Source organism: Streptomyces sp. NPDC056580 (assembly GCF_042793175.1).
Classification (GTDB): Bacteria; Actinomycetota; Actinomycetes; order Streptomycetales; family Streptomycetaceae; genus Streptomyces.
The window spans coordinates 1-57,671 of record NZ_JBHTVE010000023.1 but is presented as its reverse complement, the minus strand read 5'-3'; the positions used below and the strand labels follow the sequence as shown (position 1 = coordinate 57,671).

Here is a 57,671-nt window from a genome sequence, read left to right as displayed (position 1 = left end):
CCGTTGACTGCCGCCCGCGGACGCGTGATCGACGCCTTACTGATTGGAGCCTGAACTCACGGCGGTCGTCTGCTGAGGTTGGCTGTTGTCACTTGAGGGAGACCGACTGCCAGCCACCGAGCCCCTTCCAACTTCAGACGACGGCGGATCGCCGCTGTGTCACGGACATCAGGTAGACCCTGGCTACGACGTTCTTGGCGGTGGTCGAGGGTGATGTGGGCGGATGGTGCGTCGATTGAGATGCGCTGACAGACGTGATTCGTGCCCGGTGGTCTCAGGTCGAGATCGACTCGATGCGTCGCAGCGAAGTGCGCAGCCTCGTATGGCGGTTCATTACGGAGAACGGCCCCAGTGAGGCCACCTTCGAAGCCGACGGGCTGGAGCGTCTCGATCTCCTGCATCAGGTGGACAACCTGGCATCGTGCCGGGTTGCGCAGAAGAGCCGCTACGACTCCGACACCGTCCTGCCGGCGGCACCGCCCTCCTTCCCCCGCAATGGCCACCTGCACATACGGCGCACGAGTGCCTGAGGCCCTCCGGCTTCTGCGGATCGGCTGACGCTGCTCACACCGAGAGGGACTCAGGGCGTTCGACGAGGTGGCCGCGTTTGAAGCGGGCCCTGGCACGGACTAGAGCGACGAGGTGGGGTGCGTTCACAGCCCGCCAGCGGGCCTGGGCGGACTCGATCAGCTTGAAAACCATCGCCAGCCCGGCGACCCCGGCTGCCGGTTCCCTCTCAGGGGGGTTGAGAAAGAAGGCGTGCCAGGGCTGCGTACCGGGCGGGCAGCCATCGCGGAAACGGTGACCTTCATCGGAATGTGACGGCCAAGAACGCCGGTGACGTGGGTCGTCAGGTAGAGCGGCTGTACCACGGTGTTGCTCTTCATCCTCATCCGGTCATGTGACTGCGTCCCGTTTTGGGCACCCGTGAAGGCAAGCGAGGCCCCGTTCTTCCACCCTTGCGGGCGAGGAGAACGGGGCCGGTGCTTGCCTCGGTTACTGCGCGGTCTTGCTAGCGGATGCCTCGCGATGTTCTTGGAGGAGCAGTTCCAGTTTCTCCGGGCAGTGCTTGGCTGCTTCCTCGAGCATGCTGCCCAGCAGTTCCAGTGCCTTCTCGAGTCCCGCTTTGTCCCAGCAGCGAGTGGTCATCTGGTGCGTCGCCCGGACGAAGTGCTCGGCCTCCATCCTGGTGGCCAGGTGCATGGCAACGTACGTGGGGTCGTCGTAGGGAAGAGTGCGGGGCTTCCGCTCGATCGCGACGTCTGCCGGCGGCTCCTGCTCTCGGGGCTCCGGGATGGCGGTGTTGGCGTCAGGCTCGGTGCCAGGCACGGGTTCCGGCCGTTCCTGCTTCGCTTTAGCCGGTGGCTGCATCACGGATGTGTTCTGCCGAGGCTGACTGTCATCAGACGCGGGATGTTGCTGGTCGTCACCGTCCTCCGGGGGCCCTATTACGCCGTAATGGCTCTGGGCCTCGCCGACCGTGCGCGGCGTAGTGGGGGAGGGTTGCTTGGCTGCTCCCTTTCGCGTGCTCTGTCGCTTCAGCTCTTCTAGGGCTGCTTCCTGCTGCTCGGGCGGCTTGTTGCCCACCGCCCGCAGAAGCGTGATGGGCTCTGTACCGATCCGAGCCTGAAGTTCCGGTGTCAGGTTCAGGAGCGCCAGACGCTGGGAGATCCAGCCCTGCGACTTGTGTAGGCGCTTCGCCAGAGCGGATTGCGAGCCGTGAATGGACATCAGGCGTTCGAGAGCGCGTGCCTCGTCGAGTTCAGCGAGGTCGTGGCGGTGGATGTTGGCGACCAGTGCCGATTCCAGCAGTGATTCGGAGTCCTGGCCCTGTTCATCGTTGACCCAGACGCTCAGGTGCGTCAGGCCTGCTTCGCGGGCGGCGGCCAGGCGGCTGCTGCCGTCGATGACCACGTGGGTGGCCTGAGGATCTAGGTCCTTCTCACGAGCCGGGTTGGCCTTCACATAGGCGTCCCGGTTCATGACCGTGATGGCTTGCTTCTGCCCGTGCTGGGCGAGGCTGCCCGCCAGCTCGGTGAGGTCGCCGAGGTTGGAGCGGGGGTTGTCGGGGTTGGGGCTGATCCGGTCCACGGGCAGCTTGGTGGGCGGTGCGACGCCTTCTGTGGGGACCCCGGTGGCCGCGGCGACTGCCTGGCGGCGCGCGCTGACGGGGGCTGCGGTGCGGCTTCCGAAACGGCCGGCTCCCAGAGCGCTGGCCTTGTTGGTCACGAGATCTCCCTTGCGAGTGCGCGCATGCCGACCGACTGCTGGCAGCGGGGCGCGTAGGAGAGCAGAGGCCGCTTCACGCGGACGGCTTCTTTCTGCTCTTTCAAGTCTCCGATGAGGCCGACGACCCGGGGGTCTTTTATGTCGACCCAGCCTTGAAGGGAGGAGGTGGCGATGTATCCGCGGCGGCCGTCGTAGAGGTTGACGACGATGCCGAGGTAGTCGAGGACCAGGCCGAGGTCGTTGCTGAGGTCTTCGATCTGGGTGGTGAGCAGGTCGTAGGCGTCGGCGCTGCTGTCTTCGGCTTGGACGACGATGAGGGCGCCGGACTTTCCGGCTTCCTCTCCGTCGCGGCGGCGGCCGTAGTAGGCGGCTGCGTCCATGCTGAGACCGAGGCTGGGCGGGCAGTCGACGATGATGACGTCGTAATCAGCCTCCAGTGGGGCCAGAGCTCGCTCGAGGGCGGCTTCGCGGGCGCGGACGCTGGAGAGGCGGACGTCCAGGAGGAAGGCGTCGTTGCAGGCGGGCAGTAGGTGCAGTCGGTCGCCGAATGTCTCGGGTTCCACCGCGATGATGAGGTCCCTCAACTCGCCCTTGGGTGTACCTCCCATGTGGTTGGTGAGGGAGTCGCCGTCCATGGGTAGCGGTGAGCCGCCGAGCTGGTTGGTGAGGTGGCTCTGGGGGTCGAAGTCGACCAGCAGAACCCGCATGCCGGGTCCTGGAAGGTTCTCCACGTCCAGCGGATCTGCGTCAGCCGGGCTGACGTCCTGCCCGTCGTCGGCAGCGCGCAGAGCGTCGAGGAGCTGTTTGGCAACACGGACCGGGTGGAGCTTGTCGGGGTCCTCCGCGAGCGCCTCGCCCAGGCCGGCGGTGATGGCGGTCTTGCCGACACCGCCCTTCTGGTTGCAGACGACGATGCGCCGCGTGATCGCGGGCCGTTCGACGTCCGGGGAGGGGTTGTTGTCCAGCCACAGCTGCACGGACTGGGCTAGGCCCTGGATGAGCGAAACGTTGCGGTCGTTGGCGATGCTGCGGAACTCGTCCCACTGCCCTGACGGAAGGAGGGTGGAGAAGGAGTCGGCGCCGGCGGTGTCGATGCTTCCGGGAGTGGACGCGAGTCGGCACCAGTCGTCGATGCCCTGCTCGACGGCCTGCTGAATCTCGAGACCGTGCTGGGCGGCCCTGACTTTGAGGTTCTGCCGGAGCCATCCCGGCAGCTTGGACACGACCTTCTCGCGGTCGCTCGACGTGGCTGGAGAACTCATGCGAGATACCTTACTAACGCGCAAGATCGATTCAAGCACCGGCACGCTAGATAGGGAAGGTTGGGTCGCAGAAGCTCGACGATTACGCCGTAATGGCCCGCAGGGCAGCCCAACCAGCGCCCGTCCCTTGGACCGGCCATGCTCCACCCTCCACCCGCTAGGAGCTCCCGAGCGAGACGCCCTCATCGGTCGGACAAAAGGGGCCGCCCGCCGCGGACTTCGACGTAGCCGCAGTCCAGCTCGCCTCAACCGCCTTCGGCACACCGGCGGCCGGCCCCAGCATCGCATCGCGACAGGCAGCAATGCCCCCGCGCAGCGCTGTGCTCACCTGGCAGAGCCCCTCGCCCCCTCCAGGAGCAAGCGAAGCCTCCACTCCTCCCGTTCCATGGCGCGGACCGGAGGTCAAGATCCTTCTCTACTCAGTCCCGCACAAAGGGATGCAGCAGCTCAAGCCCGTTCTTCAGGCTCTTCCACGCCAAGCATCGATGCTGGTGGCGCAGGAGGAGCCTCTCTGAGTCCGTGATCGTTCTGCGCTGCCCACCGGATGTGGGGAGTGGTGGACGTGAATCAGTACGGGCGGCGTGCGCAGCAGCACTGGCAGGAGTTCCGGCCCGGGCGCATCGCGGAGATCGATGATCCTGAGGCGTTCTTCACCGAGCTGGGCACTGATGTTCAGGACGAGGTGCGGATCCGCTGGACCGCGGAGCGTGTGAACACGCCTGGCGTGGCGGGGGAGTCCTTCCTCGAGCGGGCGGGCCGTCTGGAGCAGTCTCGCCGCGAGACCGAAGCCGAGGTGCTGCGCGAGCTCGTACTCCTCCCTGCCGAGGACGACGTCGACCTGGCCGACGACCCGCACCTCAGCGCAGCCGAGGTGACCGAGGAGCAGTGGCGCGAGCAGCACCTGCACGACCTGCTGGCCGGCCGGAGTCGACCGCGGGACTTCAGTGCTGCGGAGCGCGAACGGCTTCGCACTGGCGCTGTTCCGCGTCTGCTGGAGCTCACCGGCCTCTCTGATGAAGCCCTTGCCCGTCAGGGGCTGCTGTAAATGGCCGCCCAGGAGGAGGCGGCATTCCGCCCGGAAAGCCAGAACGATCTCGCTCCGGCCGCGCCGATGGCCCGCTTGGAGGCGAACCTCGCAGCGCTGCGGGTGCTGCGTCGGATCCAGGCTGAGGAGCGGGAAGCGACCGGTGAGGAGCGGCGGGTGCTGGCCCGTTGGTCGTCGTGGGGTGCGCTGCCCAACCTGTTCGCTCCGTCGCGGGAGCGGACCAAGAGCCACAGGCAGAAGTATGAGGCTGCCCAGGCGGAGCTCCGGGAACTGTTGAGCGAGGCCGAGTACCAGGCCGCGCGGCGTACCACGCTGAACGCGCACTACACGGACGCCGCGTTCGTGAAGGTCATCTGGCGGGCGTTGCAGGCGCTCGGGTTCAAGGGTGGTCGTGTGCTGGAGCCGGGCTCCGGGGTGGGCACGTTCATCGGGATGGCCCCCGAGGGGGCGGAGATGACCGGTGTCGAGCTCGACCCGGTGACCGCGGCGATCAGCCAGGCCCTGTATCCGCAGGCCCGGATCCTGAACGAGGGCTTTGAGAAGTCGCGGGTCAAGACCGGCGAGTACGACGCGGCGATCGGCAACGTGCCCTTCCACTCGGCCCGCCTCAGCGACCCCCGTCATAACCCGGGGAACTTCCCCATGCACGACCACTTCATCATCAAGGCCCTGGAAGGTGTGCGGGTCGGGGGAGTGGCCGCGTTCATCACCTCCACCGGCACCCTCGACAAGTCCTCCAAGGCCGCCCGCGCGGAGATGGGCGAGCTCGCGGACCTGGTGTGCGCGATCCGGCTGCCCAACGGCGCGCACGCCGCGGCTGCCGGCACCGACGTGGCGACCGACTTGCTGGTGTTCCGCCGCAAGGCGCCCTCGCACAAGAAGCAGGGCGCGGTCTTCGCGAAGACCGAGGAGGTCAAGGCCGCTGACGACAAGCGGATGGACGTCAACGAGTACTACCAGAAGCATCCGCGCAACGTGCTGGGCACTCTGGTGCCTGGGCGCGCCCGGGGCGGCAAGCACCGCCCGGAAGTCCTTGCCCGCGGGGGCGACACCGCCGCGCGCCTGGACAGGGAGCTGCAGCGCGAGATAGCGGCCGCTGTCGAGGCCGGCCTGGGGATGACCGAGAACCCGGTCCGGCGGGAGGGGGAGGTGCAGGGCCCTGACGCACGGGAGCTGTTCGGGGAGAACGCGGAACGGTTCGACGGGCGGATCATCCCACTCGCCGACGGCAGCTTTTGGGCGGCGCGGCTGGAGGACAGCGAGCCGCATCCCTGCCCCAAGACCCAGCGCGACGAGCTCAGGATGCTGCTGCTGATACGCGACGCGGTCTCGGAACTGCTGGACGCGGAGACCGATCCGGATGCCGACGAGGCCTGGCTGACCTTCTTGCGCTCGACCCAGAACGCGCACTACGACGCGTACGTCGAGAAGTACGGGCCGGTCAGCCGGTTCACCCGGCAGGAGCGCACCCGCAAGCTCACCTGGGACGACGTACCCGAGGAGCTGTCCGAGCAGCTGATGGACGCGGCCTTGGAGGTGACGGGCCGGCTCGGCTCGAAGCAGCAGGCCGCGATCGACAACCTCGGCGACGGCGTGATGACCGAAGCCGACCTCCAGGTCCTCCTCGGCTGGGACGCCACCAAGACCCCGGCCGCGTTGCGCGAGCCGCTGGCGGACCTGCAGGCGGTGCACGATGAGTTGCGCGACGCCGGGAAGCTCAAGGTCTGGGCGCGGGTCCCGCCGCCACAGGGCGGTTTCGCCGATGACCCGCACGCCCCGCTGGTGTATGCGCTTGAGGACTACGACGAGGAAACCGGCAGCGCCCGCAAGTCCGAGATCTTCACCCAGCGCGTCGCCGCCCCGCGCACGCTGCCCGAGCGGGCGCAGACGCCCGAAGAGGCCGCCGCGATCAGCCTCGACCTGCACGGACAGATACGCCTCGATGTCGTCGTCCGGCTGCTGGATCTGGACGGGGAGCAGGCAGCGCGCAACGCGCTGATCGGGGTGGTGTTCGAGGAGCCCCACACTGGGCGTCTGGTGCCGGTCGCCGAGTACCTGTCAGGCAATGTCCGCCTCAAGCTCTCGCAGGCCCAGGACGCCGCCGCTGTCGATCAGCGGTTCGTCGCGAACGTCGCGGCGCTCACCGAGGTGCAGCCCGAGGACGTGCCGCCGGGGGAGATCCGCGTCAAGTTCGGCGCGCCCTGGGTGGACGCCTCCTACGTGCAGGAGTTCCTGCGCGGGCTGCTGCGCGATGAGTCGATCAAGGTGGAGCGGGCCGCCGGATCGACGTGGACGGTCGACTGCCGCACCGAGCAGAACGTGATGACGACCGCGGTGTGGGGCACCGAGGCGATGAACGCGGTCCAGATCGTCCGCGCCCTGCTCAACCAGCGGCCCATCCGGATCGTCCCCTCCTTCCCCGAGGACGCCACCGCCGCGGAGAAGGCCCGGATCCGGGCCGAGGCGATGACGGCGACGACCATCGCCAACAAGTACGCGGAGCGCATCAACGAGGAGTTCCGCACCTGGCTGTGGAAGGACGAGGAGCGCGCCGAGCACCTCGCCACCGTGTACAACACCCGCTTCAACAGCTTCGTCCTGCGCAACTACGACGACGCGCCCAAGCTGTCCTTCCCGAGGTTGTCCACCGAGTTCACCCCCCGCCCGCACCAGCAGGCCGCCGTCTCGCGGATCCTGAACGAGCCGTCCGCGCTGCTCGCCCACGAGGTCGGCGCCGGCAAGACGCTCGAGATGTCCATGGGCGCCATGGAGCTGCGCCGCCTCGGGCTCGCCCGCAAGCCGGCGATCGTCGTGCCCAACCACATGGCCGAGCAGTGGACCAGGGAGTTCCTGCAGGCCTACCCCGGTGCGAAGGTGCTGACCGCCTCTACCAAGGACTTGTCCACCCGCCGCAAGCGCAAGCGGTTCGCGGCCAAGGCCGCCACCGGCGACTGGGACGCGATCATCATGACGTACGGCGTCATGAAGGCGATCCCGCTGTCCGCCGCCGAGCACGAGAACTACATCGCTAAGCAGCTCGCCGAGTTCGACCGCGACCTGGAGCGGCGCCGCGCCAAGCTCATCGCCGAGGGTGAGGACCCCAACAGCGACGACACCGTCAAGGAGGTGGAGGGCAAGAAGCTGGTCCGCGAACAGGCCCTGCGCGCCCGGATGCGTTCCATCCGTGAAGGCGGTCTGAGCTGGGAGCAGCTCGGCATCGACTACCTGTTCGTCGACGAGATCCACAACTTCAAGAACCTGTACAACCCGTCCAACAACGCGGGGTTGTCGATTCCCGGGTCGATCCGCGCGACCGACCTGCACATGAAGCTGGAGTACATGCGGGCCAAGTACGGTGCCCGCGTGATCACCGGAGCCTCCGCGACGCCGGTGGTCAACTCCATCGCCGAGGCGTACGTGTGGATGAAGCTGCTGCGCCCGGACATCCTTGCCGCCGAGGGCCTGGAGAACTTCGACGACTGGGTCGCCAACCACGCCGAGATCGACACCAAGATCGAGATCGCGCCCGAGGGCGGCCTGCAGACCAAGTCCCGCTTCGCCCGGTTCACCAACATGCCCGAGCTGCTGACGGCCTGGTGGGTGCCCACCGACGTCAAGACCGCCGAAGACCTCGGGCTCCCCGTCCCCGCGGTCTTCGGCGGCGGCCCGCAGATGATCAAGTGCCATCCCAGCAGCGTGAACGCCGAGATAGCCGAGATCGCCAAGTCCCGCGCTCGCGACATCCGCTCACGCGCGGTGGACCCCAGCGAAGACAACATGCTCAAGCTGGCGTCCTGGATGCGGCAGGCCGCCCTCGACCCGCGGCTGATCGGCTACGCCCTCGACCCCAACGAGCAGACGAAGATCTCGATCGCCGCCGACAAGATCGCCGAGCTGTACTTCAGGCACAAGGACGACGTCTACCAGGGTCCCAAGGACGAGGCGCCCGACGAATTGCCCGGCAGCCTGCAGCTCGTCTTCGCGGACCTGGGCACTCCCTCCAAGGAGGCCCTCAAGCAGGGCAAGTGGACCGTCTACGACGGGCTGTTCATGGAGCTTGCCGCCCGCGGTGTGCCCACCGACGGCATCCGCTTCATGCAGGAAGCCCAGTCCGACCGGGAGAAGGCCGCCCTCTTCCGCGACGCCCGCAATGGCAAGATCAGCGTGCTCATCGGCAGCACGGAAACCATGGGGACCGGGACGAATGTGCAGCGGCGGGCGATCGCCGTGCACCACCTGGACTGCCCTTGGCGGCCCGTCGACCTGCACCAGCGCACCGGCCGCGTCGTACGTCAGAAGAACCTCAACTACGACCTCGGCCGCGAGGTCCACGTCTACAACTACGTCACCGAGAACTCCTTCGACGCCTACGTGTGGCAGCTCGTCCTGGGCAAGGCCAAGTTCATCCAGCAGCTGATGTCCGGCAAGCTCACCGACCGCACCATCGAAGACATCGCGATGGACCTCAACGAGTACATGGTCGAGGCCGTCGCCATGGGGGCCGGTGACCCGCGCCTGCAGGAAGTCGGAACCCTCCAGAACGAGATCCTCGGCATGGAGGCCGAGAAACACGCCCACAACGCCGCCCAGTACGGCCTGCGGGACACCATTCGCACCGAGACCCTGCGCGCCGAGCAATTGGACGCCAGCATCGCCTGGCTCACCACCATCCTCGGCGACGGCAGTACGCCCGGCACACGCCGCTCCACCCGCGACACCGACTTCTCCATGACCGTTGTCGAGCGCACCGGCACCAGGCGCACCTACACCAAGCGCAAGGACGCCGCGCGCGCACTGCAGTTCCGGCTCATCGACGCCATCGATGAACTGCGCGGCCAGCGCAACCACCCGCCACTGGAGGTCGCCGAGCTCGGCGGGGTGCCCATATTTGCCCGCCTGGACTTCCTCGACCTCCACCTCGACTTCGGCGCCGGTAAGCCCGTGCCCGTCGACCGCAAGAAGCTCACCGCCGACCCGGCGTCTGTCTCCGGCACCATCCAGTCCCTCGAACACCGCCTCGCCCACCTCGAGGACGACCTCGCCCTCGCCCAGGAGCAGCACGCCCACGCGCTCGCCGAGGTTGCCAACGCGCAGCAATACCTGGGCACCGTCTACCACGACGACGAGAGTCTCATCGAGGCCAAGGCCAAGCTCGCCGCCCTGATGGCCGAGCTGGAAAGCGAAACAACGGTCCAGAGCAGCGGCCCCGCCGGCGCCGTGCCCAGCTACGCGGGCGGCGCCGAGGACGGGGCGGCCATGGCCCGCTCCGGAGGGGGCGGAGGAGGCGGCGGGCGCTCCCGCAGCCGCTCAGGCGGCAGCGGTGGAAGCAGTGGCGCGTCCGCCGACGACCCCATGGGAGGGGACGAGGAGCAGGAGGACTTCCCCTGCTACACCGACCGGCTCGGCACGCTGATCGCTGAACGGCTGATGGCCGAAGCTCTGCGCGCGGTCATCGAATCCCACCCTGACGCCGCGACCAGCCCCGGCGCCCGCAAGCTCACCAAGGCCCTGGCCCAGCTGCACGAGGAGAGCCGTAGCCTGCGCGCCAAGCGCCTGACGGGTGAGGTGCTGGCGCCGGCCGCCGCGATCGTGCCGCCCGACCTGTGGCGCACCGCCATCGAGGACGCCACCGAGGCGCTCGGCAAGAACAACCCCATGGCCACCGACCTCAAGCGGCTCGGCCGCCTGGCCGCCCTGCACGAACAGCGCTGGAACGCCACGCTCACCAGCCCGCAGGCGCTGGCCCAGTGGGAGGACTCCGCCGAACCCCGCCCAGATCAGTCCGGCGCCGAGGACGGCCGCGAGTACGTCCGCCTCGACGACTTGGGCCTGTCCGCCAAGTACACCGTGGGCACCGAATCCGTCGCCGCGCACGCCCTGCTGCGGCGCCTTATGCAGGACAGCCCCGCCCTGCACGCCGTCAGCAGCGAAGGCCGCCACCTCACCGCCCGCCGCCGCGACGGGGACCGCCTCGAAGCTGTCGCCAACGACGCCCGCCTCACCGGCCTGGCCCGCCGCACCGCACCGTCCGCTGCGGGCGCCACCGAAGCCCCCGCCGCGGTGATCCCGGCTGCCGAGAACTCAGCCGAAACGCCAGCCCAGACAGCCGCCGAGTCCCCTAACACCACGGCCCCGCCGGCGGCAGCCGACGAGCCTGCACCCGCCCCGGTCGGCACCAGCGTGCCGGCCGCGCCGGTCGCGCAGCCGCCCGCCGCCGTGCCGCCGCCCGTCACTGCGCCCGTCTTCGCCACCCAGCGGGAATGGAACCAGGCCTTCATCGAGGTGGAAGCCGCCGAGCTCGAGCTCAGCCGCGCCGCCGACCAGACCTGGGACCACGGCAGCATCCCGCGGGCCTTCACCCAGCTGCGCCACGATCTGTTTGAGGCGGTCGCTGCCCACGAGGACCGCGACGGCCACGACACCGATGCCGCCCTGACCAAATCCCTCCAGCAGGCCGAGCGGCTCCTGCGCTCCCTCAAGCGCCGCGACCGCGACACCATGCAAGCGCCCCTGAGCCACTTCACCCGCCTCGCTCGCACCTTCCTCGACCGGCACCGCGCCACCCTGGCCCAGCAGGCGGGCGAGGACGACCTGGGTCGCATCATCGAGGACCGGGCACGCACCCAGTTCGAGGCGTTCATGGCCACCTGGACGCAGAACAATCAGCCCCTCATCCAGGCCATCCGCGACGGCGACGAAGACACCGTCCGCGCCCTCGCCGCCGCCGACCCCACCGCCAACGCCGCCCCTGCACCCCAGAGCCCTGCAACCACCCCTGCCCTAGCGGCGGAGCCCTCAGCCCAGTCCGGGCAGGACACGGCCACCAGCGACGACCCGGACCAGGACCGCTGGACACTCGGAGAAGATCGTCCCGCACCGTACGCCACGGACAACCAGTATGACTCCGCCGCCAACGCACGCGAGGCCCTGCACGCGCTGTATGACCTGTGGCGGGAAGACTTCGAACAGGACCTGCCTGCGGAGCCGGCCGAAGAGCTCGGCCTGGCCATCGCGGAGTTCGCTGCCTCCTGGGAAGAAGCCCAGCGAGCCCCCGCCGCGGATTGGGGCCTCCAGCTCCAGGCGTACACCCGGGTCCAGCTGGCCGCCGAAGCGTTGGCCGCGCAGCCGGACTTCGCCCCCAGCGACCGCCGCACCACCAACGGCCGACTGCGCCACCTCGCGCGCGCCGCGGCCCTCCACGTCGACCGCCTCGCCCACACCCCGCCGCCCGAGCTTGATGAAACGTGGCTGCGCGAGACGGCCCGGCGTTTCGAGGCACCCTATGCGAGCGCGGCCGAGGTCCAGCAGGCCCTCGACGCCTTGGCGGAAGCCGCCGCTCAGAGCACCACCCCAGGCGGACTCGCACGCACCGGGGCGCAGGTTGCCCTCTTGAAGGCCCGGGTGGCCGCCGCACGGATCCCGGGCGGCGCCGACGCGCACCTCCAGGCCATGTATGGCCTCGCCCGCGCCACCGGGCTCACAGACTTGAGCCGCGCGAGCGGCAAACTGCCCACCCACCTGGGGCGTCTCGCCCGGACGGTGCTCACCGATCCGGACCTGGCCGACACCTTCCTTGCTTACGGTCCGCGCTCCCTTCAGGTTGCCTCTCGCGACCTCGACCCGGCAGCGCCCTATGCGCGCACCGACGGGCGGCCCGAGCGCGAAGAGCTGGAGGGCTCGCACAGCGCGCGCGTCAGCGCTGCTCGCCGGGCTCACGCCCAGCTCCGGCCGAAGAAGGCGGTCACCGAGCGGCGTCTGTCCCGGCTCCTGGAGGCGATCGACCGCCGTCCCCTGCACACCTCCGAAGGTCTCATCGACCCGGTCTGGCCACACCTGCTCGACGAGGCGGCTCAGCTGGCCCGCCAGGTGGGCCGCGAACACGAGGAGGAGGGCTACCGCGCCTACCGGGAGAACGACTTCCGTGACTTCGCGACCGAAGCCACCCGCCACGCACGCCGGCTGCACGCCACTCTCATCGAGACCGACGGGCACCTCGACGCCGAGCTGGACGCCCTCATTCAGCAAGCACTGGCCGACCCCGAGCTGCTCGCCGCGATGGGCACCCCCGCCCACTCGCTCACCAGCCACGCTCCCGTGCCCTACGCGCCGGCCCTGCTGGATTGGCTGAGCGCACGCGCCGAGCAGATGAGCCCGCTGCTGCGCCACGCCCTGCACGCCGACTTCACCCCGCGCGGCTTCATCGGCGCCTTCGCCCGCGTGGCGGCCGCCGTCAGCCAGCACGCCACCGGCACCGAGCCCGCGCGCACCGGCGGCTGCCTCCCGGTTCCGCCCCAGTGGCAGCGGCACGCCGCGCTCATCGACCGGCTCCTGGATGCCGCCGCGATCGACCCGCGCACCCTCGGCCTCACCGTCAGCAACGAACCCCTGGATCGGCAGGTCGTCGACCTGGTCCGCGACTGGATCCAGGAGCAGGTCGCGCAGGGGCTTGGCACGCCCGGCGACGCACACGACGACGCCCTGATCGACGCATTCTTCGGCGACGAGGCGGCGATCGACCTGCTCGCCGCCCACGTCACCGCGCACACCGCGCAGAGCGCCCGGCTCGCCCTGCAGCCCGCACCCGACACCCTGTACGCGATCCAGCGCGGCCGCGAGGTGTTCGTGTGCCGGGGCGAGGAACTGCACCAGCGTCTCGGCTCCGACCCCGGCCTGCGGATCTCCTGGCAGGGCGAAGACCCCTGGACCCTGTGGTCACGCGACGGGGGCCGCTACGGCACCCTCCAGCCGCTGCCCGCCCAGGAGGACGCCACGCGGTTCATCTCCACCGCCAGAGGCCTGACCGTCAGCGGTGCCCGGGCCCTCCTCTCCAACCACCCCCGCGACTGGCCCGGCCTGTTCGACCTGCACACCGACACCTTCACCGCACTCATCACCTACGCCGCCACCGCCCCGCAGCCGGCGGCCGTGCAGGCGCCGGACGCCAGCACCCTCGTACGTGCCGAGCAGGCGGGGGAGTGGGCTTTGGAAGTCCTCCACCCCACCCCCTTCCCGCCGGGACCGGAGGCCGTCCAGGCCGCCGACCTCCTCCTGTCCGACCTCGGGCAGTGGCTGGCCGAGCACCGCTCCCTGATCGAAGACGTCACGCCATGGCACGCCCAGGCCACCGAGGAGACCCTGGCTGACGCCGCCGCGAGCCTGCCCGAACCCGGCGGGAACGGCGGACCGGCAGAGCACTGGCAGGCGATGTCCGAGGCACACCAGCACATGCTGCTCCTGCACGGCGAACTGACCGACAAGGGCGAGGCCCGCCCGACGCACCAGGCCCTCACCCAGCTCACCACCCTGCTGCGGCACAGCGACAACTACCTGACTCGCGCCGCCGCCCGCGGCATGCCCGACATCCGCCGCGCGTCCTTGCGCGAAGCCGCCGGGAAGACCGCCTACACGAGCCCGCGGGAGGCGGTCATCGCCCTGGCCGACCTGCAGGCCGCCTGGCGCGAGTGGACCGAAGAGGTCGGCCCGCTCGACCAGCTCCCCTCGGAGGAGCGGCACTCCGTCATCGCACTGTCCGCCCTGCTGGATCCGCCCAGGCCCGGCGCGACCCCCGCCAGCTGGGTCGCCCTGCTGGACCAGGTGCTTGACATCACGCGCCTGCGGGCCGCGGAGGTCTCCGACCGCATGCTCGGCTGGCAGGCGCTGGACAGTGTGGCCACACAGGTGTGGCGGCAGTGGACGGCCACCGTCGTCAACGAACCCGCCCTCGCCGCGGCCGCCGCGCGCCAGAGCGGCATCCTGCAACTGACGCGGCCCGAACTGGACCCAGCCAATCCCCCCACCAGCCACGAGGACTTCACCGCCCGGCACAACTACCTCATCCGGCTCGCGCAGCGGGCGACGGCATCCGGCGCGCTGACGCCCGACGAGTCAGCCGGCGAGCGGACCCTGCTCCGTCTCCTGGAGCACCTGACCGGCGAGCACGGTGCCCCGGCCGCAGGCGTCTCCCCGGCCCTGCCCGCCCTGTGCCATCAGATCAGCGAGCTGACACGACAGGTATGGCACGAGCAGTCCGAAGAGGGCCAGTTGGGTCACGGCGACCTGCTGATGACCTTGACCAGCACCGCGGCCCGGCACGCCAAACTCACCCAGAGCCTCGTCGACGAAGCCGAACCACAACTCCAGCAGGAAGTCGCCGCCCTCACCGAGCAGGCCTGCACCGACGAACAGCTGCTGTCCACCATCCACTACCACGCCTCCTCGACCGCCGAGATGCCCCAGGCGCCAGCCCTGTGGGCGTGGCTGGAACAGCGCGAGCCGGACATGTCGCCCCGCCTGCGGCGCGTCCTGCACAGCGACATCGGGCCGACGGGCAACTTCGTCGGCCTGTTCGGCACCATGTGGCACACCCTGCGCGAAGCCGCTCCCACCAACGCGGCAGGCCAGCTGAGCCCGCTGCCCGCCGCCGGCACCGACCTGCCCAGCCCGTGGCAGCCGTGGGCCGAACAGGTGGCCGAGATAGCGGACGCGGCCAGCAGCGACATCGCCCTGCGTCTGCGTCTGACCGGCAGCCTGGGCGATGACCCGGACGACCTGATCAGCCGCTTCACCGAGGAAACCCTCGCCTCGATGCAGGACCACGTCCCCGCCGGACTGCTGCGGCTGTACTTCGGCGCAGACGACGCGCCCACCACCGCCGCCGAACACCTGCACACCTACCTGGTCAGTGAAGTCACCGCGCGACTGAATGCCGCGAACGCCCCCGCCGTCGCCCCTGGTGCTCCGGTCCCCGCGGCCGCCCTGGCCGCCTGGCACCTTCCGGACCCGCAGGGCATGGGGGATGCCGAGGACCCCTACCCCGACCAGGCCGCCGCCCGCACCGGAACCCTGCAACTCGTCGCCGCGCTCGGGGAGTTCACGCGAACCTGGAGCGGACAGCAGTACGTCAGCGAGAAGGCGGTCAAGGAGATCGCCGACGAAGCGGCCATCGCGCTGTGGCAGGACGCGACCGCCGAGCAGATCGGCATGCGCCCCGATGCCGCGCGCTGGTGCCGCACGCTCGTCGACCTCGCCCATGCCTTCCAGGCACGCCTCGAAGACGACGGCATCCACGAGCGCAGTATCAGCGCGCTCGCCTCGGCCGCCTACGAGCACGCCGCCCGCATGCACGTCACCGCCGAAACCCTGGCGGCCACGGGGGAGGAAACCTGGCCCAGCGGCATCGACAGCGGCGAGCAGCAGCACGCCCGAGTCCTCGCTCAGACCATCGCTGAGCACCTCCCCGCCTCCCAGCTGATGCGCACCGCCGGCTCCCCGACCTGGGACGACACCGTCACCTACACAGCCGCCGAGCTGTATGCCCTAGCCCTGCGCACCAGCACCCAGAACCCGGTCTGGGACAACGGCGTCCTCACCATCACCCGAAGCGACAGCGCGCCGCAGATCTTCACCCCAGTGGGCGAGACGGCCGGCGACACCATGCGCCTGGCACTGCGCCGCCCCATCGGCGCCCCGCTGGAGGAGCGCAACCAGACCTTCCAGACCACCCTCACCGAGCCGATCACCACCGAAGCAGAACTCGACCAGGCCGGCGCCGCGCTTCACGCTCTGCACAAGGACGCCGTGCGCCACCTGCGTACCGTCCTCACAGACAACGAGAAGATCACCGCCTTCGAGCAGGCCCTGCCCTTCATCGGCGGCGCCAGCAGCTGGCACCAACGAGCCGCCCAAGCACGCGAGCTGGCCAAGCAGAGCGCCCAGACGCTCCGCGGCGTCGAAGAAGTGATCGGGCGGCACAGCGGGCGGCGCCACACGGCGCAGCCCGCCCACCACGCCCTGCGCCTGGTGGGGCAGGCCGCCGACCGGCTCGCCGAGCACTTGGTGCCCGACCGCCTCAGCACCACGGGCGAGACCTACCCGGCCCAGGAGATGCAGCAGGACCAGGAACGCATCTCCGCGCTCGCCTACCTCCTCGACCATCTGCCCTTCGACGACAACATGCCGATCGAGGCCAACCGGGACCTTGCGGCGGCCCTCCGCCTGCGGGACGGGCACCGAGACGTCGGCGGACTCGCCGGCGAGCTCCACCGCCACCAGAAGATCGCGACCGCAGCCAAGGCCGTGCTCAACAACAGCGGCCCCCAGCGCGGCTTCTTCGCGCTCGCGCTGCACAACCTGGCACGCCACCACGTCGACCGGCTCGGCCGCCACCTGCTCACCCTGGCCGCCGACGGAGCTTCCGCGCACCGCGCACCCACTCCTCCGGCACCGGCCGCCCAGAGCGAGCCCGTGCCGCAGGGCGCTCAGCCCTACACCGACGCCGCTCAAGCGCTCGCCGCCCAGGACAACCTCCTGGAACTGGTACACGCCGCCGTGCTGGAAGGCCAGCGGCCCCTGACCCACGGGCATGCGCCCATCGTGCTCGCCCAACTGATGCAGGCACGCGAGCACGGCATCGTCTACAGCGATCACCCGGCCTTGGCCGCGTTCGCCGAACAGGCCCGCGGCCAGGCACATCTGTACCGCCTCGACCATGTCGGCGACGGGAGTGCGCTCGAGGCCGCGGCTCAGGCTGCCTCCACGCACGCCGGGAACCTGGCCGCCACCGAGCGGGACGCCAATCCCCGTCTCCAGCTTGCGCTGCTCGAACTGCGCCGCCGGGCCGAAAGCGATGCCGAGCTCGCCGCCCATGCCGACTCCGGAGCCGAGCCGGAGGCCGCCCGGCAGGCCGCGGTCGCATGGCTGTACAGCACCGCGTGGCATGAGGATCTGCCCGCCGCGCAGATCACCCTGCTCACCGATGTCATCGCCCGCAGTGGGGGAGACATCCTGGGCGACGGGCCGCTCGCCGCATGGTGGCAGGCGCTTCGGGCCGCCCGCCCGGCCGCCGTCGCCGCGGCACTGCACCGCGAGTTTCCCGGTGGCATGGTGCGCCGGTCGATCACCGCGTTCCGTAACCGGCGCGCCTCGCTGCTGGACCAGATCGAACGGGTCCTGGCGCTGGATCCGGTCCGCGAGAAGCTCGCCAGCCCGCACACCGACGATCTCGGCGCGGCGGCGCTGCGCCGCCCTGCGCGCATCCTCGCCCGCGACGAGAAGCTGGACATGCGAGGCGATGCCTACCGGGCCACCCTCGATGTGGCCCGGGCCGCCCGCTACCTCGCCGAGCGCGCCGCGCACCACCAGCTCCCCGAAGCCGCCCAGGAGGTCATCTCCGCGCTGGTGGCGCCGGCGCAGGAGCTGGCAGCCGACTGGGTCGCCTCCGCCGACGAGCCCCGGATCTTCCCCGACGGTGAGCAGGCCCCGCTGTGCCCGCCCTCCCCGGCCACCGCGCCCACCGGCACCGTCACCGCAGCCGAACGCAGGCTGGCTCAGGTCCTGGAAGCCAGCGGGCTGGTGCCCGCCGCATGGGGCGGCGGCGGATACACGCTGGCCCCGCAACTGGACGGCACCGTTGCCATCACCTTGACGATGATGCCGTTCGAGGCGCCCAATGAGCGCGACGCCCGCATCTGGAGCTTGCACACCCTGGGCTGGCAGCCCGTCATCGTCGAGGAGGACAACCCGCGCAGCGCCCACCGCGGCGAGGCCCGCCACGTCACCGTCACCCCGCCCCGCGGCCTGGACGCCGAACGCCATCACCTTGCCACCGAAGTCCACGCCATCCTGGACGCCCGCCGCCGGCGCACCGACCCCACCGAGACGTTCCAGGTGCGTCCGGCCACCGAACGAGACTTCCCCGGTGCCGCTGCCACCGCGGCCGTCATCGCGACCGGGCGTTTCACCCTCGACGCCGACCTCAAGCGTGCCGGATACACCACCGAACGTCTCGGCAAGCGCAGCGTGGTGGTGCGCTGGCCCCAGGGCGCGGTGCCGATCGGACCGGACAGCCCCGCTCACACCACCCGGCCCGCCGCGGTGCGCCTCGCCGCCGTCAAGGCGGCCCTGCGACCGCTGTACACACAGCTCACCGACCTGTTGTCCGCCGGACAGGACCGGCATCCGGGCCTGGTCGACCTCGACGACCTCGCAGGCCTAGACGCTGAACTGACCGTGCTCGACCAGGACTTCTCCCTGGCCAGCAACCCGCCCGGCATCCTGGACCAGTCAGCCCGCCGCCACACCCTGCAGAACACCCCCGCCTACCGCCTGCTCGACCTCCTTAGGCGCGATGGCGCACGCTCCAACGAGGACCTCGACCGCGCTCTGGTCGAGGCACACGGGCCAGGCGCCGACCGTTTCGTCCACGGCCTCGCCGCCACGCTGCAGCACCTGCTGCACGACTACGCCAGCGGCCGGGACGACTTGGCTCGCACCCAACTTGCCAACCCCCGTCCCACCTGGGAGGAGGAACAGCGCACCCGCGACCACACACCCACCCCGGCCCCCGCGGCGGCCCAGACGAACAGCCCGGCCGCCCGGCCGGCGGCCCGTCCCGCGGCGTCCAGCGACATGGCGCGTGCCGAGCGCGACGCCGTCCCCGACGCGACCGACGACCAGCAGAGCGCCCTCCCACCGGCGGGCGGCGGCGCCGGACACGGCACTTTGCCGCCTCCCGCGCCCGGCGGCAACGACGAACCCGAACAGCCCACCGAGGGTTCCCGTGGCGAACAGCCGGTGTCCGTCACGGCGTTCACCCACCGCAAGCAGATCAGCGCGCCGCGCCGCGCTCTCAACGAGGCGATCCGGGCGTTGGCCCGTACGGACCACTTCGAGCAACGGTCTAGCCAGGCGGGCCCGGAGACGGCGCTGAGCGATGCCCTGACGCCCTTCACTCAGGTCTCTCTGCGTAACCCCGGTGACTTCCATGCGGCCGTCGAAGGCGTCCACGCGGCCGTCACCGCCGTGAAGAGCGCCTGGCAGGACAGGACGATGCCCGAGGACGCCGCCCAGGCACTGTCGGAGCTGGTGCAGGCAGCCGACTCCTTCACCGCCGCGTGGCGGGCCACCGCCACCTCGGACGCCTGGGAATCCCTGTTCGACGGTGCGCCGCGACCCACCGGCACGCAGGCACAGCCGGCACCGGCCGCCGCCTCCACGCCCCCGGGCCAGCAGCCCGAGAGCCCTGCCGTACCTGAGGGTGTTGAGGTCGCCGACTGGGCCGTGCCTGGCCTCGTCCTCGCCCAGCAGCACGCCGTCATCCGCACCATGATCAGCCGCTACGGAGTGCTGCCCTCCACCGAACGCGGATCAGGACTCGCCGCATTCGTGCGGCGGATGGACGAGCCCGCCCAGTGGCGCGCCTGGCGCGACGAACTGGTCGGCTCCGGCTACGGCATCTGGCTCGGAGGACCCAACCTCCCTGAGGATCTGCGCGCCCTGGGGCGCCTCGACCCCGCCCCCGACGGCATTCTGATCACCACCCAAGGCAGCCGCACCCGGCCCACGCTCCGCACGGTCATGCGCTGGGAGGAACTGCCCGCCTGGGTCCAGCTGGGACTGAGCGACCAGACGCGCCGCGAACTTCTCGCAGCTGACGAGGAATACGTCGCCGCCGTCGCCGCCACCTCGGACGGCAGTGCCGACCGGAGCCGGCTGAGCAACGCCGAAGAGGCGGTCTGGGATGCATTGCGAGCCGCCGGCGCGCCGACCCCTCAGGCCCTGGCCGCGTCCTGGAACCGCTACCTGGCACCCGCCGCACAGCCGGAAGCGGACTCGCTGTTCGAGCTGGAGCCCGCCTCCCCGCAGGACGGCCCCTACGCCAACCTTGAGGAGTTCACCCGTGCCTCCAAGGACGTGATCACCGCGGCATGGGCGCTGACCGCCCATCCGCAGTGGCCGGCCGCCGACCCGCGCACCTGGCAGCTGCGCGAGGCGATCGCGGCCGCACGGGCCATGGGCCCCAGCATGCCTTTTGAGGTCGTCCGCTCGACCCTGATGCTGGCCCGCGCCACCCAGAACCCCGACCTCCGTGACGTCCTCCCGCCAGAGTTGGACCCCGTCTTCGCCGCGCTCGCAGACGAATCCCGCCAGCACGCCGACAAGACGGCCGCCACCGCGTGGAGCGGAGCGTGGCGGCAGGTGTTCCCCACCGCGATGGAACTTTGGCACGAGGACCCGTTCCTCATGCCGCGCCTGGGCTACCCCGACCCGCGCCAACGGCCGCTGGCAACACACTCCATGGAGCCGCTCGGCGAGTACGAGGCCTTCGGCAACCAGACCTACGAGCAGACCACCCACCCCAGTCACCCCGACCGGCTGTGCTACCGCGTTCCCGGAGCGGACGGCTACACCGTCGTCCAGGAAGCGATCTGGAGCGGCCCTGCCTACACCCTGCGAGCCCCCGACGACACCATCGTGGCCACCCTCGTCAAGGAGGGCTCGGGCTGGCACACCGTGATGGGGCAACACCTGCCCGGCCACACCAGTCAGCCGCTCACCATCCTGCCCCGGCAGCCGTACGGGCCGGACAACTTCCACCACGCGGTCCTCAACGCCCTGCGCGTCTGGGCCCAAGAGACCGGCCAGCCGCTGCCCGGCCACCCCACCTACCCCGACGAGATGCGAGTGTCCTGGGCCTTCGCCGACCTCGAAGGCGTCCCTGCCGCTCTGCGCACCGCCGCCCGCCACGCCTGGCCGCTCACCTACACCCAACAGCCCGCCCTCAACCGCGTCCTGGACGCACTGGATCAGGTCCAAGCCCACGACCGCATCCAGCTCGACGACAGCCAGATCCGCACCAAGGCCGACGCCATCGAGCGCCTCGCCCCCGCCGTGGCCGCGCTGCGCACCCAGCTCGAGAACGAGCAGCAGCACTCCAGCGACCTCTACGGACTCGTGCGCGTGCTGGCCGGACACGCCCACGAGATGCCCGGACGTCTGCGCGCCTTCGCCGACAGCCGCACCACCCCCGCACCCGAACCTGCTGCTGCGCCGACGCCCGAGACGGCGGCCCTGGCACCGGAGGCATCGATGACCACCATCCCCGCACCCGGCGACGACATACCGGTGACGGAGGGCGGGGTCTGGGAGCCCGACTACCCGGTGCCCGCCACTGTCGACGAGCTCTGGAGGACAGCCCAGGCCCGAGAGTGGAGCATGACGCGCGAAACCATCCCCGGCAGCTACAGCACCGACCGGTTCAAAGTCGTCCTGGAAGCCCACACCACCGTCGGGCACTGGAAGTTCGGCCTGGAATGGGGGCTGCGAAAGGGCCGGTACGCCGTCGACAAGCAGCGGTCCTGGGCCTGGTGGCCCGACGGGCGCACCGGACCGCGCGGTGGCGAAGTACACCCGACCGTGGACGATGCCCTCAACGCCATGCGCCGCTACGAGGCCGTCCCCGCCCTGGCCGAACAGGAAACCCCCGAGCCTGCCGAACAGGCCGCCACGCAGGCTGCAGATCAGGTCGTCACCTCGTCCGCCGACTCGAGCAGCGCCGCCGCACCGGACGCCACGCCGGCCCCGACGGCCGACAGCCGCTACACCACTCGGGACGTCGAAGGGATGCCCGGCTACTGGTGGCGGTTGGAGCCTCCACGAGCCACCGACCGCTACACCACCGAGCGTGTCACCGTCGGCTTCGGCGACACAACGATCGGTGAGGCGCACGGGCCCGGGTGGCAGGGCAGGACCGGCTGGACGATCCCCGACGACACCGAGCTGCTGCAGGGCGGGCACACGTCGTCGGAATGCGCGAAGCTGCTCGCCGCACGCCACCAGGCCCAGCAGCAGGCCGCCGCGCCCGCGGCCGGGACTCCTGCCGCCGCGTCTGCTGGGCAAGCGGACGAAAGCCCCGACATGCCGTTCGACGCGCAGGAAGTTGCGGGCACGCCCGGCTACTGGTGGCGTCTGGAGCCTCCGCGTGAGGGCGCCCGCGACGACGTCGAGCGCATCACCGTGGGCTACGGGACCGAGCAGATCGGGCACGGGCGCGGCCCCAACGGCTCGAGTGGCGCCGTCAAGTGGACGATCGTGGTCGGCACCGACTACATGCCTGGCGAACGCACTCCGTCCGCCAGTGCGAAGAAGATCGCCGAACGTCACCAGGCTCTGCAGGAGGCCGCACTCGTCACCGGGCCCAGGCCCGCGGAAGTGGTGTGGATCCACCACGAGCGTGACCACGGAGAACAGACCCGCACCTACGTCTTCGGTGTCGCCGAAAGCGACACGGATGCCCGGGCAGCGCTGGAAGCCGAGGACTTCATCCCGATGCCCAGCGCTAACGCCTGGGTCCAGCGGAAGGGGACTCGCCCGGAGACACGGGCCTACAAGACGGGCCTGTTCGTGCGGCGCATGCTCAAGCACGGCCGCTCCATCGCCGTCCACTACAACCGCGACGGCGCACCCGCCGACACCACCCTGCCCGAGCTCGACAACGACCGGCGCGGCGGACTCGACGCCCTCACCGAGACCGAACGCAGGGACTGGAGCCCGCTCGAGTTTCAAGCCGGGGACCAGGTCCTCCTGAAGGGCTCGCACAGCTGGTGGCACACCGTCACCGATGTCCAGCCCGGGCAGCTCAGCACGGAGCTGGAGACCGCCCTCTACAGCGACGTCCTGGCCCGCCGGCGCGGCCAGGAGCTGCTGACCGCCGCCGACCCGGTCGGTGAGATCACCACGGCCCGCCCCGGCAGCATCAGCCTGCGCGGTGCGGCCCCTGCAGTCCTCGAAGCCGAGCAGGCCCGGCTGGAACTGCCGTTGGCCGAGGCCGCACACGCTCCCTTCGTCGAGGCTCGCCGCGCGCAGATCGCCACCGAGCGGGAGCGAGTGTCGGGGGTCCTCGCCGGCAGGGAGAAGCGGCGTGCCCAGATGCAGGCGATCCTCGGCAACCAGAAGGAGCTCAAGCGCCTGAGCGGCCGCCTCGTGCACAACGAGGCCGGTGAACTTCTGGGAGCCGTCGTCAGCCGCGACAAGATGCCCCACCCGCCCCAGACGCGGAAGCAGAGCAGGAAGTGGATCTTCGTCGACCGGGACGGCAACGCCGTAGGCGCGTTGGACCGCAAGCAAGACGCGGAGCAGTACGCGATCGACCGCGAAGACGATCTCCACGCAGTCATCCCCGCAGGCTGGCGCGGCGGAGCCTTCACACAGATCGAGCCCGGAGAAGTCGTGCGCCTGCCCGATTCGCAGGGCCGCCGCCTCACGCCGGAGAGCTGGACCCCGGAATTCACCGTGCGAAGCATCAGCCGGAACCCGGACGGCTCGGTGACCGTGGACGGAACACGCCAGGGCACAGCCGTTAGCTTCCACCTCAGCGCGAAGGAGGCGCAGACCGGGCCCCTGCGCAAGGCCGTGGGCGAACTGGCGCTGCTCCCCGAAACCATCGTCGCGCGCGCGGCACGCCCCGCCCTGCTCGCGGCACTGCAGCACCCCACCGACGGTGTGGCCTTCCCGTTCATGGGCCATGACGAGCTGACGCGCGCCAGGCAGGCCGTGACCGCCGCCGCTGAGGTGATCGAGAGCAGGCCGACCTCGCTGGTGAAGCTCCGCGAACAGGTCAGCGCGGCGCGCGATGCCCTCGCCCACCTGGCGGAGGCGGCGAGCGCGGACGGCGTGGACCTGATGCCCGAGCGGGCCCGCGCCGCAATCGAGGTGATGGAGTTCTGGGCGGCCCAGCTCGAGGACCTTGAGCCCGCTGCCGCGCGCATGATGGCGGCAGCGGCGCCGACAGCTGACGTGCAGAGCGCCGTGGAGGCTCCCGCTGCCGAACAGAGCCCCACCGTCGGCCCACAGCCCGGCGAGCCAGTATCGGCCGGCACGCCCCGGACGCAGGTGCGCAGCGAGGATCCCGACAGCGCCCCCGCACCGGTCACACCGGACAGCGGGGCCCGACCGGAAGGCCAACTGCGCCTCGACGGACCGGGTGCCACCCTCCCGCGTGACGATGACCAGTCCGCGGATGAGGCGGCCGGACCGGACCACGGCGCATCCGGGCAGGCCGCAGAGGAGGGGAGGCAGCCGGACGAGTCCGAAACCCCAGGCGCTCCGGCGCAGGCACGCCCGGAGGACAGCCCGGTCTCGCTCTATGACGCCATGCGGCTCGGCGGGCAGGAGGTGGCCCGTGCCCTGCTGGCGCGCGTCACCGTGGGGGAATTCGCGGCCGACGGCGAGTTCCTGCGCGCCCGGGTTCTGCTGGACGGTGAAGACATCGGCTCCGTCGTCACCCGTCCCGACGGCGGATACGCCGCCACCACCATCGAGAACCACACGACGAGGCACCCGTTCGAGACCGTTTCCGGCGCGGTCGCCCAGGTCGTCCAGTCCTACGACGACTGGGTCGCCACCGGCGAAGACCGGGTGGCTCGTGCCCGTGAATTCGGGCTCGAGCAGACGCCTGCCGCGCCCGAGGGGGTACTGCCCGAGGGCGCCGTGCCCGTGCCCGGCTTCCCCGACTACCACCAGGTCAGCGCCTATCCCGGCACCGTGGTGTACGGGCCGGGGAACCGGAAGATCGGCTCGGTCGAGAACCGCACCTACAACCAGGGCAAGCACAAGACCCTGTACGGCGACGACAGCCCCATCAAGGGCCACGACACCATCGAGCGTTCCGTTCGTCATCTAGTGGAAGTGCACGCCGAACTCAACGACGTGCCCGACAACCAGACGTGGTTGAACGTGTGGATCGAGCACCACCCCGACCACACCAACGTATGGGGTGCCTCTGAGCACTACCGCGAGCTCGTTTTCGCGCTCGAAGTCGTCGGCGGCCCGCGCGGCTTCAACCGGCGCAACGGGGTGGACGTGGCGCACCGCCAGCACGGCACGTCCCAGCACACCATGCCGATGAACCTGACGTACGAGAGCCGCACCGAGAAGGTCAACATGCTGCGGGCGCTGTTGTCGGCGCGCGGCCGCGAGATCCCCGTCTTCGAGAGCCTTGAGGCCAAGCAGGAAGCCGAAGCCGCCGACAGGGCACAGACGGCCGCGCCCACGCCCAGGCCCACCGCACCAACACGCGAGGCCGGCGCCGGGGCAGCGGACGCCGCGGCACCGACAGCCCAGCAAGAGCGCACCGCACCCGTGCACCCCTCCGCCGGCCAGCCGACCCGAGGCCAGGCCGCGCACGGCATGGCAATCCACACGATGGATGTCGATGACCTCGACGAGATCATCGAGGCGTTGAGGGACGCCACTGATCCGCTGTCGCTGGCCTACCGGCTGCGCGCCGAGCGGCGCCGCTGGGCCCTGCTGCGTCAGGAGGCCGAGGACTGGGTGCCGCAACCGGAGTACGACACCGAGGGCAACCTGGTCGAGCCGTCCCGTGGGCAGATCCTGCGTGAGCGGGCCGACGGCTACCGGCTCAACCCCAACGAGGCCCAGGGCGCCGTCACCAGCATGGACGACCTGCCGCCCGCGAAGCCCGGCGGATACAGCGATGACCGCTGGGCGGAGATCGTCGCGGCCGCCGCAGCGGATGAGGCGTTCCCGCCCACCGCCGAGCAGGACATCATCATAGAAGCCGCGGCCCGGCGAGGCCTGGACCTGCGGGTGATGGCCCTGGCTGGCACCGGCAAGTCCACCACCTTGAAGATGCTGTCGCGGCGCATGCCCGACAAGCGCATCCTCTACCTCGCCTTCAACCGGTCGGTCGCCGACGAGGCGATCGAGGCGCAGCAGCGCGGCGAGTACAGCAAGAAGCTCACCCCGACCACCGCGAACGCCTACGCCAACAGCATGGTCGACGAGGCCCTGCTGACCCGGCTGAACTGGCCGAAGCTCAACGAGCAGCAGCTCGCAGACCGGATGCGCTGGCGCTCCCGGATCCGGGCCGGCAGCGAATCACTGTCCCCGCAGCAGGCCGCGTACCTGGCCAACCGACTGCTGACCGAGTGGGCCAAGTCCGCCGACAATGAGTTCGCCGCCCACCACCTACCGGACACCCTCTCCCACCGCGAAGCGATCTTCGCTGCGATCCGGCCCCTCGCCGCGCAGATGTGGGACAACCTCACCGACCCGAAGGCGACCAACAAGGACCGCGATCTTCCACTGTCCTTCGACCACACCGTCAAGATGTGGGCGCTCTCCGGCCGGGTCCCCGACACCGATGTGCTGATGTGGGACGAAGCACAAGACGTCAACCCCGTCATGGAGTCGATCGTCGCCAACGTCCGCGAAGCCGGCATCCAGATCGTGGCGGTCGGCGACTCCAACCAGGCGATCTACGGCTTCCGGGGAGCGACCGACGCCCTAGGACGGCTGCCCGCAGACGCGACCTGCACGCTCACCCAGACCTTCCGCTTCGGCGATGCCGTCGCCGACATCGGCAACCGCTTCCTGCGCCTGGGCGGCACCCGTATGCGTCTGGCGGGCTGGGACCGCAAGGCCTCCCAAATCACTGAAATCACCCCGGGTGACGAGACCATGCTCATCGCCCGCACCAACGCAGGAGTGGTGCTCGGCGCCGTCGATGGACTGCGGGCCGGTCGCAAGGTCGCGGTGTCCGGGGGACTCAGCGACCTGCGGAAGTTCCTGGAAGCCGCGGAGGCGCTGCGCGAGGGTGAGCGCACCAGCCATCAGGAACTGGCCCGCTTCAACGGCATGGCCTGGGACGAGATCCTGGAGACCGCCGAGAGCGAGCCCGAACTCAAGCAGCTCGACAGCATGTTCAAGCTGATGGAGCGTCACAGCCAGGAACTCGACGCGCTGCTGGAGTCCGTGCGGATGCCGCGGCCGCTCGTCGAAGACGACGGCGAGCGCCTCTATGTGAAATTCTCCTTCGGAGACGGCAACTTCCGCACCACGAAGGAGTGGCTCAAGAGCAAGGGCGTCGGCTTCGGATGGGACGACGACGGCAAGCGGTGGAGCTTCCCGCCGCCGAGGAAGTCCGCCACCTCCGCGACCGAAGCCCAGCGCCACCGGCTGCGCGAGCGGGTCGAGCAGTACATCGCCGACCACTACATCGCCCCTGCCAGCGACAACGGCGGGCAGGTCGTCGACCAGGCCGCGCCGCATGACCTCCTGGTGTCCACCGCGCACAAGGCCAAGGGCATGGAGTCGGAGCGTGTCCGGATCGCCGGGGACTTCCACGGCCCCAAGGAATCGGCCAGCGGCGGCATCGACTGGGACACGATCCCCGACGACGAGCAGCTGCGCCTGGCCTACGTCGCCGTCACCCGCGCCACCGACGTCCTGGACGCCGGCTCGCTCGGCTGGATCTTCGACGTCACGCGCGACGACGACCCGATGAAGGAGCCGGACGGCATCTACCTGCGCGCATGGCAGGTCAGCGACTTCGAACCCGGGAACCGGGTCACCTTCTGGAGCGAGGACGGCGAGAGCCTCCTGGAGGGGGAGATCGCGGACCTCGACGGCACCACGCTGCTCGTCCGCACCGAGGACGGCCTCACCGCGCCGGTCGTCACCGGTCAGATTGTCCGCCGTGACGGGCAGAACCGGCCGCGCCTTCCCATGGCCAGCGACGAGGAACTGGATGAGGCCGTGAACAGCGGCCAGTTCGTGCCGCCGGGGGCATCACACCCGAGCGGCACGGCCACGCCGGACACGCCAGTGCCCAGTCCCGGCGCCGCGCGCAGCACCGGTGGCCAGGCACCGGCGGTAGAGAACACGCCGTCCGCCGCCGACGGCATAAGGGAGGAAGCCTCGGTCGGCACAACGGAAGCCAGCGAGCAGCAGGCTCCGGCGGCTCCCCCCACCGCAGACGACACGCCGCAGACGGCCCCTGACCGGGAAGCATTCACGGCGCTCAAGCCACCCGAGGCCCAAGCCCTGACCGCCCCGGACGGCACCCTCTGGTGGGGCGGCAAGGCGTCCGAACGCAAGACGGCGATGACACAACCAGTCCTCGTCCGGCTCACGTTCGGTCCGCGCGGCGTCGTCGACGTCGAGAATGCTGCCACCGGCGAGCACATCGACCGAATTCGCACCGGAACATCGTTCTTCGCCGCAGCCCCGCTCATCGCTGAGCAGCACGAGCCGCCCACCACCGCCGCGGCCGACCAGGAAGCCGCTCCCACCGAGGAGACGGCCCTCGCCGCGCAGCCCGCCACCGCAACCGGTGACGCGCCGACCGCCGCCGACGCCACCGAACCCACAGCGACCACCGGGCAGGCGCCGACCACCCAGGATCCTGCGTTCGAGGTCGTCGCCCGGGCCACGGACGCCGGCAGGCGCTGGGCCGTCGTCGACCGTGCCAACGGGGACACCGTCTGGATTCGCCACCAGGGCCAGGAACCGCTTGAAGCCGTATTCGCGACCAACGAAGCCGCCGAGCGCATCCGCAGCAGCCTCATCCTCGCGCCCGACCTGCGCGTCCCCACCCCCAACCCCGCAACCCTCGCCCCCGGCACGACCGAGGTACAGCGACACGAGCCGGGCCCCGCCCTCGCCCCGGTCCTGGGCAAGGTCATCGCCAAGGACACCCGCGGCACCGACCAGCTGATCAAGGTCCAGGTCGGTGACGAAGCCCGCGGCAGGCGGGTCTACATCACCTGGAACCCCGTCGGCGCCGACCAAGTCCAACTCCACCAGTCGGTGTACCTCTCCGGCACCCTCGGTGCCGAGGCCACCTTCCGCGGACGGCTCGAAACGCTGGTCGAGGGCGGCACGGTGGAAGGCGAGCAGGCCGCCCACGACCGCCGCAACCTCACCCAGCCCGCCCCCGAGGGCTGGATACCCGCCGACCCGAGCACCCTTCCCGCCCTCGAGGCCGGCCAGCAAGTCCGCATCCTCGACCCGCACCACCCCGCGCACGCGACCAGCGGCCAGTCGACTGCACAGCAGCTGTACAGCACCGTCAGCGTGGAGCTGGCCGACGGCGACTACTTCATCGGCGTCACGTCGGACGGCCGCACGGTGGACTTCACCCGCGACCAGCTCGTCGCGCTGCCGGGTATCAGCTCCTCCCGGGAGCCGGAGGCGACCGGCCCGGCTTCCGCCCCGGAGCCGGACACCTCGCGCGAGGTGTCTGCCGCGCAGCTCAGCGCCCTTCGCAAGGACTTCGCGCCCTACCACAAGCGGGCCGACCGGTGGACCGTGGCCGAACTCGAGCCGCGCCCGGACGGTACCCGTGTCGAAGTACTGCTGCGCACGAGCGGGGAGTGGGCCCGGGTTGCCGAGGTCGGACCCCACAATTTCAGAGACGAGCGCGGCCACTTCCATGGTCTCGAAGAAGTGCTGGCATGGCGGGACGCCACCCGCCTCGTCACCCTGCAGGACCGTCCCGAGCGAGCACCCCGCCCGAACGCGGCGCCACCCGTCGTGGTGCGCGAGGCCGCTCCGAAGCCCCCGCTGTTCTCCAGCCCGCCGCAGAGCATGGCATCCGCTGAGCTCGAAAGCCGGGCCACGGCCCTGGACCAGTGGCTCAACGCGTACGCGGCACAGGGCGACACCGGTGCCAGTGTCCGGGCCGTCGAGCTGCGTGACGCGCTGCGCGCTGAGTTGGAGCAGCGCCGCCGGCGCAGGATGGACGCCGAACAGCTCGGCGGCATGGAGGCCTTGCTTCAGGATCTCGCCGACCTTGCCCTGGAGGCGGCCGACCCGGGTGGCGTTCAGGGCGTCCTGCGCAACGGCGCCCGCCTGGGCACCGTCGTGGCGAGCGTCGAGGGCTACCACTTCGTCCCTGACGGTCAACTGGCCCTGGCCGAGGGCACCGCTTACGCCAGCCCCGAGGGCGCCGCGGTCGCACTCAGCCGATTCCTCGCCGGAGTCCCGGAAGACCAGCCACTCCACGCGCCCGCAGGGCCCGCGCCGGTTCCGGCGCCGCGCTTCGTCCTCACTCCCGAGGAGCGGAAGGCCGACCCCACGGCCGACTCCAACATGCTGCTCAAGGCTCACCTGAGCAGCGTCGTCCGCTACAAGGCCGACCCGGACCAGCGCAGCCAGCAGATGATCATTGAGCTGTGCCGCAAGCACGGAAAGCCCGAGGCCGGCACCCACCTGAGTTCTGGCGGCCGACTCGCGATCATCACGGTCGCGCCCGAGCGCTACGAGGTGCGGGCACCGGACCGGCTCACCAAGGTCTTCGGTCCCTGGGGCGAGCAGATCAAGACCCGAGAGCGCGCCAACCGGATCGCGGACGCCCTGGAGAGCATCCGGGACGAACAGGGTCGTCTCTTCCCCTGGGACATGCCCAACCCCACCCTCCGGGCCCTGCCCATGAAGGCCCTCCACTGGAAGGATGAGCACGGCCACGACATCAAGCAGGCAATCCTGCATGTCCTGGTCACCCAGGGCCTGGACGAGCGGGACCGACGCTACGCGAAGGAGTACTACAAGAGCACCGGTCGCCGCCTGACCGCGCCCGCTCCCCAGACCGCGCCCCGGCCCGCCCCCGAGCAGACCGACCCCTCCATGCCAGCCCCTGGCAACTTCGTGATCACCAATGTCAAGAAGGTCCTCGGCGAGGTAGCCGCAGCGGACGGCACCTTCTGGTGGAAGGGCGAAGTCAACAACCCGCAGGCGACCCAACTGCGCTCGAACCTCGAGCCCCTGGAGGTTCCCGTCCTGGTGCGGATCGAGGAATCCGCCGACGAGAAGGGCGCGAGTATCGGCTGGGTCCGGGTCCTGGACGCCGCCACGGGCGACCAGATCCAGAACATCCGATCCACCAGCCACGTCTTGGTGGCAACGCCCCTCACACCGAAGTCGGCAGCGGAAAATGCCCCGGTGCAGCGGCGCTTCGCATCCCTCAACCAGGTCCGCACCCACCTGATGGCCGCGAAGATTCCTGGCCTCCGCCCGGGACGCCGCACCGACCTGATCAAACTCGCCAAGGACCGCGAACTGGTGGAGCTCACCGGCGACGGCCAGTTCGCCATCCGTCGGACCGGTGAGACCTTCGAAGTGTTGCCCGCCGGCAGCGGCCTGCCCTTTGACGGACTTCTGCCCGACCTCTACCTCAGCCCCGAAGCCGCCCGTGACCTCGCCGTCACCCCGCAGCCGCTGGAGGGCCTGCCCTCCCTGGAGGAAGCCCGCGTCTTCGCCGGCCGACTCACCGAGCTGCGAACCACCGGCGGGGAGCCGATCGACTGGAGCGACCCGAAGCTCGGCACCCGGCTAAGCGCCACTGACCTCGTCCACCTCAACCACACGGTTCTGGAAGAACGCGCCCACCACGACCGCGCGAACGAGAACGCCAACTCCCTCAGCGACGCCATGTGGCGCCTCTTCGAGGACCAGCCTCAGCGCCCCGAGCAGAGCACGAACACCATGCGCTGGGCGGACACCCTGACCCCCGGTGACTGGGTCTGGCTGCGGATCGACGACGAAGACAAGGCCTGGGAGGTCATCCAGCGCACTGACACCCAGTTCGGCACCGTCGCGATCACCCTGGACGACGACCGCACCTGGCACCTGCCCCGCAACCTGCCCGTCCGGCACCCGGGCGACGACATCGTCACAGGCACAGACAATGAGCCCATCGGCCTGCGTCTCGGGGCGGACTTCGTCCTCGACGACGACGTCATCGAGTTCGACCTCGCCCCCGACGGCACCCCGCTCGCCCCGACCGGTGCTGCCGGAATTGCGGCACCCGACACCACTCGGATCCGCGGCCGCGCCCGCGTCACCCACCAGCACCCCCACGGAGGCGGCGAACGCACCTACCTGCTGGATTCCACGATCGTCAACGGAGCGGACGTTGAGCCAGCTCCGATGAAGTTGGTGGCCACCGCCTTCCAGCTGCCCGAGCACGTCTACCGGCTTTCCCTGCGCGCGCCGCTCGCAGCCGGGGAGTCCCAGCCGCAACCCACCGCTCTGCCCAGGCCCACCGTGCAGCCGGTCGCGGCACCGGAGCCCACGGGCACCGAGCCGGACACGGACCTTGAGCCAGACCCGGACGTCAGTCTCGAACTGACTCCCGAACTGAGGGCCGAGCTGGAAGAGGACCCGGACCTCGATCTGGACATCGAAGCTGAGCTCGAAGCCGACCTGGAGGCTGCATCCGAACTCGACTCCGACGCCGGCATGCACTACGACCCCGAGCCGGAGGACGCCTCGGAGTTCGAAGCCGACAGTGAGCTGGACTCCGCGAACGAAGCTGACGCCGAGCCGGAGCGGGATCCGGAGCCCGAGCCGGAGGGGGAGGCAGAACCGCAGAATGTGACGTCGCTCCCGCCTCGGCTGTCCGAGGGGGAGGAGCTGCGCTTGAGCCTGTTGCGCCTGCTGAGCGCCCCAGACGCTCCCACAACACCCACTGAACACACCGTCCTCGACGACGCCCCGCTCTACGCACGGGTCGCACACAGCCCCCGGCATGGACGGGTCGTCCAGTTCGGATTCGATCCGACATCGCCTCGCGCCGCCGCCCAGTTCACCGCTGCGGAACTGCAAGGCGCCACCGGAGAACAGGTGCTGCGCGGCGTGCTCGCGCGGCGCCCCCAGTCGCTGCCGACAGAACCCGGACCGCTCGTCCCCGACCGGCTGCGCGAGGACCTCCTGGAGCTCATGGACAGCCCGGCCGCGCCCAGCGTGCCCACTCTCCACAGCAAGATGAGCGCCCTCAACCTGTACGTGGCAGTCACCGGACACCCGGAGTACGGCAGCGTGCTCCGATTCGGATTCGATGACAAGTCCGCACCGGCCGGCCTGTTCACCCGGGACGACCTCCAAGGCGCCACCAGCGACAAGGTCGTCCAGATCGTGGAACGCTACGGCGAAGCCTTCGTTCAGCAGCGCTTCGACACCGACCGCGCGCTCCGGGTCCGCGACCGCCTGCAGGCCGCAGCTCAGCAACGCCAGACGGGCCAGCAGCCTTCCGCTGCCGCTCCGTCCGGACCCATCCGTCAGCACCGCCCGGACGAGCAGGCACCGGAGGCTGCACCGGCTGCTGCACCGAGCCGGTGACGCCGGGCACGGACCGCCTGGGGGGATCTGCCGCCAATCTTCTAAGCCACTCCTCCCCCCAGGCGGGAGACCCGCCGGCACACGGCGACCGTGCACGGGGCTGATCCGTAGCGTCGAAAGGCACTTGATCTGCCCAGGGAATGCAGGCGGCCTGGCCGCCACCCGTGATCACCAACGAGGTGACGAGTTGGCCACCGCTCCTGACGAGTTCCCGCTCCCACCCCGCAACTCTGACCACACCTGGGGGGAGGAGGACGCGGCGTCAGCGCTCGACGCCGTAGCCGCAGGGTGGGCGAGTGAGGAAGACGCCCCCCGGGCATTGGGACCCGATGGGGGCTGGGCATCAGAGGACGAGCCCCCGTCAGGTCTGATGCTTGCCGACGCGGCGGCCGGCTGGTCCGCGGCTGACGACAATCCCCGCGCCCGCGGACCCGAGCGGGTAGCCGGGCAGGCGGAGGGTCCAGCCGTCACCCCCCATACGGACGGCGCGTGGGGGGAGGGGGACGCTCCGTCGGGGCTCGACGCCCTTCCCGTTGGATGGGCGAGCGAAGCGGATGCGACCCGTGTCCTTGGAGCTTCCGCAGGGGAGCGTGCTTCCGCCGCTGCCCCTGCCTCGGCCCGGGCCCAGGATTCTCCATCCGGGTTGGCGGCTCCAGTCCCGATGGGGTGGTCGGCGGCAGACGGCGGTCCGCGGGTCCTCGCACCTCGAAGCGACGATGGGCGAATGGACGGCCCAGCCGTCACCGCCGGCCCGGACCGCGCCTGGGCAGTGGCGGATGCGCCGTCGGCGCTCGCTGCCGCACCCACCGGGTGGTCGAGCGACGACGACGCACCGCGCGCCCTGGCACCCGATGTGGGTTGGGCGTCGAAGGAGGCGCTGCCGTCTGGGCTGGAGCTCCCTGACCTCGCGGCAGGTTGGTCCGCAGGGGACAACGTCCCCCGCGTTCTTGCACCTGACCAGCGTGCTGAGGACGCAGGCAGTGTGGCCGTCGCGTCCAGCGCGGACGAGGCATGGGGGGAGGAGGCGCCATCGGCACTCGACGGTGTAACCCAAGGACGGGCGAGTGATGAGGACGTCCTTGCGGTGGCTGACTCGGATCGGGCATCGGGGGAGGAGCCGTCGTCTGGACTGGCACTTCCCGAGGCGGTTGCTGGTTGGTCCGCGGCGGACGACGTTCCGCGCGTCCTCGCCCCCGGACAGAATGCAGGGCGGGCGGTCGGTCCAGCCATCACCAACAGCATGGACGGCGCGTGGGGTCAGGACGAGGCACCGTCGGCACTCGACGGTGTCGCCCAAGGACAGGCGAGCAGCGAGGACGACACGCGCCCCTTGGCACCAGACTCGCGCTGGACACCGGAGGAAGAACCCTCTTCAGGCCTGACGCTTCCCAAATCCGTGGCGGCCTGGTCCGCGACAGACGATGTCCCTCGCGTACTCGCGTCCGGGCCGGACGCCGTGGCGGCAGACGACTCCGCCGTCCGTACGAGGGCGGACGGGGCGTGGGGAGACGAGGACGCCCCCTCGGCTCTTGGCCCTGTGGCCGACGGGTGGGCAAGCCACCAGGACGCCCCACGCGTCCTGGACACCTCCGCGACGGAGCCAGTCACCCCGACTGAGCTGGGTCCTGGTTGGATGGCGGAGGAGGAGCCACCGTCGGGGTTGGTGCTTCCTGGCCCGGCTGCGGATTGGTCCGCGGCGGACGACGTGCCTCGTGTTCTCGCATCCGCACAGGACGACGGCACAACAGACGGCCACGCCGCCATGTACAGCACAGGTAACGCGTGGGATGAAGACGACGCACCCTCGGCTCTGAGTACTGTGGCCGAGGGATGGGCGAGCAACGAGGATGTGCCGCGCGCGTTGGACCCGTCCCTGGCGGAGCCGGAATCCACGCACGTGACCGGTTCCGGATGGGCGGAGGAGGAGGAACCGCCGTCAGGGCTGGCTACCCCCGCATCAGCCCCGGGATGGTCCGCAGACGACGACGCGCCTCGCGTCCTCGCACCCACACACAGGCCTCCGGACCGGTCCGGACGCCCCAGCCCTCGAGGCCAGGACAGGCCACTTGGTACCCCCGCTACAGCCGAGGCGAACGGGCGTGCCGCCACGGGGACTCCCCGCACTGCGGGGCGTAGCCCCCGCAGTGCCGGCAGCCAGCGTGCGGACGCCGACGCACGCGGTGACCCAGACACACCCACCCGCCCCACCACGCCCGGCACTGCCGGCGACAACACCCCTGCCGGCAATATCTCCGAAAGTCACCCAGCATCGAGCGGCGAGACGAATTTCGCCTCAGATAAGGAGCTGGACGAGCAGGGCACCGCGCCGAAGAAGCAAGCCGACGCCCAGCAGACGCAGCACACCACCCCCGTGTCCACGGGCTCTGGCCAGGGGAGCGACACGCCCGCATCTGTGAGCGAGCAGCCAGGTGAGCTCGACCGACAAGGTCACCTCGCCGCCCTCATGGACGTAGCCGACCAGGCCTTCCAGTACGCGGACGAGGCGGCCAACGGAGCGCAGCGAGCCGCGGCACAGTCCTCGCCCCGGAACGAGGAGCGTTTGGAGGCGGTCATGCACGCCGCCCATGCCCACTACCTCCATGCTGAACGTCATCACGGCATGGCGAGGAAGGCGCACGCCGACGGTCTGAGGACGCGACTGGAGCACCACGCGTCCGAGGTAATCAGCGCAGCGGCAGAAACCCAGCGGGCGGCGGGTGTCGTCACGACCGCCGATGCCCTGAAGGAGGTCCTCGACGGACTCAAGCCTGCTGCCGAGCGGGCCCGGCAGGAGGCGGCACGTGAGCAACTGCAGGCGGAGCTCGAAAGGCTGAAAGCGGAGCGTGACAGGGAACTGACCGCCGTGACACGCATGGACGCGGCCAACCGTGAGCTGCTGCAAGGCGCTCAGTGGCGTGCCGAGAGTGCGGTGCCCGCACTGGGCTGGTGGCCGGCACTCGCCGCGGACCTGGCCCACGCACACCAGGGGCGCCTGTGGCTGGACGAGACCGGCGCCCCGCGTCTGGTGAAGGAAATCGCTGACGGGCGCGTCGTGGCGGGACGGAAGGTAAACGCTGATCGGGTCGCGATGCTGCGCGCGGCCGGGTTCCTCGTGACCGGCAGCGATGGGCAGACCTCGACCCTCTTGCATCCCTCGGACATGGGGCGAGAAGCGTTGTACCTCGCAACGCTGTACCCGGAGGGGCTGCACGCGGATGAGCGCGCCGCCTATGAGGCGCGGTACAAGGCGTCGCGCCAGCCGGGGATGAACAACGAGGAGCGTAAGTCGGCGGCTCGGCGGCTGCCGCCGTTGGACCGTCACGCGATGCGGGCATCCCGTGTGAAGCCGGTGCTGCTGGAGGAAAGCCAGATCCCCCGGATCAGCGCGGAGGATGCCGCCCGGCACGCTGACATGGCGCAGTTGGCGCAGCGGCTTTGGCGCTGGGCGGCGATGAGCCGTGGTGAGCGGTCCGACGTCACCCCCACCCCGGGCCCAGATGGTGCCGTCGCGGAAGAGGTGGCCTTTGAGGCGGGGCAGGACGTCGGCGGTGGCGACGAGCGTGCGGCTGACGTGCCCTCGGGCGAACTGTCGTCGACACCAGAACAGAACGCCCCACAGCCAACCACGACCTCCTCCACGACGAGTCCCAGCGCGGCGTCCGACACCATCAACGACCCGCCCGCCGCCGAGGTCCGCACTCAAGGGCTCGGCGACGAACCGGTCGAGCCGGCAGGGTCGGCCGACGCCCCCTTCGGCCTGGCCGAGGCATCCTCGGCGTCCTGGGACGATCACGAGGCTCCTGCGCAGCTCGTAGAGCCGCCCGGGCCGCAAGGGGATCCTGCTACCAACACACTCCACCCCAGCGTCCAGGAACAAACCCAGCTGTTCTCCGTGCAGACGCCAGCTCCGACGCCGCCCCAGGACGGCACGGCAACGGACGTGGCCGCCAGTGCGCCGGAGGAAGCGCTCCCGCGCTACTCCCAGGCGCGACAGCAGATCCTCGACGAGATCGCGCGCGGCAACATCACGGAAGTCGGCGGCCGGTTCATGCAGCGGGTCCCACGGCGCTCGGTCCACCCAGTCGGCTCCCCGCAGCGCATCAACGCCGTGCTGGATGAGGAGTTGGCCGAGCGCGTAGGTGAGCAGATCCGGCTTTCCGAACGCGGATTCGCCTGGTACGCCCATCACAACCGGGACCTGCCGGCCGCGCCCCGAGACGTCGAGACCGTTGAACAGGCACCACTCCCGCCGATCGACTACGCGCCCCTGCACGCCCTTCCCGCACTCGAAGAGAGCGTTGAAGCCCCGCAGCCACCGGCCCCGGCGCCCCTGTCCGACGACTGGTACAAGAGTGGAGGGCGCCCCAGCGGGGAGAGTGCCCGGGGCGCCTACGCCATGGGCGCTAAGGCCGCTGAACGAGCTGCACGGTCGGCTGCGCGCGACGTCGCAGCCCTGGCGGCAGGCCCCGACCACAGCAGCACCTGGACACATCAGTATCCGCTGGCCCAGTACGACGAGAACGCCGCCGCGGCGCTGGAGTCCCTGACCGATCCCGTCACCCGCCTGTACGCGGCCCGCGCCGTTCGGAACCTACGCGGCGCACTGGAGGAGGCGGGCAAGGAGGCGACGGACCACTACGTGGCCAACGTCCGCAGTCCACAGTGGAAGACCATCGAGGGCTCGCAGTCGGATGACGTCCACCGGGACCGTGTACGCGGCATCGTCATTACCTACTGCCTCGCGGTCCGAGAGCACGCAACGGCCTACGGCCTGGACGCCGACGGAATCGTCAATGTGCTGGAAGACGCCGCAGGCTGGACGGGCCGGTTTCGCCCGTTGGGTAGAAAGGCGGTCGCCTACCCGGATCTCCCCGCGGCGGAGAACGTGGCAGAGGCCGCTCAGTACGTCACCAACGCCCTGCGGCTGTACGCGCTGGGCCGGAGCGACACGGTCGACACCGCGGCGGATCTCCGCGGGACCTGGCGCGCCGTCGAGCCCCGGCCGACTCCCGCTCCGCCCGCTGCCGCCGAAGAAGCCGACCCCCAGAGCGCTGACCTTGCCCCGGCCGGCAGTGAGGCGACGCCCGCCCCGGCCGCCGTCACGACTGGCCAGGACGGCCCGGCTGCTGTGCCGTCCGCCTCTGCGCAGGTGCAGGACGAGGTGCCGCGCGCACGTTCGACCACCGGGCCGCAGCCACCAGACACCGACCAGACGACCGGACAGGCGAGCCCGCCCATCAACGGTGCCGGGGCTGTGCCCGGGACAACCGTCCCGCCTGCGGCAGATGACAGCACACGCCCTCAGCAACCTGACCGCCGGGACTTGGACCAGGCCGAGCAGGATCCACCCGGGACAAGCGAGCAGGCCGAGAAAGCGCCCCAGCAGATGAGCGGAGAGGACGAGGGCTCCCTGGCCCCCCTCCCGGCAGCATCAGCCGCCCCGAGCACGACCGGAGGCCCCGCCTTGGCCAACCCGGCTGGGTCGCTTCCAACCTTCCCCGGACCAGAAGGGGGGCAGATCGAACCGATGGACGGAGTCGACGCCTCCGTCCACCCGGTCGAGGCTGCACCCCCTTCTGTCAGACCGGACCAGGAGCGCCAGGAGACTCATACCGACCTGCACTCATCCGCAGCGGAGGTCGCTGCCCCACCCGGCAACGACCGGCCGGACAACGCCGAACCGGCATCCGAGAACCGCCCACAATCCCGACCGGCCGCCGTACCTGAGGAGGGCCAAAACGGCGCTCGAGCAGCGCAATTGCCACTCGGGGCGGCTGCACCGTATCCCGACCCGGCTGCGTACACGGCAGCCCACGAGGCCCTGCTGAGAGACCTCGAAGAACACGAACAGTGGCTGGCGGGTACCCCGGCAGCAGCGGAAGCTGCAACCACCCTGGCTGCCACTGGCGACCTCGGCATACCCGGCCTTACCGCCTTGCTCGCGCTGCAGACCGCGATCAACGCGGGCCGAGATGAGGACGGTCAGCGCACGCACCTTGCACAGCGGCTGGGCCACCACATCCGCTGCGGGCAAATGACCATGGCGAAGATCTTCTTCGCTCGGGCCGCGCTCACGAGCAGCATCGACCTGCTGCGCAATCTGTACGGATGGGCCGGTGACGGGCAGTTCCTCGCCTTCGGACAGCAGACCGAGGACGGCGAGATGGAACTCGGCCAGTACCTCACGCTCCGCGCCCAGCAGATCGCCCAGCAAGCCGAATCTGGCGGCGTGCCGAACCCCGCCGAGCCGGTACCCAATGCGGCACAGGAGGCCACCACCATGGCTGTGGACCATAACGACGACATTGCGCTGCCCGTCTTCGAGGTGCCCGGCGACAGCATCATGTCCGCGGCCGAGGCCGCCCCCCGCCTGCTTGCCGAGGCACAAGCTCGCCTCGCCGCCGGTGACCCGAACATCTCGATACTCGCCCACCTCCACGGGCGTCCGGTCTACGCGAAGGTCGACCAGGCGGACACGCCCACGTCCGTGCTTCGCCTCGGGGTTACTGCCGTGAATGAAGCGGGGAACGCACGGGTGGTCTCCATCCGGGACCACGAGCTCGCCGCGGTCGCTCCGGAAACGCTGCTGACGGCTGTCACGGCATGGTTGAACGCAAGCGATGAGGGAGGTCGTCCTCTGCTGGACTACGTCTCCTCCGCGTCTGCGGCGAAGGCCACACCCCTGGATGAGGGGACCGCAAGCCCGGCCGAAGTGCAGCAGTCCGGCCATGCGACAGCTACCGCACCACTGCCGCCCGCACTGCAGAGCCTCACCGACTCCGCCCAGCCCCTAGCTTCCAGTGCACCGGAGACCGCGACCATGACGAAGTCCCTGGAGCAGACCACGCCTGCGCCGGTCGCCGCACCCCCGGCGGAGGAGACCCCCATGACCCCGGAGCCCGGCACCGTGTCAGAACAGGGAGCGTCGTCGGCCCAAACACGTGCCTCTGCGCCCGAGGGCAACACCGCCTCGCTTCCTGACGCAGGACCGCGACAGGAGCAGGCCGGACCCCGGCCTGGCGAGCCCTCCACCGCCGCGCTCACCGAACGACCCTTGCCTGCTCCGGCCGATCCCGTCGACCAGCTGACACAGCTTGCCCAGTCCACTCTGACCGAGCTCGGCTTCACGCTGGCGGCGACGGGTGTCGTCACCGCTGAGCGCACCGTCGTGATCACGTTGGAGACCAGCGGCGATGCGGTGCGCGATCGCGAGATCGCGGATCGACTCCGCCCCGCCCTCCATGAGGCGATACGCCAGCACCCGGATCAGGGCCTGGCTACCTATCGCGTCGACCTTGAGCACACATCCCACGTCGGCCAGAGCGCCCTGCCCAGCGCCGACGTGACGCAAGGGGCTGCCGTGCCACGTGAGCGGCTGCTCGCTGCGAATCGCGTGGCCGCGCAGGTCTTCACCGAGCGCCTCCGGGACGATCCGAACGCGGAGTTGTCTCGCACTTACTTGGCCGAGGAACGGCGGCTGCCCACCGAGGTGCAGCGAGAGTGGGGACTGGGGTACGCGCCCTCCGACCGCGGCGCCGGCCGCTGGGACGTTCTGGTCAGCGAGCTCACAGCCCGGGGGTTCAGCGAGGAAGAGCTCCTTCACGCAGGCCTCGCCACCCGCAGCAAGTACGGCACGCTCATCGACGCGTTCGCCGACCGGATCATGTTCCCGATCCACGACGAGAACGGGGGCATCGTCGGCTTCAGCGGGCGGCGCGTCGACCGGCCCGGCGAGACGGAGGAACAGGCCAAGGAGCGCGGGGGACCGAAGTACCTCAACACCTCCAACGACGCCCACCTATTCAACAAGGGCGATCTGGTCTTCGGTCTCCACCACCCCGCGCAGGCGCAGGCCTTGGCCCAGAGCAGCGGGCCCCGGGTCAGTGTCGAGGGCTACCTCGACGTGATCGCCGTCGCACGGGCGGCTGCCACCCTGCCGATCGAGCAGCGGCCCGTGGCCGGCGCCCCCATGGGCACCGCGTTCACCGAACGCCAGCTCACCGTCCTCAGAGGCCTCGACACCGACAACCCACGCCCCCACATCGCCTTCCTTGACGCGGACGAGAGCGGTCGCAAGGTACTGCTCGACAAGTTCGACCTGCTGGTGCAGGCCCCCCAGCCGACGACGGTGACCACCGCTCCGGATGCCAAGGACGCCGCGAAGCTGTGGGAGGAAGGCGTCGAGGCCAACGGCGACGGAGCGGCGCCCGTGCTGCGCGCGCTCGAACAGCGCCAGCCACTTCTCGACGCCGCGGTCGAAGCGGTCCTGCTGAAGAACGCGGACGACGGTGAGCGCGTCAACCACACATTCTCCGGCAACTTCTTCCCCCGCACACAGTTCCTGGCCGCCGAGGCCGCGCGCTACATCCACCAGACGGTGCAACTCCAAGCGCCCGGCGACACGACCGCGCTCCAGCAGGCCGCTTTGACTTGGGCGAAGCGGCTCCACCAGGAGTGGGGCATCCCCGGGTACATGACTGCCACGGCGGTGCTGCTCGGGCCGGGCCGCCACCACGAGGACGACGAGAACAAGGTCTACGAGCCGGCCGTGGACCTGCTAGCAGCGGACCCCGAGGGATATTTCGCGAACGACTCCCACGTCCGCAGGCGTCAATCCGCCTCCGAGGCACCCTCCTGGACCGCATCCGGCGCAGACGCAGGAGCTGTCCGGCCCGGGCAGTGGCCGGCCGGGACACGTTCCAGCGGCCCCCTGACAGCCACCAGCCCGCCGGTCAGCGGACCCGCCCCCGCGTCTGGGGAACTGGTGCTGAGCATGTTCTTGCCCTCACCGGTCGACCCCGACGGGCCGCCGGTGGAGCACACCGACCGCACCACCGCAGCGTACGCCCTGCACACGGCCGTGCACGAACGCCTCGGCCAGCACACCACCGAGAGCCCCGAGCCCGACCGCCTTCCTCAACCCCTGAAACTGGGAACCGTCTACGGTATCGACCTCAGCACCTCAGGAGACGACCAGACCAGCGAGGACCCCACCGTCGTGGTGTGGCTGGGCACCGCACGGTCCGACTCACTCCGCATGTCCTACAGCCGCTTCGTCGAAATGACCGGCCCGGAACTGCTTGCCGCCGTCGAATGGCGCGCCGCCCAGGCCGCCGGACTACTCGGCGCTCCCCTGAGCCCGACCTGGCGTGCAGCGGTGCGCAGCATCCTCCCGCTGCAGTTCCCCGCCCAGCCGACCCCTAGCCAGCTCGCCGACCTCCTCGACACCATCGCCCAGGGCCCCGACGGAACCGAGAACCGGATCCGGCACCGCGCCGAGCAGGCGGTGGCCCTGTACACCGCAGGGCACCCGGACCTCGCTCTCAACGTCCTCGCCGACGACGACCACATCTGGGTCCTTCGCAACGACGACGGCTCCTGGATCCAGGAAGAAGCCGTCGACCCCGAGCTGAGCTGGCAAAAACTCGAAACAGCGTTCGCCCAGGAGAGGGCCGAACTCGCGGACATTGCCCAGGCCGCCACCGAACTTCCGCCCGCCGACGAGGCGCCAATGGTGGCCGATCTGAGCATTGCCCACCACAGCGCTCTCGAAGCGCTCGCCGCGCTCCGCCCCTACTCCATCGGACTGCCCGGCACCCTCTACGAGAAGATCACCGACCTCGTGGCCCAGATGGACGCCGGCGAGCCCGCCATACGCCGACTGCACGGACCGCGTGGCGAGCAACTGATGAACCGGGCCAAGACGTCGTTCGTCCGCGTCCTCGAAGGCCTGGCCACCGTCGCCTCCAAACTCCGGCTCAGCGGCCTGCGTAACCGGCTGGAACGTACCGTGGCCCGCCTCCGCGGCCAGACCCCGGACACCTTGCCCACCCCGCGCGCCGTGCGACTCGACCGGCGCATGCAGGATCTCGCGCACATCGAGCGCGACCTCGAGCGACGCATGGCGTCACCCGCCACCACGCTCGACGAACGCGGTGAACTGCAGGAACAGTGGATCATCAACCGGGCCCGCTGGCGCGCCCGCTACGAACAACTGCAGGGCCAGCCCCCGGGGTCGGACTTCCTGCCCGATAATGGTCTGATCGCAGGCGCCCCGCCCGTCCCGAACCTCATCGCCGCACACGGCCTCCTGCTGGACCGGCTGGCCGCTCGCGTCGCTGAACTGCGCGATACCGACCAGCACACCGGCGAAGACGCCAACCCCTACGATCCCACCGCCGACCTCCTCACCGGTGTGTTCTGGGCCTACCGGCAGCGCCTGATCGGCTCCGTGCCCACCGGGCAGGACCCGCACGGACCCATTCCGCCAGCCCAGTTGCGGCAGGCCGCGCTGACGGTCACCGCTCACCAGAACGCCTCGCCCCTCACGCTGCGGCGCAGCATGAACGTCAGCGCCGAGCGAGCCGACCGGCTCCTGCACCGCCTGGAGCAGCAGCAGATCCTTGGCCCCTACCGGGCCGATGCACCGCGGACCGTCCTGGCACGTCCCGCCGACATCGACGCGCTGCTCGCACGGCCGGCGGCCCCACCCAGCATGCGTACAGAGCCTGCCTCACCGGCGTCCGCACCGACCGCCACGAAGGGCCCCGCACCGGTCACGGCGGACTCCGCGGTAGACGGCGTCAGCGAACTCGACGCTGATCGGATCCAACAGATCCTCAGCAAGATCGCGGCCGACCAGAAGAAGCGCAGCGGGCCCCATGGTGGGTCCGAACCGGCAGACCGCGCGTCCGCCGTCCCCGCTCGAAAGACCGCGCACAAAGAAGCCGAAGCCAATGCCCTTGCCACCGGTCAGTCCACCGCGCTCACCCCCAGCCAGTCCTGACGCCGGAGACGTGATGACAACGCCACAACATCCACAGCCCGTACCCGCGACAACCATTCGAGAACTGGAAGCCGACCTCTCTCCGCAGGAGCTGGATCTTCTACTCGAACGCCGCGCCCGGCTGGAGAACCTCCAGCAGGGCATGCGACGCGCGAGCGCTCTCAACGACCCCGACGCGCTCCCGCCGGCAGGCCCACGCGACCTCAGAGGCCTCGACACGGTGATGGACACGGTCTTCGAAAATCAGGCCTATTACTACAGCCAGCCCGGTTTTGTGGCCCTTGTCCAGGTTTATCGCCGTGTCAGCGAACTCCTCGAGAACCTCGTCGCACAGATTGAACGCGCACCCCAAATGGCGATCCAGGCCGCGCGCATCACCACTTTGGCCTCAAGCCTGATCGCCAGGTACGCGGCCGAAGTACGCAGCCATCTGGACAGCTGGAGTCAGGGAGATACGCCTGGCGGACGCGCTATGCGCACCCTCGTTCGGGCCGCCGAGCTGCACGCGGCCCAAGCGGCCGGCTTGGTCGACGCGCAAGACCTGGGCACCCCCCGTCGCCTTATGGCCCACATCCGCGAACTCGACAGGGCGATCCAAAAGACGGTGCCCGTCCCCGGGCCCATGGACGGCAAGGCCTTGAGCGACCCGGGCGACGCGGAGCTGGAAGGCGCGCTGTCCATCGGCGCGGCCGCCGACCCCGCACTGGACGAGGCCTCGCAGCTGATGACCGCCCTGAGTGAGCTGGCCGGCCACGCCCGCCGCGCCGGACACCGCCTCACCCTGGACGTGCGCCTGCACGGCATGGTGGAGACCGCCCAGCTCCGCGGCTTCGAGATGATCTCCGGGATGGCACGGGCCGCCATGGGCCGCTACGACAACCTGGACCGGAGCGCCTCAGGGCGCCGCAACATCGCCGCGATGATCTACCACTACGCCGAGCAGCGCCTGGAACGCATGCGCGGCACTCTCAGTGCGGACGAGTCTCGCGACTTCGGCCACTACGAGACCGACCCTCCTGAGCGGTACATGGATGCGCTCTTCGAGGAGTCACGCACCGTCGGCCGAGAGCTGCGCGCGAAGCACATCACTCGTCAGGAACGCACAGACCTGCAGATTCGCTTCCTCCTCGCCCAGCACGAGATCGCTGCTGCCGGAGCGGACGGTGACCCAGGATGGGGCACTCGGCCCACCTTTCCGCCTAGCGACATGGTGGCTGGCCTGCAGACCGACCACCCGGTGGAAGCCCGACTCGACCTCATCGATGCCCTGCGACGCCGTGTGGAGAACAACCCGTTCCACCGCGACGCTCACTACCTCAACAGTGTCAAGGACCGCCTCGCACTGGAGCTCGCGGGACCGCCAGAGCTGACTGCCGAGGCCTTGCAGGCGGACCTCACCGCCGACCACGTCCGCTCCGTGGCCGAGCGTCTCGTCACCCACCGCTCTGACAACCTGGTTGCCTCGCCGCTCGCGCTGAGCGAGACCCCAGAGTTGCACCTCACCCATGCGCAGGCAGAGCGCGCCCTGGCCGTGCTTCAGACCCTCAACGTGGTCGGGCCACCCAACGGGCTCCAGCCGCGCGAAATCCTCGTCGCCTCCCGCAACCAGCTCTCCAGCCGCCTGGAACTGGTCGACCTACGCCTGCCGAACCTGCTCGAAAGGCAGAAGGGTTCAGCGGTTGTTTCCGAGCCCTCGGCACCCGAGGCCCCGGTCCCGGCCGTGCAGCCGGAAGCCGTCCCGGAGCCAGGAGCCGCCGCTCGCGCCCCGGTGCCCGCCCCACCTGAGCACGCGCAGACACCGACCGCACCCGCGCCCTCCGCACCCGCCGAGCCGGCCACGACGCCGGAACTGCCGCGCCGGGACCGCTCCGCCACGCGCCCCCATCCAGGCAACCTGACCGCCCGGCCCGCCCCCCAGGGGGATGCCCCGAGCGACCAGGACCTCGCAAAGCTGTTCGCAGGTCAGGAGAACCGGCTTCTGGAAGTGAGCCAGACGCTGATGGCCGGAGCGGAAGCCCGCGCCGCCCTGGCGGAAGCCCACGCCGCCGCCTATCCCGCACCCCCCGACAGCGCGCCGGCCAAGGCCGCCGGCTTGAACGAGGCACAGCACAACGCCCAGCAGGCTCAGCAGAATGCCCGCGTCGGCGTGCGGTGACCAGCGACCCATAAGAAAGGACTTGCTGATGAAAGACGAACGACTCGAGGAGTACCGGCGGCAGGCCAAGTTGCGCGAGCACGATGAAGAACGCCGCAGGAGGAGGCAAGCTGCAGAGCCCCGGCTGCAGCAGCAAGAAGCCCAAGCCCACAACGAGGCACGCCTGGCGCCGCCCCCCGCCGAGGAGCAGCACTACGCACAGATGCCTCGGCACACCTACACCGGCATCCGTTGACCGGGACGGCCGGACCCAAAGCAGCTGCCGCGCGGCGTCCGCAACGGTCGCCCACCAGGTGGCCCAATAGGGCGGCAGTGATTGCGTGCACGGAGGGCCGCTCGGCACATACCACGGGGCGGTCAGGTGGGGCAGCGTCGGGCCATGGCGTCGGGGACCTCGCGGGTACTCGGGCTTGACCGGTGAACTCGCATGTTGCGTTGTCGCATATTCCAGCTCAGAGCGCCCCGATCGGTCACTTTGGGGCATGCAGGCGGTGTCCAGGGTCCGGTCCGGAGTGAGTATGTTCGTCCGATGGCGCGTTCGAAGCGCTTAGGGAGGGGAGAGTGCCGGTGGACGTCGTCGCGATTATGGAAGCACTGGCTGAACAGGGCGTAACGGTGCTGTTCAAGGCCGACGCTGAGCGAATGGCAGAGAGGGGCAGGCCTTGGACCTTCGTCGCCAGTGGAGCGCCGTTGCGCGAGGACGTCCTTGTGCGAACCGATGCCGCGTCTGTGGAGCAATGCCTCGCAGTGTGCTTGCCCCGCCTGCGTGAGCTGGGCTTTTCGTTCCCTGAGTGAGAGAGCGGGTGCGACCGAACCGCCGCCCTGGATGTCAGTGCCGGCTGCTTACATGAGCCCATGGACACCGTGCACACGACCGCCGCCCTCCTCCCGGACCCCGCCGAGCTCCGCGCGCACCTGCGCGCGCTGGCCGTGCTGGACCAGGCGATCTGCCGCGACCCGCGGTTCTCCCGCTACTCCTTCTCTACCATCTGGGGGCCTGGGACGGAGGCGGCCCTGATGGACAACGGCTCGGGGGACGACTTCTCCGTCCTCTTCACCCCGGCCGGTGTGCTCGTCCGCGGCTTCGACCACGAGTCGGAGATGAGCCCGTACGGCACGGACGACGAACAGGTCTGGCCCGGTGTCATCGACGAGGTGCCCGTCGCGCTGCGCCCGCTCCTGGACGACCCGGCCTTCGTCGACGAGGACCTCGGCGCCCCGCGGGTCACCGCCTGCCTGTGGTGGGAGACAGGCGGCAGCGCCTGGCGCACCGGCTCGGGCATCGAGTTCCCCTCGGGCAGCCCGGACCCGGACGGCTCCGGGCACCTCTTCCACCTCCTCACCGACCGCTCCCCCGAAGCCGTCCAGGCGCACTTCGAGGAGGACTACGGGCGGCCCGTCCCCCTCGCCACCGTTCGCCACGTCCTCGCGGGCCACCCCCTGACCCCCGAAGCCGCCCGCGGCCTCAACCCGGCCGCCCTCTCCGACGAGGCCCTGCTCCGCCGGATCGCCGCCAACCCCGAGGTCGAGGCCTACCTCGCCTGCGACGGCGAGTTCGACCTCGCGCGGACCGACCCCATCGAGTCGATCGCCCTGCCGGCCGGTCTCCCGGTGGAGCCCGTGGCCGGCTGCAACGCGGGAGGCACCCACTACCTCTGCGGCCCGGCTGGCTCCGACCGCGTCCGCCCCGTCCTCTACACCGACTCCGAGGCCCAGGCTTCCCTCATCGCGGAGTCCCTCGCCGAGGCCCTGACCCTGGCCATCGTCCTCCCCTCCTGGCACGACGCCCTGGCCGGCTTCCGTCCCGCCGCGCTCAACGCCGACTACCTTGAGGACAACCCGGACCACCCCGAGGTCCGCGACCGCCTCCTCGCTACCCTGCGCCCCCGGCCACCGAGCCCGAGGTCTTGGCCCGCCTCCTCACCACGGCCGCCCGCACCGTCCCGGACGGCTTCCTCCCTTCGGTCGAGGGCGAGGAGGACGCGGCCTTCGAACCGATGCTCCGTCTGCCAGCCGAGTAGGACAGCCCCGCCGCGCGCCGCCTTCCCGACCCGGCGCACCGCTCCGGCGAAGCCATGACCGCACTGCCCGACTGGATGCGCCCGCCCCGCGCGGAGGGCTGTTCGCGGAGGACGTGGACCGCCTCCCCGAGGTTCGGCCCGGCGCATGCCGGATCTTCGGCAGGAGACTTTGGGGTGATCGGCCTCGAGGACGTGGAGGGATGGGTCGTCACCGGGCATCACAACAGCAAAGATGCATGGCAAAGTTCCGACAACTTTGGACCCGACAGTCGACTTGCCTAATGAAGGAGCTGGAGGTCACCGTGGGTCTCCACCCACGCCAGCGGCTCCAGGTGCTCGGCCTGTGCGACGAGGGCGCGAACGAACTCCTCGTCGCCCGGTTGGAGATGAGCCCGCGCCGCCGCCAGATGCCGGTCCGCCTTGGCGATCGCCGGACCGCTGCCGGCCGGAGCGGGACGGGCAGGGCAGGACTGATGGATGCGGCGGGCCAGCGCGCCGATCCGGCGGAAGACCGCCTTCTCCCGCTCCGGCGCCAGGACCACGCCATGCAGCGGACGGCCCGGCACCGCGGTGATCAACACGGCCCGCAGTACCTCGTCGGCGGCCACCAGCCGGGGCGCGGCCGCGCCCAGCGCCGACGCCCACGTCCGCAGACCCCGCACCTCGCGGCCGTGGAAACGCTGGTTTTGGTGCACCTTCACATACCAGGTGCCTCCCTGGGCACCGTCGGCGCGTCAGACGCGGCTGCTCTCGCGCGCCCACGACGTGTCCGTCCACCTGATGATCCGGCCGACCGCCCGCTCCGTGAACTCCACGACTGCCGCATCGGGACCGCCAGGGTCCGGCCCACCGGTCACGTCCGGGACGAGACGCACCCGATTGGCCCCGGGTCGAAGGCGACGGCGTCGCCGGGCATCTGGAAATGCAGGGCCAGCCGTGCGTCGGCGGTGTAGGCGTCCAGCCCGGAGCGGCAGTACGCCACCATCCACATCTTCCGAAGGTCCCGGTGTAGCCGGAATCGATGTCGTCAGGCGGCACCGCTGCCCTCAGTGCGGAACGACTGGTACTGAAACGCCTCAATGAACTACCGGTGGATACCTCCTCTTTGGCGGCAGTGGCATGTCAGGGTGACCCAGATCACTCAACTTGCAAGGTGTCCGCCGTCCGTCTCCTGTGATCTTGTCATAGTTTTTGATCTTTACCTCATGCATAGATTCTCATTGCCATCACATGGGTGATGGCAATGAGAATGTGAGAGGTTGGAAAGTCATGACGGTTCACAGACCCGGGCCACGACGGCGCGGGAGACCATCGCGCGGGGGGTCCGTTCGTTGGACGGCGGGCAGTGTCGCCTTGGCCATGGCCATCACGCTGCTCGACGCGACGAGTTCGGGGGCAGCGGGGCCGACCCAGACCATGGACGCGTCGAAGAAGGCGACAGCGACCCAGGCAGCGGACATACCTTCTGCCCGAGTCGCCGCACGGCTGTCCGGCAAGCGGGTTGAAGCGCTCTCGGAGCGCACCGAGACGTCGACAACGTGGGTGAACAAGGACGGCAGCCTCACAGGCGAGTTCACTGCAGGCCCGATACGCTTCCAGCGGGACGGCAAGTGGGTCGATGTGGACGTGGAACTGCGCGAATCCGGCTCAGGAGTTGAGCCAGTCGCGCACCCGGAAGGGCTGCGGCTCGCGGGTAAGACGGGTAGGCCAGCAAAGTCGTTGAAGGCCATGCGTGAGGCCAAGGCTACTGACTTGGTGACGCTCGGCGCGGGCGACGAGCAGATCACGCTTCAGTGGAAGGGCGGGTTGCCGAAGCCTAAGCTGGACGGGACGCGCGCGGAGTACGTCAACGCCGTTCCTGGCGCGGACGTGGTGGTTGAGGCCACGCGCACCGGCTTCGAGCAGTTCGTCGAGATAAAGCAGCGCCCGACGTCGGACGCCTACACTTACACGCTGCCTCTGAAGGCCAAGGGCCTGCAAGTGAAGCAACTGGCCAACGGAAGCGTCTCGTTCACCGACAAGAAGAACAAGAAGCGGGCCGTGATGCCCGCACCGGTGATGTGGGACGCCACCGTCGACAAGCGGTCCGGCGAGCATACGAACCGGGCCAAGGTCGGTATGAAGGTGGTGCAAAAGGGCTCCACCGTCGACCTTGTCATCACCCCGGACGCGAAGTTCCTTGCCGACTCGGACACGCAGTACCCGGTCACTGTGGACCCGTCCACGTCGTCGCTGTCCAACGTCTTCGACACCTACGTCCAGCAGGGCGAGACGGTGGACTGGTCCGCCGACACCGAACTCGACTTCGGCAACCCGGGCACGAAGAACGCGGATGGCACGCCGCGCACGGCACAGTCGTTCATCTCGTGGAACACCACGCCTATTCAGGACGCCCTCGTCCTGGACGCGAAGCTGTCGCTGTGGAACTTCCACTCAGGCAACACCGACTGCAAGCTCTACCCGTGGGAGGTGTGGGCCTCCGGCGCGGCGTCCACCTCAAGCCGGTGGACGAACCGTCCGACGATGACGGCGAAGAAGGCCACCTCCACGGAGACGCGCGGCAACGCCGGATGCCCCACCCAGCCGGACGGCTGGATCAACGCCGACGTGACGACCCTGGTACAGGAGTGGGCCTCCGCCAAGGCCACCCGCGGTCACATGGGCATCCGTGCCACGGACGAGTCGATCATCGCGCAGTGGAAGCGGGTCAACTCCGCCAACGCCGCGTCCAACCCGCCGAAGCTGGTGGTGAACTACAACTACCGGCCGCGCACCGGGACCAAGCAGGAGGCCGGCCCTCCGTACTTCTCCTACAGCGGCGCCTACGTGGTGAACACCACCACCCCGACGTTGCGGGACACCTTCGTCGACGCCGACGGTGACAAGGTCAACGGCACCTTCCAGATCTACGACAACGCCACCGACACCCAAGTCGGCGACGTCATCGTCTCCAAGTACGTGCCCTCCGGGCAGGTCGCCTCGGTGACCGTCCCTGCCGGCGTGCTGACCAACGGCAAGACGTACAAGTTCCGCACCTCACCGTACGACGGCACGCACTACAATGCAGGATGGTCGGTATGGAAGACCTTCACGGTCGACACCGCCGCGCCGTCCGCCCCTACCAGAATTACGTCGACTGACTACCCGTCGAACGCCTGGGTCAAGGGCGTTGGCCAAGCGGGCACGTTCACCGTTACCCCAAACGGTACGGACCACAACTGGCTGGAGTGGTCGCTGGACGGCGTGACTTGGACCAAGGTCGCAACCGGCGGCTCCACTGCTGCAAAGGCCATCAGCATCGCCCCGCCCGAGGACGGCACCCACATCCTCCAGGTGCGGCAGGTCGACAAGGCCGACAACAAGTCCGAGGCGATCGAGTACACCTTCCAGGCTGGCCCCGGCGGCTTCGCCCAGCCCGGTGACGGCGAGCGCACCGCCCGCCGACTCCCGCTGGTCGCGGAGGCCGACGGCAGCAAGTACAACGAGGTGTCGTTCTCCTGGCGCCGCTCCGAGGCGGACCCCTGGGCGAAGATCCCCACAGGAGACGTCACAGCCGGCGGAACGCCGCTGACTGCCTGGCCGGTGCCGCTGGTGAACGGGAAGAACGACCCCCTGGTCTGGAATGCCGCCGGCACCGTGAACCCGGACGGAGCGGTCGAGATAAAGGCCGACTTCACCGGCCCGAACTCCGCCTCGGGTAGCACCCGGTCCATCGATGTGATCGTGGACCGCACCGCGACCGGCGCAGCGGCCGAAGAGGTGGGCCCAGGCGAGTTGAACCTCCTCACCGGCGACTACACGCTGTCCGCCGAGGACGCATCCGCCTTCGGCCTGTCGATGTCCCGCACGGCCTCGTCGCGGACGCCGGACAAGGGAGCCCAGCAGGACGGTCAGGCGGCGATCTTCGGCAAGGAGTGGGTCTCCGGCGCTGTAGCCGAGGCGACAGAGTCGGACTACTCTCACATCCGCCAGATCTCCGACACAGCCGTCGCCCTCGTCGACGTCGAGGGTACGGAGACACACTTCACTGCGAACGCCACCAAGACCGGCTGGGTTCCCGAGACCGGCTCTGAGTCCCTCAGTCTCACCGGCAGCGTGACCGGTTCGTTCACGCTCTCGGACACCGACGGCACGGTCACCGTATTCACCAAGCCGGACGCGGCCTCCGCGACCTGGCAGGTGTCCTCCACGCTGATGGACGGCCTGACCCACTCCACCACCACGGTGGTCTCCGAGACCATCACGGTGGATGGCAAGGAACTGGCCCGCCCCAAGCGGATCATCGCCCCGACCTCCGCCACGAGCGCCGGAACGTGCACCACGACGCCGTCGACCAAGGGCTGCCGCGCACTGGAGTTCGTCTACGCCACCTCCACCACCGCCACCGCCACCGAGTTCGGCGACTTCCTCCGCCAGGTGAAGGAGATCCGCCTGTGGTCCACCGAGCCCGGCGCCGCCTCGGCCACCGCCAAGGCCGTGCAGACGTATGCCTACGACACGGCCGGCCGTCTGCGTCAGGTGTGGAACCCGCAGATCAGCCCGGCGCTGAAAACTGAGTACGCCTACGATGCGTCCGGGCGGGTCACGGGCCTGACCCCGGCCGGGGAGCTGCCGTGGACGTTCACCTATGGCAAGGCGGGTAACGCCGCCACTGCGGGTGACGGCATGCTGCTCAAGGTGTCCCGCTCCGGCCTTCAGCAGGGCACCAGGGACGTCCAGTCCGGCACCGCATCCACTTCGGTGGTCTACGACGTTCCGCTGACCGGCACGAACGCCCCCTACAAGATGGGCGCGTCGGACGTGAAGACATGGGGCCAGTTGGATGCCCCGACCGATGCGACTGCCGTCTTCCCCGCGGACGTGGTGCCCGCCTCGCACGACGGAAGCGCCCTGACCGCCGTCGGCTACGCGCGCGCTCCGATCACCTACATGGGTGTCTCCGGCCGTGAGGTCAACACGGCCGCGCCGGGCGGGTACATCAGCACCACCGAGTACGACCGCTTCGGCAACACCGTCCGCGAACTCTCGGCCGGCAACCGTGCCGTCGCCCTCGGCCTCGGTGCCGCAGACCGGGCCGTGCAGGCGGATCTGGGCATCGGATCGCTGTCCGTTGGCGAACGGGCGAACCTTCTGGCCGCCACCTCGCTCTACAACGAGACCGGCACACGCGAGATGGAGAAACTGGGACCACTTCGCCGTATCGATCTGACCACCGACCTGAAGTCGGGGACCACCACCTTGGTTCCGGCGGGCACTCCGGTGACCGCCCGCAGCTGGGTCGTCAACGAGTACGACACGGGCCGGCCGACGGACGGTACGGCGACGGTCAGGGACCAGCTCACCAAAAGCACCGTAGGAGCGCAGGTCCGGGAGCACCCCACGGTGCACGGCGAGACCAAGACGTCCCTGGTCTCCTATGACTGGGCAAGGGGTCTGGCCACACAGAACGTGCAGGATCCCGGTGGCCTGGCGATCACCACCAAGACCGAGTACGACGCTCAGGGGCGCGTCACCAAGCAGCTCCGGCCCGGAGCCACTGGCACGGACGCCGCGACCCGCGTGACCACCTACTGGTCCGCCACGGGCACGGGCACCTGCCAGGGTCGTCCAGAATGGGCTGACTTGGTCTGCTCCACCGGACCCGCCGGCGCCATTACCGGCGGCGGCAGCAATCCGTCCCAGGTGCCGACCACCATCACCGAGTACAACTGGTGGGGCCGATCGGCCGCGGTACGCGATACAGCGAACGGCAGCACCCGTACCACCACAGTCCAGTACGACACGGCTGGCCGCCCCACCAAGACGACCATCACTGGAGGTATCGGGCAGGCCGTCCCTGAATCCACCACGGAGTACGACCCTGCGACAGGTCATCCCGTGAAACTGACCTCCTCGACCGGTGGCACCATCAGCAAGGCGTACGACAAACTCGGCCGCCAGATCTCGTACACCGACGCCGACGGTGGTGTCACCACCACCGAGTACGACCTGCTCGACCGCCCGGCCAAGACATCGGACAACTCGCCCTCGACCGTCACGTACACCTACGACCACTCGATCGAGCCGCGTGGCCTCGCCACGAAGGCAACCGACTCCGTCGCCGGTGCCTTCCAGGCCACCTACGACGCCGACGGGTCCGTGATTTCTCAGAAGCTGCCCGGCGGCTACACCCTGCAGCACACCGAAGACACCACGGGGGCAGTTGTCCAGCGCACATACACTCGCGACAGCGACGGCGTCAGCGTCATGACCGACACCGTGACCCGATCCATTCTCGGGCAGGTCATCACCCACGCAGGCTGGTCCAATCAGGCCTATGCCTACGACAAGGTCGGTCGCCTCACAACTGTCGACGACACGACCAGCACCGTCTGCACCAAGCGGACGTACGCCTTCGACAACCGCAACAACCGCAAGTCCCTGACCACCGCAGCCGGCGCCCCCGGCCTGGACTGCCCCACCGTCGGCGGTACCGCCACCAACCACACCTACGACAGTGCCGACCGCATCGTCGACACCGGCTATGCCTACGACGCCTTCGGCCGCGCCATCGCAACCCCCGGCAGTGGCACGGTTGCGTACTACGCCAATGACCTCGCCTACCAGCAGACCGACAATGGAAAGCGTCAGACCTGGCAGCTCGACGCCAGCCTGCGCTTCCGCTCGTGGAAGACCGAGACCGGCAGCGGCTCCACCTGGACCCAGACCGCATCCAAGATCAACCACTACGACAGCGACGGCGGTAGCCCCCGCTGGATCACCGAGGACATCGCCACGGGCGCACTGACGCGCAACGTGAACGGCCTCGACGGCAACTTGGCGGCCACTACCGGCAAGACCGGCGGGACAGTCTTGCAGCTCACCAACATCCATGGAGACGTCGGCCTCCTGCTCCCTCTGGATACCAGCGTCGCACCGACCGCCCTGGACGCCGACGAGTACGGAAACTCCAAGGTCGGCCAGACCCAAGCCCGCTACAGCTGGCTCGGAGGCCAGGGCGTCTCCAACGACGCCCTCGGCGGTCTACTGGTCACGGGAGTCCGGGTGTACAACCCGGCAACCGGGCTCTTCCTCTCTCCCGACCCCGTGGTGGGGGGAAACGCCAACGCCTACGGTTATCCCACTGACCCGGTCAACTACATGGACGCGGACGGCCGCTATGCCATTCCCCTGGCCGTCCCGTACCTTCTCGGCGTCGGAACCGCAATCCTGGTCGCCTACATCATCCTTCTGGCGACGAGCTGGATCTGCGGGCAAATCGGGTGTTCGATCAGCCTGCCCGGTCCGAACGTCGCCATCCCGGACAAGAACTCCAAATCGGCCAAGAAGTACAAGAACACCAAGTACATCGGCTACATGATCCACCACAAGGGCAAGATCTGGAAATACGGGATATCTCGCGTCGGTACGAGCAGGCCCCAAAGTCAGATCAGCGCCTGCAACAGGTACTACGGCACAACTGGATGTAGGTGGACCGTGATGAGGCGTACGACGGGATGGCTCAACGCCCGTAGCTGGGAAACGGCCATGATTCTCAAGTACGTGGCCAGGCATCGTCACTGCCCACCAGGACAGGCGAAGAGGGTCTGCGTGTAAGGTGCCGCGCGCACAGGGCTGAATGAACGATAGGCGGGTGGGGTGCCGCCAAGGTGCCCCACCCGCTGCACTCGTCGATGGAAAGGAGGCTAATCCATGACAGAAGAAGAGTTCTGGTCCCTCATCGACCTACTCGGAGGCGTGGCAAACCAGCGAACCACTCCCGCACTGACGGAGGCCCTGGCACGGCAGGGAAAGATTCGAGTTGAAGAATTCGCCGACATGCTGACGGAAAATCTGCAGCATCTTGCAAGTGATCCCCTCACGGGAATTCCGGTCCGAGATGTGAATGATCCATCAGATGCGTCGATCCCGCCGCTGGTTGGTGACGCCCTCATCAATCTCCACTTCGCGGTTGTAGCAGCGGGCAGTTCACGGTTCCAGCACATCCGGAAGAATCCGGAACGGGTGGCTGACTGCGCCTGGGACTTTAGCGAGTCAGATAGCCTTGCCGAGGCTGTCTCCGCAGCCTATGAGATCACCACCGGAGAACCGTGGCTGGGCCCACTGCCTGGATTCTGTACGCACGAAGCCGAAGAGTCGATGGCCATTGCGACAGGGGATGCTCCCTGGCTCAGCCTCGCTCTGCACGGCGACAACGACATTCCTGCGGCGTATTTCGATGCAGCCTGCTCTGTAGTCGATATGGTCCACCACGACCCCCAGTGGCGTACCTGGTGGTCACGCGCCGAGCAACGCGACCTGGACATCGAGATCGAATACACTTCGAAGGCGGAGCGCAGTCGCGTCGCCACCCGAAAGGGACGGGCTTGGGCCTCGTTCCGCAGGAGCGACTCGCGCTTTCGAGGGTTGAACAAGGGTGGTCTTGCCTACCGTGCCGCCGCTGATCTGGAAGAAATTTTCACGCTCGTAGCGTCGTCTCTGAGCCTGCCCACGCCACCCAAAGTACCTCGTCCGGCACATGCAACCCCGCCGACGAGGCGAGATGACGCAGCCCGCGCAAGGCTCGAAGAACTGCGACAACGGCATCGTAAGCGCTCCTGAACCACGCCATTACCGATAGTTCGTTGAAACCGACAGTATTCTCGGCAGCAGGTGACATGAGGGCCACGTACGGCGGATGAAGAGTGAGTCACTCCGCGATCTCTTGATCATTTTTCGAATCGTGGTGAGCGAGATGTCGGTTTCCGCCGGGTGGCCGCCAGGCTTGCCCATGGCAACCCTTTGCTAGGGCGAGGCGGGCGGTGGCCCGGCTGACATGTTCGCGGTCGGCGATCGCCTGCGTCAGCCCGGCGGCCACGGCGGCAGCGCGGCCGGTCTTCAGGCTGGCCAGGGAGAGAGGAGTTGGTCGGCGCGGAGGTCGTACGCCCTGCCCAAGCAGGGTGCGGTCGGACGACCTTTTAGCCGATCCAGCGATAGCACCACACCTGTTGCGATGGATAAGGTCAAGTACGTCAGTGCTGAGCTGCATCAACCTAACCTCGATCTTGCATGACGGTCCGCCGACGGAGTCGGTGGACCGTTTCGCTTTCTGTGGCGGATGGTGGGCATGCTGACGGCCCGAGTGTCGCGTCGGGTGGGCGCCGGGTTCCACTGCTCCGGGCTGGGCCCTCTTTTCGTAGGGACAGGTGAATCCGCTGGTCAGCCGGGGTTCGGCAGGAGGGTGAGCCGTTCGAGGGCGCCTGTGATCTCCTGGGTCCAGGGCCAGTGGCGGGCAAGGCGGAGGATGCGGCGTCGGCCGGTGGTGACGAGCTGGCCGGCCGCGGAGAACAGACGGAACCGCAGGCGGCGTGGTTCCCAGAGCCTTGCCTGGCCGGTCAGGGCGAGCATGGGCATCCAGGCCAGCAGGTCGAGAGCGATCTGGACGATCTCCAGCCAGATGCGGTTCTGGGCGGTGTCGTGCAGGGGAAGGTTGCGC

The 57,671-nt window shown here is 69.6% G+C and carries 14 protein-coding genes and 2 pseudogenes; 10 read left to right on the top strand and 6 right to left on the bottom strand.

Features of this window, described 5'->3' with window-relative positions; all coding sequences use genetic code 11:
- Positions 1-359: 359 nt before the first annotated feature.
- A pseudogene (locus tag ACFQ9Z_RS35880) lies at positions 360-530 on the top strand (GNAT family N-acetyltransferase); the annotation flags it as partial.
- A gap of 34 nt (positions 531-564) precedes the next feature.
- Here ACFQ9Z_RS35880 and ACFQ9Z_RS35875 read toward each other — a convergent pair.
- From ACFQ9Z_RS35875 to ACFQ9Z_RS35865, 3 genes and pseudogenes are all read right to left on the bottom strand, one after another.
- A pseudogene (locus ACFQ9Z_RS35875) lies at positions 565-729 on the bottom strand (IS256 family transposase); the annotation flags it as partial.
- A gap of 267 nt (positions 730-996) precedes the next feature.
- On the bottom strand, positions 997-2,229 hold the full coding sequence (locus ACFQ9Z_RS35870; protein WP_383030030.1) for a ParB/RepB/Spo0J family partition protein: 1,233 nt from the start codon (positions 2,227-2,229) through the stop codon (positions 997-999).
- Positions 2,226-3,491 carry an AAA family ATPase gene (locus ACFQ9Z_RS35865; RefSeq protein WP_383030028.1) on the bottom strand — a complete coding sequence of 422 codons (1,266 nt, stop codon included), beginning with the start codon at positions 3,489-3,491 and terminating at the stop codon, positions 2,226-2,228. The genes ACFQ9Z_RS35870 and ACFQ9Z_RS35865 overlap by 4 nt, the downstream gene beginning before the upstream one ends.
- 562 nt (positions 3,492-4,053) lie before the next feature.
- Here ACFQ9Z_RS35865 and ACFQ9Z_RS35860 point away from each other — a divergent pair.
- The 7 genes from ACFQ9Z_RS35860 (at position 4,054) to ACFQ9Z_RS35830 (ending at position 48,254) form a co-directional block, all read left to right on the top strand.
- A complete protein-coding gene (locus ACFQ9Z_RS35860) occupies positions 4,054-4,536 on the top strand; it encodes a hypothetical protein (protein ID WP_383030026.1) in 483 nt (160 codons plus the stop codon).
- A complete protein-coding gene (locus tag ACFQ9Z_RS35855) occupies positions 4,537-33,234 on the top strand; it encodes a UvrD-helicase domain-containing protein (protein ID WP_383030023.1) in 28,698 nt (9,565 codons plus the stop codon).
- Positions 33,235-35,647: 2,413 nt separating this feature from the next.
- Positions 35,648-44,020 (top strand): toprim domain-containing protein, encoded by an 8,373-nt coding sequence (locus ACFQ9Z_RS35850; protein WP_383030020.1) that lies wholly within the window; start codon positions 35,648-35,650, stop codon positions 44,018-44,020.
- A 13-nt stretch (positions 44,021-44,033) separates the two neighbouring features.
- Positions 44,034-46,175, top strand: coding sequence for a hypothetical protein (locus ACFQ9Z_RS35845; RefSeq protein ID WP_383030018.1), 2,142 nt, complete (start codon positions 44,034-44,036; stop codon positions 46,173-46,175).
- Between the two features lie 28 nt (positions 46,176-46,203).
- Complete coding sequence (locus ACFQ9Z_RS35840; RefSeq protein WP_383030015.1) at positions 46,204-46,410, top strand: hypothetical protein; 207 nt, start codon at positions 46,204-46,206, stop codon at positions 46,408-46,410.
- A 332-nt stretch (positions 46,411-46,742) separates the two neighbouring features.
- Complete coding sequence (locus ACFQ9Z_RS35835) at positions 46,743-46,970, top strand: hypothetical protein (RefSeq protein WP_383030012.1); 228 nt, start codon at positions 46,743-46,745, stop codon at positions 46,968-46,970.
- A 60-nt stretch (positions 46,971-47,030) separates the two neighbouring features.
- Positions 47,031-48,254, top strand: a complete 1,224-nt coding sequence (locus tag ACFQ9Z_RS35830) for a hypothetical protein (protein ID WP_383030010.1) — start codon at positions 47,031-47,033, stop codon at positions 48,252-48,254.
- A gap of 220 nt (positions 48,255-48,474) precedes the next feature.
- Here the strand turns inward: ACFQ9Z_RS35830 and ACFQ9Z_RS35825 are convergent, their stop codons facing one another.
- Both ACFQ9Z_RS35825 and ACFQ9Z_RS35820 read right to left on the bottom strand, forming a co-directional pair.
- On the bottom strand, positions 48,475-48,897 hold the full coding sequence (locus ACFQ9Z_RS35825; protein ID WP_383030008.1) for a phosphotransferase: 423 nt from the start codon (positions 48,895-48,897) through the stop codon (positions 48,475-48,477).
- A 152-nt stretch (positions 48,898-49,049) separates the two neighbouring features.
- The gene (locus tag ACFQ9Z_RS35820; RefSeq protein WP_383030006.1) at positions 49,050-49,187 is read right to left on the bottom strand and encodes a hypothetical protein; all 138 of its coding nucleotides are present in this window, start codon (positions 49,185-49,187) and stop codon (positions 49,050-49,052) included.
- 368 nt (positions 49,188-49,555) lie between these two features.
- Here ACFQ9Z_RS35820 and ACFQ9Z_RS35815 point away from each other — a divergent pair, with 368 nt between their 5' ends.
- Positions 49,556-55,792 carry a DNRLRE domain-containing protein gene (locus ACFQ9Z_RS35815; RefSeq protein WP_383030003.1) on the top strand — a complete coding sequence of 2,079 codons (6,237 nt, stop codon included), beginning with the start codon at positions 49,556-49,558 and terminating at the stop codon, positions 55,790-55,792.
- Between the two features lie 96 nt (positions 55,793-55,888).
- A complete protein-coding gene (locus ACFQ9Z_RS35810; protein ID WP_383029999.1) occupies positions 55,889-56,797 on the top strand; it encodes a DUF4240 domain-containing protein in 909 nt (302 codons plus the stop codon).
- 597 nt (positions 56,798-57,394) lie between these two features.
- Here the strand turns inward: ACFQ9Z_RS35810 and ACFQ9Z_RS35805 are convergent.
- Positions 57,395-57,671, bottom strand: a 277-nt coding sequence (locus ACFQ9Z_RS35805; RefSeq protein WP_383029997.1) for a transposase, incomplete at its 5' end; no start/stop codon positions are given.

What these genes read in the sequence shown, in the direction of transcription:
- ACFQ9Z_RS35830 (WP_383030010.1), top strand. Translation starts at nt 47,031, where the DNA reads ATGGACACCGTGCACACGACCGCCGCCCTCCTCCCGGACCCCGCCGAG.
- ACFQ9Z_RS35845 (WP_383030018.1), top strand. Translation starts at nt 44,034, where the DNA reads ATGACAACGCCACAACATCCACAGCCCGTACCCGCGACAACCATTCGA.
- ACFQ9Z_RS35820 (WP_383030006.1), bottom strand. Translation starts at nt 49,187, where the DNA reads ATGTGGATGGTGGCGTACTGCCGCTCCGGGCTGGACGCCTACACCGCC.
- ACFQ9Z_RS35810 (WP_383029999.1), top strand. Translation starts at nt 55,889, where the DNA reads ATGACAGAAGAAGAGTTCTGGTCCCTCATCGACCTACTCGGAGGCGTG.
- ACFQ9Z_RS35815 (WP_383030003.1), top strand. Translation starts at nt 49,556, where the DNA reads ATGGCCATCACGCTGCTCGACGCGACGAGTTCGGGGGCAGCGGGGCCG.
- ACFQ9Z_RS35840 (WP_383030015.1), top strand. Translation starts at nt 46,204, where the DNA reads ATGAAAGACGAACGACTCGAGGAGTACCGGCGGCAGGCCAAGTTGCGC.
- ACFQ9Z_RS35855 (WP_383030023.1), top strand. Translation starts at nt 4,537, where the DNA reads ATGGCCGCCCAGGAGGAGGCGGCATTCCGCCCGGAAAGCCAGAACGAT.
- ACFQ9Z_RS35865 (WP_383030028.1), bottom strand. Translation starts at nt 3,491, where the DNA reads ATGAGTTCTCCAGCCACGTCGAGCGACCGCGAGAAGGTCGTGTCCAAG.